44 protein-coding genes and 2 rRNA genes (2 of these 46 cut by a window edge) are annotated in these 52,740 nt (G+C 63.0%); 25 read left to right on the top strand and 21 right to left on the bottom strand.

Annotated elements, in window-relative coordinates; translation table 11 throughout:
- From AC5O5I_RS24250 to yfiB, 8 genes are all read left to right on the top strand, one after another.
- Positions 1-2,396: ribosomal RNA gene (locus AC5O5I_RS24250) — 23S ribosomal RNA — on the top strand; it begins 496 nt to the left of the window's first position.
- Between the two features lie 143 nt (positions 2,397-2,539).
- Positions 2,540-2,655: ribosomal RNA gene (rrf, locus tag AC5O5I_RS24245) — 5S ribosomal RNA — on the top strand.
- 148 nt (positions 2,656-2,803) lie between these two features.
- Positions 2,804-6,280: an exodeoxyribonuclease V subunit gamma gene (gene recC / locus AC5O5I_RS24240; RefSeq protein ID WP_494511698.1), complete on the top strand. Its 3,477-nt coding sequence runs from the start codon at positions 2,804-2,806 to the stop codon at positions 6,278-6,280.
- Positions 6,277-9,951: an exodeoxyribonuclease V subunit beta gene (gene recB, locus AC5O5I_RS24235; RefSeq protein WP_494511697.1), complete on the top strand. Its 3,675-nt coding sequence runs from the start codon at positions 6,277-6,279 to the stop codon at positions 9,949-9,951. The genes recC and recB overlap by 4 nt, the downstream gene beginning before the upstream one ends.
- A complete protein-coding gene (recD, locus tag AC5O5I_RS24230) occupies positions 9,948-12,023 on the top strand; it encodes an exodeoxyribonuclease V subunit alpha (protein ID WP_494511696.1) in 2,076 nt (691 codons plus the stop codon). The genes recB and recD overlap by 4 nt, the downstream gene beginning before the upstream one ends.
- Before the next feature lie 96 nt (positions 12,024-12,119).
- A complete protein-coding gene (gene yfiR / locus AC5O5I_RS24225; protein ID WP_172285834.1) occupies positions 12,120-12,686 on the top strand; it encodes a regulatory sequestration protein YfiR in 567 nt (188 codons plus the stop codon).
- Positions 12,683-13,954: a diguanylate cyclase DgcN/YfiN gene (dgcN, locus tag AC5O5I_RS24220; RefSeq protein WP_172225751.1), complete on the top strand. Its 1,272-nt coding sequence runs from the start codon at positions 12,683-12,685 to the stop codon at positions 13,952-13,954. The genes yfiR and dgcN overlap by 4 nt, the downstream gene beginning before the upstream one ends.
- A gap of 4 nt (positions 13,955-13,958) precedes the next feature.
- Positions 13,959-14,450 carry an outer membrane lipoprotein YfiB gene (gene yfiB, locus AC5O5I_RS24215; protein WP_494511695.1) on the top strand — a complete coding sequence of 164 codons (492 nt, stop codon included), beginning with the start codon at positions 13,959-13,961 and terminating at the stop codon, positions 14,448-14,450.
- Between the two features lie 137 nt (positions 14,451-14,587).
- On the opposite strand, the gene AC5O5I_RS24210 is transcribed toward yfiB, so the two are convergent.
- Entirely contained in the window at positions 14,588-15,538 is a 951-nt protein-coding gene (locus tag AC5O5I_RS24210) for a LysR family transcriptional regulator (RefSeq protein WP_172225730.1), read from the bottom strand.
- Between the two features lie 131 nt (positions 15,539-15,669).
- Between AC5O5I_RS24210 and AC5O5I_RS24205 the strand changes: the two genes are divergently transcribed.
- Positions 15,670-17,196 carry a CoA-acylating methylmalonate-semialdehyde dehydrogenase gene (locus tag AC5O5I_RS24205; protein ID WP_172225727.1) on the top strand — a complete coding sequence of 509 codons (1,527 nt, stop codon included), beginning with the start codon at positions 15,670-15,672 and terminating at the stop codon, positions 17,194-17,196.
- Positions 17,197-17,206: 10 nt separating this feature from the next.
- Positions 17,207-18,094: a 3-hydroxyisobutyrate dehydrogenase gene (gene mmsB / locus AC5O5I_RS24200; protein WP_494511694.1), complete on the top strand. Its 888-nt coding sequence runs from the start codon at positions 17,207-17,209 to the stop codon at positions 18,092-18,094.
- Between the two features lie 125 nt (positions 18,095-18,219).
- On the opposite strand, the gene AC5O5I_RS24195 is transcribed toward mmsB, so the two are convergent.
- Positions 18,220-18,564 carry a cupin domain-containing protein gene (locus tag AC5O5I_RS24195; RefSeq protein ID WP_003251579.1) on the bottom strand — a complete coding sequence of 115 codons (345 nt, stop codon included), beginning with the start codon at positions 18,562-18,564 and terminating at the stop codon, positions 18,220-18,222.
- Between the two features lie 169 nt (positions 18,565-18,733).
- Here AC5O5I_RS24195 and AC5O5I_RS24190 point away from each other — a divergent pair, with 169 nt between their 5' ends.
- Together AC5O5I_RS24190 and AC5O5I_RS24185 are read left to right on the top strand one after the other, a co-directional pair.
- Complete coding sequence (locus AC5O5I_RS24190) at positions 18,734-18,961, top strand: type II toxin-antitoxin system HicA family toxin (protein ID WP_494512787.1); 228 nt, start codon at positions 18,734-18,736, stop codon at positions 18,959-18,961.
- Positions 18,958-19,365 (top strand): type II toxin-antitoxin system HicB family antitoxin, encoded by a 408-nt coding sequence (locus AC5O5I_RS24185; protein WP_494511693.1) that lies wholly within the window; start codon positions 18,958-18,960, stop codon positions 19,363-19,365. The genes AC5O5I_RS24190 and AC5O5I_RS24185 overlap by 4 nt, the downstream gene beginning before the upstream one ends.
- 21 nt (positions 19,366-19,386) lie before the next feature.
- Here AC5O5I_RS24185 and AC5O5I_RS24180 read toward each other — a convergent pair whose 3' ends face one another.
- The 7 genes from AC5O5I_RS24180 to AC5O5I_RS24150 form a co-directional block, all read right to left on the bottom strand.
- Complete coding sequence (locus tag AC5O5I_RS24180) at positions 19,387-20,319, bottom strand: phosphatidate cytidylyltransferase (protein ID WP_172232009.1); 933 nt, start codon at positions 20,317-20,319, stop codon at positions 19,387-19,389.
- Between the two features lies 1 nt (position 20,320).
- Positions 20,321-20,944 (bottom strand): lysophospholipid acyltransferase family protein, encoded by a 624-nt coding sequence (locus AC5O5I_RS24175; protein WP_172232006.1) that lies wholly within the window; start codon positions 20,942-20,944, stop codon positions 20,321-20,323.
- A gap of 10 nt (positions 20,945-20,954) precedes the next feature.
- A complete protein-coding gene (locus tag AC5O5I_RS24170; protein WP_494511692.1) occupies positions 20,955-21,386 on the bottom strand; it encodes a hypothetical protein in 432 nt (143 codons plus the stop codon).
- Positions 21,383-22,693 carry a phosphatase PAP2/dual specificity phosphatase family protein gene (locus AC5O5I_RS24165; protein ID WP_494511691.1) on the bottom strand — a complete coding sequence of 437 codons (1,311 nt, stop codon included), beginning with the start codon at positions 22,691-22,693 and terminating at the stop codon, positions 21,383-21,385. The genes AC5O5I_RS24170 and AC5O5I_RS24165 overlap by 4 nt, the downstream gene beginning before the upstream one ends.
- On the bottom strand, positions 22,694-24,448 hold the full coding sequence (locus tag AC5O5I_RS24160) for a bifunctional alpha/beta hydrolase/class I SAM-dependent methyltransferase (protein WP_172285823.1): 1,755 nt from the start codon (positions 24,446-24,448) through the stop codon (positions 22,694-22,696). It abuts the gene before it with no gap.
- A gap of 31 nt (positions 24,449-24,479) precedes the next feature.
- Positions 24,480-25,085, bottom strand: a complete 606-nt coding sequence (locus tag AC5O5I_RS24155; RefSeq protein WP_172232215.1) for a CDP-alcohol phosphatidyltransferase family protein — start codon at positions 25,083-25,085, stop codon at positions 24,480-24,482.
- 123 nt (positions 25,086-25,208) lie between these two features.
- Entirely contained in the window at positions 25,209-26,090 is an 882-nt protein-coding gene (locus AC5O5I_RS24150; RefSeq protein ID WP_494511690.1) for a LysR family transcriptional regulator, read from the bottom strand.
- A 121-nt stretch (positions 26,091-26,211) separates the two neighbouring features.
- On the opposite strand from AC5O5I_RS24150, the gene AC5O5I_RS24145 reads away from it, so the two are divergent.
- A complete protein-coding gene (locus tag AC5O5I_RS24145) occupies positions 26,212-26,976 on the top strand; it encodes a sulfite exporter TauE/SafE family protein (RefSeq protein WP_494511689.1) in 765 nt (254 codons plus the stop codon).
- Here AC5O5I_RS24145 and AC5O5I_RS24140 read toward each other — a convergent pair.
- Positions 26,966-27,280 (bottom strand): putative quinol monooxygenase, encoded by a 315-nt coding sequence (locus AC5O5I_RS24140; RefSeq protein WP_172231868.1) that lies wholly within the window; start codon positions 27,278-27,280, stop codon positions 26,966-26,968. The two genes, AC5O5I_RS24145 and AC5O5I_RS24140, sit on opposite strands and share 11 nt — an antisense overlap.
- Before the next feature lie 164 nt (positions 27,281-27,444).
- Here AC5O5I_RS24140 and mdaB point away from each other — a divergent pair, with 164 nt between their 5' ends.
- The 3 genes from mdaB to ggt all read left to right on the top strand — a co-directional run bounded on the left by mdaB (position 27,445) and on the right by ggt (position 30,879).
- Positions 27,445-28,035, top strand: coding sequence for an NADPH:quinone oxidoreductase MdaB (mdaB, locus tag AC5O5I_RS24135; RefSeq protein ID WP_172285819.1), 591 nt, complete (start codon positions 27,445-27,447; stop codon positions 28,033-28,035).
- A gap of 162 nt (positions 28,036-28,197) precedes the next feature.
- Entirely contained in the window at positions 28,198-29,094 is an 897-nt protein-coding gene (locus AC5O5I_RS24130; RefSeq protein WP_494511688.1) for a LysR family transcriptional regulator, read from the top strand.
- 117 nt (positions 29,095-29,211) lie between these two features.
- Positions 29,212-30,879 carry a gamma-glutamyltransferase gene (gene ggt, locus AC5O5I_RS24125; RefSeq protein WP_494511687.1) on the top strand — a complete coding sequence of 556 codons (1,668 nt, stop codon included), beginning with the start codon at positions 29,212-29,214 and terminating at the stop codon, positions 30,877-30,879.
- Positions 30,880-31,189: 310 nt separating this feature from the next.
- Here the strand turns inward: ggt and AC5O5I_RS24120 are convergent, their stop codons facing one another.
- Positions 31,190-33,109 (bottom strand): HAMP domain-containing methyl-accepting chemotaxis protein, encoded by a 1,920-nt coding sequence (locus tag AC5O5I_RS24120; RefSeq protein ID WP_494511686.1) that lies wholly within the window; start codon positions 33,107-33,109, stop codon positions 31,190-31,192.
- Between the two features lie 174 nt (positions 33,110-33,283).
- Positions 33,284-34,177, bottom strand: coding sequence for a KPN_02809 family neutral zinc metallopeptidase (gene ypfJ, locus AC5O5I_RS24115; protein WP_172286662.1), 894 nt, complete (start codon positions 34,175-34,177; stop codon positions 33,284-33,286).
- A gap of 200 nt (positions 34,178-34,377) precedes the next feature.
- Between ypfJ and pcaH the strand changes: the two genes are divergently transcribed.
- Together pcaH and pcaG are read left to right on the top strand one after the other, a co-directional pair.
- Positions 34,378-35,097 (top strand): protocatechuate 3,4-dioxygenase subunit beta, encoded by a 720-nt coding sequence (pcaH, locus tag AC5O5I_RS24110; protein ID WP_172232345.1) that lies wholly within the window; start codon positions 34,378-34,380, stop codon positions 35,095-35,097.
- A gap of 10 nt (positions 35,098-35,107) precedes the next feature.
- Positions 35,108-35,713: a protocatechuate 3,4-dioxygenase subunit alpha gene (gene pcaG / locus AC5O5I_RS24105; RefSeq protein ID WP_172232348.1), complete on the top strand. Its 606-nt coding sequence runs from the start codon at positions 35,108-35,110 to the stop codon at positions 35,711-35,713.
- A gap of 117 nt (positions 35,714-35,830) precedes the next feature.
- Here the strand turns inward: pcaG and trmA are convergent, their stop codons facing one another.
- Both trmA and AC5O5I_RS24095 read right to left on the bottom strand, forming a co-directional pair.
- Positions 35,831-36,916, bottom strand: coding sequence for a tRNA (uridine(54)-C5)-methyltransferase TrmA (trmA, locus tag AC5O5I_RS24100; protein ID WP_172232350.1), 1,086 nt, complete (start codon positions 36,914-36,916; stop codon positions 35,831-35,833).
- Positions 36,913-38,208, bottom strand: a complete 1,296-nt coding sequence (locus tag AC5O5I_RS24095; RefSeq protein WP_172286661.1) for an NCS2 family permease — start codon at positions 38,206-38,208, stop codon at positions 36,913-36,915. The genes trmA and AC5O5I_RS24095 overlap by 4 nt, the downstream gene beginning before the upstream one ends.
- A 185-nt stretch (positions 38,209-38,393) precedes the next feature.
- Between AC5O5I_RS24095 and AC5O5I_RS24090 the strand changes: the two genes are divergently transcribed.
- Complete coding sequence (locus tag AC5O5I_RS24090) at positions 38,394-38,873, top strand: GNAT family N-acetyltransferase (protein ID WP_172223964.1); 480 nt, start codon at positions 38,394-38,396, stop codon at positions 38,871-38,873.
- Between the two features lie 34 nt (positions 38,874-38,907).
- On the opposite strand, the gene AC5O5I_RS24085 is transcribed toward AC5O5I_RS24090, so the two are convergent.
- On the bottom strand, positions 38,908-40,137 hold the full coding sequence (locus tag AC5O5I_RS24085; RefSeq protein ID WP_494511685.1) for an MFS transporter: 1,230 nt from the start codon (positions 40,135-40,137) through the stop codon (positions 38,908-38,910).
- Between the two features lie 356 nt (positions 40,138-40,493).
- Between AC5O5I_RS24085 and AC5O5I_RS24080 the strand changes: the two genes are divergently transcribed.
- From AC5O5I_RS24080 to AC5O5I_RS24070, 3 genes are read left to right on the top strand one after another with little or no spacing between them, the layout of a single operon-like run.
- Positions 40,494-41,930 carry a cytochrome ubiquinol oxidase subunit I gene (locus tag AC5O5I_RS24080; protein WP_172223969.1) on the top strand — a complete coding sequence of 479 codons (1,437 nt, stop codon included), beginning with the start codon at positions 40,494-40,496 and terminating at the stop codon, positions 41,928-41,930.
- Positions 41,931-41,933: 3 nt separating this feature from the next.
- Positions 41,934-42,941 carry a cytochrome d ubiquinol oxidase subunit II gene (gene cydB, locus AC5O5I_RS24075; protein WP_172223972.1) on the top strand — a complete coding sequence of 336 codons (1,008 nt, stop codon included), beginning with the start codon at positions 41,934-41,936 and terminating at the stop codon, positions 42,939-42,941.
- A gap of 9 nt (positions 42,942-42,950) precedes the next feature.
- Positions 42,951-43,106 carry a DUF2474 domain-containing protein gene (locus tag AC5O5I_RS24070; protein WP_009682264.1) on the top strand — a complete coding sequence of 52 codons (156 nt, stop codon included), beginning with the start codon at positions 42,951-42,953 and terminating at the stop codon, positions 43,104-43,106.
- A gap of 33 nt (positions 43,107-43,139) precedes the next feature.
- Here AC5O5I_RS24070 and AC5O5I_RS24065 read toward each other — a convergent pair whose 3' ends face one another.
- Both AC5O5I_RS24065 and AC5O5I_RS24060 read right to left on the bottom strand, forming a co-directional pair.
- Positions 43,140-44,276 carry a methyltransferase gene (locus AC5O5I_RS24065; RefSeq protein ID WP_494511684.1) on the bottom strand — a complete coding sequence of 379 codons (1,137 nt, stop codon included), beginning with the start codon at positions 44,274-44,276 and terminating at the stop codon, positions 43,140-43,142.
- A gap of 96 nt (positions 44,277-44,372) precedes the next feature.
- Positions 44,373-45,080 carry an autoinducer binding domain-containing protein gene (locus tag AC5O5I_RS24060; protein ID WP_172223979.1) on the bottom strand — a complete coding sequence of 236 codons (708 nt, stop codon included), beginning with the start codon at positions 45,078-45,080 and terminating at the stop codon, positions 44,373-44,375.
- 214 nt (positions 45,081-45,294) lie between these two features.
- Here AC5O5I_RS24060 and AC5O5I_RS24055 point away from each other — a divergent pair, with 214 nt between their 5' ends.
- Positions 45,295-46,071: a ferredoxin--NADP reductase gene (locus AC5O5I_RS24055; protein ID WP_172223984.1), complete on the top strand. Its 777-nt coding sequence runs from the start codon at positions 45,295-45,297 to the stop codon at positions 46,069-46,071.
- Between the two features lie 31 nt (positions 46,072-46,102).
- Here AC5O5I_RS24055 and mscL read toward each other — a convergent pair whose 3' ends face one another.
- On the bottom strand, positions 46,103-46,522 hold the full coding sequence (gene mscL / locus AC5O5I_RS24050; RefSeq protein ID WP_027595230.1) for a large-conductance mechanosensitive channel protein MscL: 420 nt from the start codon (positions 46,520-46,522) through the stop codon (positions 46,103-46,105).
- Positions 46,523-46,696: 174 nt separating this feature from the next.
- On the opposite strand from mscL, the gene radA reads away from it, so the two are divergent.
- Positions 46,697-48,067 (top strand): DNA repair protein RadA, encoded by a 1,371-nt coding sequence (radA, locus tag AC5O5I_RS24045; protein ID WP_494511683.1) that lies wholly within the window; start codon positions 46,697-46,699, stop codon positions 48,065-48,067.
- A gap of 176 nt (positions 48,068-48,243) precedes the next feature.
- Here the strand turns inward: radA and AC5O5I_RS24040 are convergent, their stop codons facing one another.
- The 3 genes from AC5O5I_RS24040 to AC5O5I_RS24030 form a co-directional block, all read right to left on the bottom strand.
- A complete protein-coding gene (locus AC5O5I_RS24040; RefSeq protein WP_172223992.1) occupies positions 48,244-49,761 on the bottom strand; it encodes a nucleobase:cation symporter-2 family protein in 1,518 nt (505 codons plus the stop codon).
- Positions 49,762-50,024: 263 nt separating this feature from the next.
- Positions 50,025-50,390 (bottom strand): PilZ domain-containing protein, encoded by a 366-nt coding sequence (locus AC5O5I_RS24035; protein ID WP_172286656.1) that lies wholly within the window; start codon positions 50,388-50,390, stop codon positions 50,025-50,027.
- A gap of 74 nt (positions 50,391-50,464) precedes the next feature.
- Positions 50,465-51,256, bottom strand: coding sequence for a lytic polysaccharide monooxygenase (locus AC5O5I_RS24030; RefSeq protein ID WP_494511682.1), 792 nt, complete (start codon positions 51,254-51,256; stop codon positions 50,465-50,467).
- 217 nt (positions 51,257-51,473) lie between these two features.
- Here AC5O5I_RS24030 and AC5O5I_RS24025 point away from each other — a divergent pair, with 217 nt between their 5' ends.
- On the top strand, positions 51,474-52,740 hold the 5' portion of the coding sequence (locus AC5O5I_RS24025) for a carbon starvation CstA family protein (protein ID WP_494511681.1). Its footprint extends 800 nt past the window's final position; only the first 1,267 of its 2,067 coding nucleotides appear in the window; the start codon lies at positions 51,474-51,476; the stop codon falls past the right edge of the window.

Here is a 52,740-nt window from a genome sequence, read left to right as displayed (position 1 = left end):
GATCCTGAAACCGTATGCGTACAAGCAGTGGGAGCCTACTTGTTAGGTGACTGCGTACCTTTTGTATAATGGGTCAGCGACTTATATTCAGTGGCGAGCTTAACCGAATAGGGGAGGCGTAGCGAAAGCGAGTCTTAATAGGGCGTTTAGTCGCTGGGTATAGACCCGAAACCGGGCGATCTATCCATGGGCAGGTTGAAGGTTAGGTAACACTGACTGGAGGACCGAACCGACTACCGTTGAAAAGTTAGCGGATGACCTGTGGATCGGAGTGAAAGGCTAATCAAGCTCGGAGATAGCTGGTTCTCCTCGAAAGCTATTTAGGTAGCGCCTCATGTATCACTGTAGGGGGTAGAGCACTGTTTCGGCTAGGGGGTCATCCCGACTTACCAAACCGATGCAAACTCCGAATACCTACAAGTGCCGAGCATGGGAGACACACGGCGGGTGCTAACGTCCGTCGTGAAAAGGGAAACAACCCAGACCGTCAGCTAAGGTCCCAAAGTCATGGTTAAGTGGGAAACGATGTGGGAAGGCTTAGACAGCTAGGAGGTTGGCTTAGAAGCAGCCACCCTTTAAAGAAAGCGTAATAGCTCACTAGTCGAGTCGGCCTGCGCGGAAGATGTAACGGGGCTCAAACCATGCACCGAAGCTACGGGTATCATCTTATGATGATGCGGTAGAGGAGCGTTCTGTAAGCCTGTGAAGGTGAGTTGAGAAGCTTGCTGGAGGTATCAGAAGTGCGAATGCTGACATGAGTAACGACAATGCGAGTGAAAAACTCGCACGCCGAAAGACCAAGGTTTCCTGCGCAACGTTAATCGACGCAGGGTTAGTCGGTCCCTAAGGCGAGGCTGAAAAGCGTAGTCGATGGAAAACAGGTTAATATTCCTGTACTTCCAGTTATTGCGATGGAGGGACGGAGAAGGTTAGGCCAGCCTGGCGTTGGTTGTCCAGGTTTAAGGTGGTAGGCTGAAATCTTAGGCAAATCCGGGATTTCAAGGCCGAGAGCTGATGACGAGTTGCCTCTAGGCGACGAAGTGGTTGATACCATGCTTCCAAGAAAAGCTCCTAAGCTTCAGATAACTGGGAACCGTACCCCAAACCGACACAGGTGGTTAGGTAGAGAATACCAAGGCGCTTGAGAGAACTCGGGTGAAGGAACTAGGCAAAATGGCACCGTAACTTCGGGAGAAGGTGCGCCGGCGAGGGTCAAGGACTTGCTCCGTAAGCCCATGCCGGTCGAAGATACCAGGCCGCTGCGACTGTTTATTAAAAACACAGCACTCTGCAAACACGAAAGTGGACGTATAGGGTGTGACGCCTGCCCGGTGCCGGAAGGTTAATTGATGGGGTTAGCGCAAGCGAAGCTCTTGATCGAAGCCCCGGTAAACGGCGGCCGTAACTATAACGGTCCTAAGGTAGCGAAATTCCTTGTCGGGTAAGTTCCGACCTGCACGAATGGCGTAACGATGGCGGCGCTGTCTCCACCCGAGACTCAGTGAAATTGAAATCGCTGTGAAGATGCAGTGTATCCGCGGCTAGACGGAAAGACCCCGTGAACCTTTACTATAGCTTTGCACTGGACTTTGAATTTGCTTGTGTAGGATAGGTGGGAGGCTTTGAAGTGGGGACGCCAGTTCTCATGGAGCCATCCTTGAAATACCACCCTGGCAACTTTGAGGTTCTAACTCAGGTCCGTTATCCGGATCGAGGACAGTGTATGGTGGGTAGTTTGACTGGGGCGGTCTCCTCCCAAAGAGTAACGGAGGAGTACGAAGGTGCGCTCAGACCGGTCGGAAATCGGTCGTAGAGTATAAAGGCAAAAGCGCGCTTGACTGCGAGACACACACGTCGAGCAGGTACGAAAGTAGGTCTTAGTGATCCGGTGGTTCTGTATGGAAGGGCCATCGCTCAACGGATAAAAGGTACTCCGGGGATAACAGGCTGATACCGCCCAAGAGTTCATATCGACGGCGGTGTTTGGCACCTCGATGTCGGCTCATCACATCCTGGGGCTGAAGCCGGTCCCAAGGGTATGGCTGTTCGCCATTTAAAGTGGTACGCGAGCTGGGTTTAGAACGTCGTGAGACAGTTCGGTCCCTATCTGCCGTGGACGTTTGAGATTTGAGAGGGGCTGCTCCTAGTACGAGAGGACCGGAGTGGACGAACCTCTGGTGTTCCGGTTGTCACGCCAGTGGCATTGCCGGGTAGCTATGTTCGGAAGAGATAACCGCTGAAAGCATCTAAGCGGGAAACTTGCCTCAAGATGAGATCTCACTGGGATCTAGAATCCCCTGAAGGGCCGTCGAAGACTACGACGTTGATAGGTTGGGTGTGTAAGCGCTGTGAGGCGTTGAGCTAACCAATACTAATTGCCCGTGAGGCTTGACCATATAACACCCAAGCAATTTGCTCATGCAGATTGCGGTGGTGAAGATGACACGAACCGAAAGTTCGCACTGTTCACAAAGCATCACAACTATCACATATCCGAATTCGCTGGGCTGTCCATCTGGACATTCTGGCTACAGAATTTCTTGACGACCATAGAGCATTGGAACCACCTGATCCCATCCCGAACTCAGTAGTGAAACGATGCATCGCCGATGGTAGTGTGGGGTCTCCCCATGTGAGAGTAGGTCATCGTCAAGATTCATTTCGCAAAACCCCTATCTGCGTATGCAGGTAGGGGTTTTGTCTTTTCCGCTGGAAAAGTTTTGTCTACATGCGTGCCATGGCCCCAGCGATGCCCCGTGATATGGTTCCGCATCAGAATCCACCGCCTTCCAGGGAATGCTCAATGGCCACTACCAACCTCCACCCCGGCTTCATGATCGTCCACGGCAACCGCCTGGATGACCTGCGCAGCCTGGTGGTGAGCTGGATGCGTCGCTACCCGCTGGCGCCGCTGGAAAATGAGATCGCCCTGGTGCAGAGCAACGGCATCGCCCAATGGCTCAAGCTGGCATTGGCCGAAGACCCGTTGGAAGGTGACCTGGGTGGCTGCGGGATTGCTGCTGCGATCGATGTACAACTGCCGGGCAGCTTCATGTGGCAGCTGTATCGTGGCGTGCTGGGCCGGGAGGAAATCCCCGAGGTATCCCTGCTCGACAAAGCTCCCCTCACCTGGCGCCTGATGCGTCTGCTGCCGGCCTTGATCGAACGCCCGCATTTCGAGCCGCTGCGGCGTTTCCTCACCGACGACAGCGACCTGCGCAAGCGTTACCAGCTCAGTGAGCGCCTGGCAGACCTGTTCGACCAGTATCAGGTCTACCGCGCCGATTGGCTAAAGGACTGGGCCGCTGGCCAGCACTTCCTCAACACCGCTCGTGGCGAGCGCAAACCGCTGCCACCGGGGAACCGCTGGCAGGCCGAACTGTGGCGGGCCTTGCTGGACGACGTCGGTGAGCAGGGCATGGCCCAGAGCCGCGCCGGGGTGCACCAGCGCTTCATCGAACGTATCAACAGCCTGGAGCAGGCGCCTGCAGGGCTGCCATCGCGGGTGATAGTGTTCGGCATTTCCTCGCTGCCAGCCCAGGCCCTGGAAGCACTGGCGGGGCTGGCTCGGTTCAGCCAGGTACTGCTGTGCGTGCATAACCCCTGCCGCCACCACTGGGCCGATATCGTTGCCGACAAGGACCTGCTGCGGCACCAGTACAAACGCCAGCAACGCAAGCAGGGCATGCCGCTGCAGCTGGATGACCAGTCGCTGCACCAGCATGCTCACCCGTTGCTGGCCGCCTGGGGCAAGCAAGGCCGCGACTACATCAACCTGCTCGACAGCTACGACGACCCCGGTAGTTACCAGGGCGTGTTCAGCGATGGCCGTATCGACCTGTTCAGCGACGGTTCGCCCACTACTCTGCTCAACCAGTTGCAGGACGACATCCTCGAACTGCGCCCGCTTGCCGAGACCCGCGAGCTGTGGCCGCCAGTGGATACCAAGCAAGACCGCTCGGTGCGCTTTCACATCGCTCACAGCCCGCAGCGCGAAGTGGAAATCCTCCACGACCAGTTGCTCGCCCGCTTCAGTGCCGACCCCACGCTGCGCCCGCGTGACGTAATCGTCATGCTGCCGGCCATCGACACCTATGCACCGCATATTCGCGCGGTGTTCGGGCAGTTGCAGCGCAACGACCCGCGTTACATCCCGTTCACCCTGACCGACCAGGGCCAGCGCGGCCGCGAGCCTTTGTTGATTGCTCTGGAGCACCTGCTCAAGCTGCCAGACAGCCGCTTCGCGGTCAGCGAAGTGCTAGACCTGCTGGACGTGCCCGCAGTACGCGCTCGTTTCGGCATTCGTGAAAGCGACCTGCCTACGCTGCATCGATGGATCGAGGGCGCGGGCATTCGCTGGGGGCTCAACGCCGAGCAGCGGGCCAGCCTGGGCCTGCCTAGCGGGCTCGAGCAGAACAGCTGGCGGTTCGGCCTGCGGCGAATGTTGCTGGGTTACGCCGTAGGTGTCGGCGAAGCCTGTGATGGCATCGAACCCTATGATGAGATCGGTGGCCTTGATGCGGCACTGATCGGCCCACTGGTCGCGCTGCTCGACGCCCTCGAAGTGGCTTGCCAGGCGTTGTCCGAGCCCGCGACCGTAAGCCAGTGGGGTGAGCGCTTGCATGCCTTGCTGCAGGTATTCTTCCTGGCCGAGGGCGAGCGCGACGAGTTTCTGTTGATGCAGTTGCAGGATCTGCGCGACAGCTGGCTTGAAGTGTGCGAGACCGTCGGCCTGCAAGATCCACTGCCACTGACCGTCGTGCGCGAAGCCTGGCTGTCGGGTCTTGACCAAGGCAAGTTGTCCCAGCGTTTCCTCGCAGGCTCGGTCAACTTCTGCACCCTCATGCCGATGCGCGCCATTCCGTTCCGGGTGGTCTGCCTGTTGGGCATGAACGATGGCGACTACCCCCGTGCCCAACAACCGCTGGATTTCGACCTCATGGCCAGCGATTACCGCCCAGGTGACCGCTCGCGCCGCGAGGATGACCGCTACCTGCTGCTTGAAGCGCTGCTGTCCGCACGTGACCAGTTGTACGTCAGCTGGGTCGGGCGCAGTATCCGCGACAACAGCGAACGCCCGGCGTCGGTATTGATCGGTCAGTTGCGCGATCACATCGCTGCTGGCTGGTACCTCGCGGGTACAGAACAGGGGCAGCCAGTAGAGCAGGGCGAGCAGCTGTTGCATGCCCTGACTCAGGAACACCCGCTGCAGCCGTTCAGCCCTCGGTATTTCCAGAAGGGCAGCCCGCTATTCAGCTTTGCCCACGAATGGCAGGTATTGCACCGGCAAGGCGAGGAGCAGCAGGGCGAACCCGGCCTGCCGCCTTATCACGACGATGAAGCCTTGAGCCTGACCCAGCTGAATGACTTTTTGCGCCACCCGGTGCGGCACTTCTTCAGTCAGCGCCTGAAGGTGTACTTCGAAGCATTGGCGGCACCGACCCCGGACGAAGAACCTTTCGTACTCGACACCCTGCAACGCTACGGCGCCAGCGAAAGCCTGCTGGTGGCAGCCTTGGCCGAGCCTGACCAGGCCGAGCAAGCCCTGCAGGCCCAGGCCAGGCGCCTGCAGGCCTGTGGTTTGCTGCCCCTGGCCGGTTTCGGCGAACTGCTGCAGCGCGAGCTGATCGAACCCTTGCCCGACCTGCTGCAACGTCATCAGCAGCTGCTGCAACGCTGGCCACAGCTGGTGGAGGGCGCATTGCCGGTGCATTTCGAGCACGCTCAGCACCGCCTCGAAGGCTGGCTGGGCCGGGTGTTCCAGGCCGATGACCAGAGCCTGCTCAGCATTACCACAGTACCCAATACCATCAGCGCGGGGCGCAACAACCTCAAGTGGCACCGCCTGATCGCGCCCTGGGTCACGCACCTGGCGGCCTGCGCAGCTGGCTACCGCTACAACAGCGCGCTGGTGGCCAGTGACCTTACCCTGCTGCTTGCGCCGGTGGCGCAAGAGCAGGCGGCGCAACTGCTGGGCGATTTGCTTGTGGCGCGTCAGGCGGCGATGAACGCGCCGTTGCCCGTCGCCGTCAAGACTGCCTTTGCCTGGCTGGCCCAGGACGATGCCGACAAAGCCCTGGCCGCAGCAGCCCGCGCCTACGAGGGGGACGAGCGCACCAGCTTCGGCGAGCGCAGCGAGAGCATCGCCCTGGCGCGCCAATACCCCGACTTCGCTGCGCTCACCGCCGACGAAACCTTCGAAGGCTGGTGTGAAACCCTGTACCGCCCGTTGTTCAACGCCCCCTGGCAGACGCTGGGCAACCCGGAGAAAGGCGCATGACCCAGGACCGTCCCCTGGCACTCAGTTTCCCCCTGCATGGCAGCCAGCTGATCGAGGCCAGCGCAGGCACAGGCAAGACCTTCACCATTTCGGCACTGTACCTGCGTCTGATCCTCGGCCACGGCGGCGAGCAAGGCTTCGAGCGTGAGCTGCTGCCACCGCAGATCCTTGTCGTGACCTTCACCGACGCCGCCACCAAAGAGCTGCGCGAGCGCATTCGTGCCCGCCTGGCCGAGGCCGCGCGCTTCTTCCGGGGCGAGCTGGAAATCGCCGATCCGCTGCTGCACCAGCTGCGTGACGATTATCCGCACGAATCCTGGCCGCGCTGTGCTGGCCGCCTGGAGGTCGCGGTGCAGTGGATGGACGAAGCAGCGGTATCGACCATTCACGGATGGTGCCAGCGCATGCTGCGCGAACACGCCTTCGACAGCGGCAGCCTGTTCACCCAGACCTTGGAGACCGATCACAGCGAGCTGCTGGGCCAGGTCATGCGTGATTACTGGCGGCGCTTCTGCTACGGCATGCAAGGCGATGCACTGGCCTGGGTGCGTGGCCACTGGGGTAGCCCCGATGCCTTGCTGCCGCGGATCCGCCCACTGTTCGGCCGGGTACGCAGTGGGCAGGATGGGCCCGAGCCCGCCGCCCTGATTCAGGCATCGCTGCAGCAGCGTGGTGAGCAGCTGGCCCGGCTGAAGGCGCCCTGGGCGCTGTGGGCAGAAGAGCTGCGGCAGATCTGCCGCGATGCGCTGGCCGCCAAGCAGGTGGATGGCCGCAAGATGCAGGCCCGTTACTTCGAGCCCTGGTTCGATAAACTTTGCGCCTGGGCCGGCGATGAGCAAGTCGCTGAACTCGACCTGGGCACCGGCTTCACCCGCCTGACCCCTGCGGGCATGGCCGAAGCCTGGAAGGGCACGCCACCCGAGCACCCGGCCCTCGACGCCATGCAGACCTTGCAGCAACAATTGCAGGCCCTGGACAGCCCGGATGCCCCCCTGCTGGAGCATGCTGGCAACTGGGTATCGGCACGCTTTGAAGTGGAGAAACGTCGGCGTGCGGAAATGGGTTTCGACGACATGCTCGTGCGCCTGCAGCACGCCCTGGCAAGTGACGCCGGCGAGCGCCTGGCCAGCCTGATTCGCGAACAGTTCCCGGTCGCGCTGATCGACGAATTCCAGGACACCGACCCGGTGCAGTACGGCATTTTCGAACGCATCTATCAGATCAGTGAAAACCGTGCGCAAACCGGCCTGTTCATGATCGGCGACCCCAAGCAGGCGATCTACGCATTCCGCGGTGCCGACATCTACACCTACCTCGCCGCGCGGCGCGCCACCAGCGGCCGTTTGCACAGCCTGGACACCAACTACCGTTCCAGCAAGGCCATGGTCGCGGCAGTCAACCAGGTGTTCCTGCAGGCCGAGGCGCGTGAAGCTGGGCGGGGTGCGTTCCTGTTCCGCGAAACGGATGACAACCCGCTGCCGTTCATCGAGGTGCGCGCCAAAGGCCGTGGCGAGCATCTGCTGATCGACGGTGTGGCCAGTGCAGCGCTGCAATGCTGGCAGCTGGAAAGCGAAGAGCCGGTCTCCAGCACCGTCTACCGACAGAAACTGGCCGCCAGTTGTGCCAGCCATATCGTCGCCCTGCTCAACGGCGGCCAGCAAGGCACTGCAGGCTTCCAGAATGGCGAGGGTGAACTGCGCCCGTGCCTGCCCTCGGACATCGCCATCCTGGTGCGCGATGGCCACGAAGCGCAGATGGTCCGTGCTGAGCTGGCGGCCCGTGACGTGCGCAGTGTGTACCTGTCCGACAAGGACTCGGTGTTCGCCGCCCAGGAAGCTCACGACCTGCTGGCGTGGCTCAAGGCGTGCGCCGAGCCCGACTCGGAGCGCCTGCTCAAGGCCGCCCTGGCCAGCCTTACGCTAGGCTTGTCGCTGGCGGCGCTGGACCGGCTGAACCAGGACGAGCGTGTCTGGGAAGGCTGGGTCATGCGTTTTCGCCACTACCGTGACACCTGGCAGCGCCAAGGTGTGTTGCCGATGCTGCGGCACCTGCTGCATGACTTCGAGCTGCCACGCACACTGATCCGCCGCAGTGATGGCGAGCGGGTGCTGACCAACCTGCTGCACCTGGCCGAGCTGCTGCAACAGGCTGCTGGTGAGCTGGACGGGGAGCAGGCACTCATCCGCCACCTGGCCGAGCACCTGGCCAGTTCCGGACAGGCTGGCGAAGAGCAGATCCTGCGCCTGGAAAGCGACGAGCAGTTGGTGAAGGTGGTCACCATCCACAAATCCAAGGGGCTGGAATACCCCCTGGTCTACCTGCCGTTCATCTGCACCAGTAAACCGGTGGACGGCAGCCGCTTGCCGCTGGCCTGGCACGACAGCGAAGGCAACGCCCACCTGACACTCACCCCGAATCAGCAACAGATCGAGCGCGCGGATGACGAGCGCCTGGCCGAAGACCTGCGGCTTCTTTACGTCGCCCTGACCCGTGCCCAGCATGCCTGCTGGCTGGGCGTTGCCGACCTCAAGCGGGGTAATCAGAAAAGCTCGCAACTGCACCGCTCGGCGTTCGGCTACCTGCTCGGTGGGGGCCTTGCGCTGACCGGCTCGCAACAACTCAAGGAATGGTTGCAAGCATTGGCGGCGTCCTGCCCGTACATCACTTGCCCAGGCCTGCCGCAGGCCGATGAACAGCCGTATCGCATGCCACACGCCGAGCGTGAACTGCTGCCGGCCCGCAAACCGCGTCGCGCCGCAGCCGAGCACTGGTGGATCGCTTCGTACAGTGCCCTGCGCGTCGGCGATCAGGCCCTCGGTGCCGATAGCTCGCAGGCACAGCAGTTGCTAGATGACGAAGTGGTCGATGCCCAGGTGCTGCGCGAGGTCCCCGCCGACAGCGGCGATATCCACCGCTTCCCGCGTGGACCAAACCCCGGCACCTTCCTGCATGGCTTGCTGGAATGGGCCGGCCGCGAAGGGTTCAGCGAGGTCAGCGGCAATGCGCAGTTGATCGAGCGAACCGTTGGCCAGCGCTGCAACCGCCGTGACTGGGCCGGCTGGATTCCCACCTTGACCGAGTGGATGCAACGCTTGCTGGGCGAGGCGCTGCCGTTGCCGGGCGACAACGCGTGCGTAACCCTCGGGCAGTTGCGTCATTACCAGATCGAAATGGAGTTCTGGTTCGCCAGCCACCAGGTCGACGCCGAACAACTCGACCGCCTGGTCGCCCGTCACACTCACCCCGGCCTGGCGCGCCCTGCCGCGCTGCCGACGGTGCTGAACGGCATGTTCAAAGGGTTCATCGACCTGGCGTTCGAGCTGAACGGGCGCTACTACGTGACCGACTACAAGTCCAACTGGCTGGGCCCGGACATCCAGGCCTACGATGCCATGGCCATGGAAAAGGCCATCCTCGAGCATCGTTACGACCTGCAGTATGTGCTCTACCTGCTGGCGCTGCACCGCCAGTTGCGCGCGCGCCTGCCGGATTACGACTACGACCGCGATGTCGGCGGCGCCCTGTTCATCTTCCTGCGCGGTGCCAGCAGCAGTGGTCACGGTGTGTATCACGCCAAGCCACCGCGCGAGCTGATCGAAACCCTTGATGCGCTGTTCCGTGGCGAGCACCCGCCCACGCAGCAGGACCTGTTTGCCGGAGTCGCGCCATGAGCCGTAGCCTTGTCGACCTGTTGCCCACTCCCTTGAGCGCCGAGCACCTGCTTGCGCTTAAACCACAGCATGACAGCGGTGACCTCCTGCAACTGCTCGACCGCTGGGTGGAGCGAGGCTGGCTGCGGGCCCTGGACCGGGCGTTCGTATCCTTCCTGGAAGAGCGGGCCCCCGGCAGTGACCCCTTGCTGCTGCTGGCGGCGGCACTGGCCAGCCACCAACTGGGGCACGGCCATGTCTGCCTGGACCTGCAGCAAACCCTGGCCGAGCCTGACTTCGCCCTGTCATTGCCGCCCGAAGGCGACGCTCTGACCGGGCCTTTGCTGCTGCCATCGCAATTGCTGGCCAATCTGGACCTGAACGCCTGGCGCAAGCGCATCGGCACCAGCCCGCTGGTAGCCACCGGCGACAGCCCTGGCCAGCAGGCCCGGCCCTTGGTGCTTAGCGGCGAGCGCCTGTACCTGCGCCGGTACTGGAGCTACGAGCGGCGCATCGACCATACCCTGCGCCAGCGTCTGACCCAGGCCGAAGCGCCGCTCGCCGACCTGCCGGGCCGCCTGGCACAGTTGTTCGAAGGTGGTGCCCCAGCAGGCCAGGTGGACTGGCAGAAACTCGCCTGTGCGCTCGCCACCCGCGCCGGGTTCAGCATCATCACCGGCGGCCCCGGCACCGGCAAGACCACTACCGTTGTGCGCCTGTTGGCTTTGTTGCAAGCGCCAGCGGTGGAGCAGGGCAGGCCGCTGCGCATTCGTCTGGCGGCGCCGACCGGCAAGGCGGCGGCGCGCCTGACCGAATCCATTGGCCAGCAGGTCGAGCGCCTGCAGGTCAGCAGTGAGGTACGCAGCCACATCCCCACCGAAGTCAGTACCGTGCACCGCCTGCTCGGCAGCCGACCAGGCTCGCGGCATTTCCGCCACCATGCTGGCAACCCGCTGCCGCTGGACGTGCTGGTGGTCGACGAAGCCTCGATGATCGACCTGGAAATGATGGCCAACCTGCTCGATGCCCTGCCGCCCCGGGCGCGCCTGGTGCTGTTGGGCGACAAGGACCAGCTGGCCTCGGTCGAGGCCGGCGCGGTGCTGGGTGACTTGTGCCGGGATGCCGAAGAGGGCTGTTATTCGCCTGCGACCGAAGCGTGGCTGGAGCATATCGGCGGCGAGTCCTTGGCAGGCAGTGGCCTCAAGTCTGGCGATGAACAACGCAACCCGCTGGCACAGCAGGTGGTGATGCTGCGTTTTTCCCGACGTTTCGGCGAAGGCAGCGGCATTGGCCAGCTAGCCCGGCTGGTCAACCGCCAGGACGCCTCCGCGGCGCGCAACCTGCTGGCAATGCCCCCGCCCGACGTGCACAGCGTGGCGCTCAAGCACGAGCAGGATCGCGCCTTCGACCGCCTGCTGCTCGATGGCCTCAATCGGGGTAGCGAAGGCCCGCAGGGTTATAGCAGCTACCTGCGCACCCTGGGGCGCTCTCGGCCGGCACTCGATAGCGCGTTTGACGACCCTGCGTGGGAGCAGTGGGCGGCCAAGGTGCTGCACGGTTTCGAGGATTTTCAGTTGCTGTGCGCGGTGCGTCGGGGGGCCTGGGGTGTCGAAGGCCTCAACGAGCGGGTGGCGCGGGTGCTGCACCAAGCCGGGCTGATCGACAGCCAGCAGCCCTGGTACGAAGGTCGGCCTGTATTGGTAACCCGTAACGACTACGGCCTGGGGCTGATGAACGGCGACATCGGCATCGCCCTGCGCCTGCCGGATGAGCGCGGCGAACCGCTGCTGCGGGTGGCCTTCCCGCGTAACGATGGCAGTGGAGGCGTACGCTTTGTCCTGCCCAGCCGGCTGAACGAAGTGGAAACGGTATTCGCCATGACCGTGCACAAGTCCCAGGGCTCGGAATTCAGCCATACCGCGCTGGTGCTGCCGGATGCACTGAACCCGGTACTGACCAAGGAACTTGTGTACACCGGTATCACCCGCGCCAAGCACTGCTTCAGCCTGATCGAACCACGGCAGGGGATTTTCGAAGAAGCAGTGGCGCGCAAGGTGCGGCGTATATCCGGGTTGATGCTTGAACAGGTCTGATCCTGCAGCTGCGGGCTTGCGTCCATCCCTCCTACAGTGATGCGGCCATGTGCTATCGTTGCGCCGATATCGGAAGGGACATAAGAGATTTCCCACATGAACGTGGCCGGGAGGCGAGTGACAAGCTGTGCGCTTTCGCTATTGCTGGCCGCCCTGTTTCTTATCGCAGGCCTTGCCCAGGCAGAAACAACCACGACCGCCGCCCAGGCGCAGCAACGCGCCAAAGCGGTCACCCAGGTAGTACTGGGCATCTTCAGCTACGCCCGCTGGCCCGTCGACCCCTCACCCTTGCGACTTTGCCTGGTCGGCCCGACCGAATACGCCGATGACCTGATCAAGGGCCATGTGCAGGAGTCGGGCCGCCCGCTGCAGGTGCGGCGCCTGCTGGCAGAAGATACCCAGGTCGCCCAGGCGTGTGACGCCGTCTACATCGGCAAACTCGACCAAGGCCAGCGAGACCGCCTGTTCCAGCGTGTCAGCGGCCACCCGGTATTGAGTATCAGCGAAGCGGGTGACCCGTGCACGGTCGGCAGCCTGTTCTGCCTGCGGGTCAGCGACCAGCAGGTGGCTTTTGAGGTCAACCTCGACTCGGTGGCACGTTCCGGGGTGCGTATTCACCCCAGTGTGCTGCAACTGTCGCGGCGTCGGGCGGTGCAGCCATGAAGCCGACACGCAAGCCAGGCCTGCGGCCAACCTTGCGCTCGGTGCTGGGCCGTGGCCACCTCAGCGTGGCCTTGCTCGCCGTCGGCCTGGCCGGGATTTCCCTGACCCTGCTGGGCGTGCTTGCGCTGCGCGTCTACGCCAACCAGAACCTGCACCTGATCGCCCGTTCGATCACCTACACCGTGGAAGCGGCAGTGGTGTTCGATGACAGCGCGGCTGCCAATGAATCGCTGGCGCTGATCGCCAGCACCGAGGAAGTGGCCGAGGCCAAGGTCTTCAACAACGAGGGGGTGCAGCTGGCGCACTGGCAACGCGGCGATACCGGCATGTTCGCGCAGCTGGAAGTGCAGGTTGCAACCGCCCTGCTGGATGAGCCGGTCAACCTGCCGATCATGCACCAGCAACAGCAGGTCGGGCACATCGAGCTGGTCGGCCAGGGCCGTAGCTTGCTGCTGTTCCTGCTCAGCGGCTTGGCCGGTATCGTGTTTTGCACGGTACTCAGTGCCTTGGCTGCGCAATATTTGTCACGGCGCCTGCTCGGCGATATCGTCCGCCCGTTGCGTGGCCTGGCCAGTGTCGCCCACGCTGCCCGCCGCGAACGCAGCTTCGACCGCCGCGTCCCGGAGGCGCCGATTGCCGAGCTCAACGAGCTGGGCAACGACTTCAATGCCTTGCTGGATGAGCTTGAGGTGTGGCACAGCCACCTGCAGAGCGAAAACCAGACCCTGGCCCACCAGGCCAGCCACGACAGCCTGACCGGCCTGCCCAACCGGGCGTTTTTCGAGGGCCGTCTGACCCGCAGCCTGCGCAATGCGGCGCGTCAGCAGGATCACCTGGCCTTGCTGTTCCTCGACAGCGACCACTTCAAGCAGATCAACGACACCCTCGGCCATGCCGTGGGCGATGAAGTGCTGATCAGCGTAGCCGACCGTATACGTGCCCAGCTGCGCGAGCACGACCTGGTGGCGCGCCTGGGTGGCGACGAGTTCGCAGTGCTGCTGACGCCTTTGCATTCGCGTCCGGACGCCGAGCACATCGCCGAAAAGATCGTGTCCAGCATGAAGCTGCCGGTGCAGCTGGACAGCGGCCGCAGTATCGCCACCTCACTGAGCGTCGGCATCGCCTTCTACCCGGATGACGGCGCTGACCCCGCCAGTCTTCTCAATGCCGCCGATGCGGCGATGTACCAGGCCAAGCGCAAACGCCCTGGCCAATGGCAAGTGGCGCAGACGGAACGGTCCGCCAATGAAATCGACAACAGGAGTTGAACCCGTGATGCAGGCTTTACGATTCTCCTTTTTGGCCATGCTGCTCGCTGTTCTGGCGCTGACCGGCTGCCAGAACACCCCGCCAAAGGGCCTTACCGCCGAACAGATTGCCGTGCTCAAGCGCGAGGGCTTTACCCCGACTGACGAAGGCTGGGCTTACGACCTGTCCGGCAAGGTGCTGTTCGGCAGCGATCTGGACAGCCTCAACGGGCAGAGCCAGGCGATTGTCGAGCGCATCGGCAAGGCGCTGCTCGGCGTTGGTATCCAGGGTGTGCGGGTGGATGGGCATGCCGATGCCTCGGGCAAGGCGGCCTATAACCAGCAGCTGTCTGCGCGCCGCGCGCAGAGCGTGACCAAGGCGCTGGTCGGGGTCGGCATGCAGGCGCAGAACATTCACAGCCGTGGCCTGGGCAGCACACAGCCCGTGGCGGACAACCGCACCAGCGCCGGGCGTACCGAGAACCGGCGAGTGTCCATCGTGGTGGCGTCCTACTGATCATTGACCCACAGGCCTGGCACCGGCTGCGCCGGTGTTCGCGGGTAACCCCGCTCCCACAGGGACTGTGTTGGCTTCGAGATCACACTGTACCTGTGGGAGCCAGCTTGCCGGCGATGGGCTGCGTAGCAGCCCCTTCATTCTTGAGCAAAGCGCATCTCCCGCGTCTCACCCATCAACAACGGCGCATTCGCCTCGGTCACCCCACGGATGTAATCCCACAACAAGGTAATGCGCTTCAACTTGCGCAAATCCTCCCGGCAGTACATCCAGAATTGCCGCGTCACCTCGATCTCCCCAGGCAGCACCGTGACCAGCCGGGGATCCTGCGCCGCCAGAAAGCACGGCAAGATCGCCAGCCCACGGCCCTGCAACGCCGCCGTGTACTGGGCGATCACGCTGGTACTGCGCAAGTGTGCATTGGCGTTGGGGATCAGGTTGGCCAGGTACAGCAGCTCGGAACTGAACGCCAGGTCATCCACATAGCTGATGAACGGATGCCGGGCCAGGTCCGACACCTGGCGGATCGGCGTATGGCTGTTCAGGTAATCCTGGGTCGCATACAGCCGCAAGCGGTAGTCGCACAGCTTGCAGCACACGTAAGGCCCGTGCTCCGGCCGCTCCAGGGCAATGACGATATCCGCCTCGCGCTTGGACAGGCTGATGAAGTGCGGCAGCGGCAGGATATCCACCGAAATAGCCGGGTAGGCATCGACGAAGTGGCTTAGTTGCGGGGTGATGAAGAAGCTGCCGAAGCCTTCGGTGCAGCCCATGCGCACATGCCCCGACAACGCCACGCCCGACCCCGAAACCTGCTCGCACGCCATGTGCAGGGTGCTCTCGATCGACTCGGCATAGCCCAGCAGGCGTTGCCCCTCGGCGGTAAGGACAAAGCCGTTGGTCCGGGATTTTTCGAACAGCAAGGTGCCCAGCGCACCCTCCAGCGAAGTGATGCGCCGCGACACCGTGGTGTAGTCGACGCTCAGGCGTTTGGCGGCACTGCTGGCCTTGCGGGTGCGGGCGACTTCGAGGAAGAACTTCAGGTCGTCCCAGTTGAGCGCGCTCAGGGATGTGAGGTCTTTTTGCATGATGATCCGGTTTTTTTGTGCGTTCTTGTTGGATGTTTGCACATCTATACTCGAAACATGCCTCAGGACGCCACCTCGCGTTTCCCGGCGCTGGCGATCTCGTCCCGACAATAATTCCAAGGAGAACGCAGATGAACGCACCGCAATCCCCTGACCAGACCAAAGTCGAGCAGGTCAAGCTGCTGATCGATGGCCAATGGGTCGAATCCACTACCAGCGAATGGCGCGACATCGTCAACCCGGCCACCCAGGAGGTGCTGGCGCGCGTGCCATTTGCCACCGCCGAGGAAGTCGACGCTGCCGTGGCGGCTGCCCACCGCGCCTTCCAGACCTGGCGCAACACCCCGATCGGCGCACGCATGCGCATCATGCTCAAGCTGCAGGCGCTGATCCGCGAACACACCAAGCGTATTGCCCAGGTGCTCAGTGCCGAGCAGGGCAAGACTCTGGCCGACGCCGAAGGCGATATCTTCCGCGGCCTGGAAGTGGTCGAGCACGCAGCCTCCATCGGCACCCTGCAAATGGGCGAGTTCGCCGAAAACGTTGCCGGCGGTGTCGATACCTATACCCTGCGCCAGCCGATCGGCGTGTGTGCCGGCATCACCCCGTTCAACTTCCCTGCGATGATCCCGCTGTGGATGTTCCCCATGGCTATCGTCTGCGGCAACACCTTCGTGCTCAAACCGTCCGAGCAGGACCCGCTTTCGACCATGCTGCTGGTCGAGCTGGCGCTGGAAGCCGGCGTACCGGCCGGGGTGCTCAACGTTGTGCACGGCGGCAAGCAGGTGGTGGACGCCATTTGCACCCACCAGGACATCAAGGCCATTTCCTTCGTCGGTTCCACCGAAGTGGGCACCCACGTGTATAACCTGGGCAGCCAGCACGGCAAGCGCGTGCAGTCGATGATGGGCGCAAAGAACCACGCCGTGGTGCTGCCTGATGCCAATCGCACGCAAACCGTCAACGCCCTGGTCGGTGCCGCCTTCGGCGCGGCGGGCCAGCGCTGCATGGCCACCTCGGTGGCGGTGCTGGTGGGCAAGGCCCGCGAATGGCTGCCGGATATCAAGGACGCCGCCAGCAAGCTCAAGGTCAATGCCGGCTGCGAGCCGGGCACCGATGTCGGGCCGGTGGTTTCCAGGCGTGCCAAGGAGCGTGTGCTGGGCCTGATCGAAAGCGGCATCCAGGAAGGCGCCAAGCTGGAACTCGACGGCCGTGACGTCAGCGTGCCGGGCTACGAACAAGGCAACTTTGTCGGCCCGACCCTGTTCTCGGGGGTGAAGACCGACATGCAGGTGTACACCCAGGAAATCTTCGGCCCGGTGCTGGTAACCCTCGAGGTCGAAACCCTCGACGAGGCCATCGCCCTGGTCAACGCCAACCCGTTCGGCAACGGCACCGGCCTGTTCACCCAGAGCGGCGCGGCCGCGCGCAAGTTCCAGAGCGAAATCGACATCGGCCAGGTCGGTATCAACATCCCGATCCCGGTGCCGGTACCGTTCTTCAGCTTCACCGGCTCTCGTGGCTCCAAGCTCGGCGACCTGGGCCCGTACGGCAAGCAAGTGGTGCAGTTCTACACTCAGACCAAGACCGTCACCGCTCGCTGGTTCGATGATGACAGCGTCAACGACGGTGTGAACACCACCATCAGCCTGCGCTAAGGAGCACCTCATGCGTATCGCATTCATCGGCCTGGGCAACATGGGCGCGCCCATGGCCCGCAACCTGATCAAGGCCGGGCACCAGCTGAACCTGTTCGACCTGAACAAGGCCGTGTTGGCCGAGCTTGCCGAACTGGGCGGGCAGATCAGCCCATCACCCAAGGACGCGGCGGCCAGCAGCGAGCTGGTGATCACCATGCTGCCGGCTGCGGCCCATGTGCGCAGCGTCTACCTGAACGAAGATGGCGTGCTGGCCGGCATTCGCCCCGGTACGCCAACGCTGGACTGCAGCACCATCGACCCGCAGACCGCGCGTGAGGTGTCCAAGGCAGCAGCGGCCAAGGGCGTGGACATGGGCGATGCGCCGGTGTCCGGTGGCACGGGCGGCGCGGCAGCGGGCACCCTGACCTTCATGGTCGGCGCCAGCGCCGAGCTGTTCGCCACCCTCAAGCCGGTGCTGGAGCAGATGGGCCGCAATATCGTGCACTGCGGTGAGGTCGGCACCGGGCAGATCGCCAAGATCTGCAACAACCTGTTGCTGGGTATTTCGATGATCGGCGTGTCCGAAGCCATGGCCCTGGGCAACGCGCTGGGCATCGACACCAAGGTGCTGGCCGGCATCATCAACAGTTCGACTGGGCGTTGCTGGAGCTCGGACACCTACAACCCATGGCCGGGCATCATCGAAACAGCGCCGGCATCACGTGGTTACACCGGTGGCTTTGGCGCCGAGCTGATGCTCAAGGACCTCGGGCTGGCGACCGAAGCCGCTCGCCAGGCGCACCAGCCGGTGATCCTGGGGGCGCTGGCCCAGCAGCTGTATCAGGCCATGAGCCTGCGCGGCGAAGGCGGCCAGGACTTCTCGGCCATCGTCGAGGGTTATCGCAAGAAGGATTGACGCAAAAGGTGGGCTTCATCGCGGGCCAGGCGGCCTTACCTCTGTAACTGCGCACCAGAGGGCAGGGCGCCTGTTCCGCGATTTTTTTTGCCTGTACCGGCCCTGTCGCCGGTAATGGTCACAAATCAGGCGAAGACGAAATACTTGCGCACGGTCTCGACCACTTCCCAGGTCCCTTTCATCCCCGGTTCGATCACGAACACATCACCCGCCTTCAGGTGCTTCGGCTCTTCGCCTTCCGGGGTGATGATGCAGTAGCCATCGAGGAAGTGGCAGAACTCCCATTTGTCGTAGTTGACCTCGAACTTGCCCGGGGTGCAGATCCAGGTGCCCATGATCTTGCTGCCGTCAGCCGACAGGTAGGCATTGAGGTTGACGGTGTGCGGATCGCCGCCGATGCGTTTCCACTTGGTGGCGTCCACGACCGGCGTCGGGCAGGTTTCGCGCAGGACGGTGATGAAATCGGACATGGCACAACTCCTGGTGACTGGCTGATTGACCCGTCACCATAGGGCTATTGGCGCAGGCGCAGTTGCCTGGGCTCGACGTCCAGCTGTCTGGACGCGCTATGCCAGTCGTTGGCCTCGACGGTGATGTGCGCTTGTGGGTCCTGCACGCTTATCGCGATGGCTCTGGCGGATTTCCTATGTTGCGACAAGTATTTTCCTACTTGGCTATCGGATCTATCTGGTGGAGATAAAAGGGAGTCATCACCAGTTCAGGCACCCCAGCAAGAAGGGGAGAGTTAAAGTTCCTCATCCCAAAATTGACTTGCCCAGAGGCACAGTACACAGCATTTTGAAACAGGCCGGTGTAAACCCGGCTCGTGGCGGTCCCAACCTGGGCGTCAGAGGAGACAACCAATGAAATTTCCGGTCGTATTGCACAAGGATGCCGGTTCGGATTACGGCGTGACCGTTCCCGATGTGCCGGGCTGCTTCTCCGCCGGTGCTACCGTTGCTCAGGCACTGGACAATGTCCATGAGGCGCTGGCGCTTCATTTCGAAGGGTTGGTCGCTGATAGGGAGGCACTTCCGCAGCCTCGGGAAGTTGATGTCCACGTGGCGAACCCCGACTATGAAGGCGGGGTCTGGGCCGTGGTGGATTTTGATGTCACGCCGTACCTGGGCAAGGCGGTTCGCTTCAATGCGACCCTGCCGGAAAACCTGCTGCAGCGGATCGATGAAAAGGTGAAGCGTGATCATCGGTACGCATCGCGCTCCGGCTTTCTTGCTTCTGCTGCACTGCGAGAGCTGGCGCTTACCCACTGATCAATGGTGCTTGCGCTCCGCCTATGCCCACCAGTACCGCACGAAGTGGAAGAACACTGGCGCCGCAAAGCATACCGAGTCCATGCGGTCGAGCATGCCGCCGTGGCCTTCGATCATGTGCCCCCAGTCTTTGACCCCGCGGTCGCGTTTGATCGCCGACATCACCAGCCCGCCGAAGAAGCCCATGGCGTTCACCGCCAGCGCCATCAGCGCGGCCTGCCAGAAGGTGAACGGGGTGATCCAGCACAGCAGGGCGCCGATCAGGGTCGCCAGCGCCACGCCGCCGGCCAGCCCTTCGAGGGTTTTGGAGGGCGACAGGTTGGGCGCCACCTTGCGCTTGCCGAACAGCTTGCCGCACACGTACTGCAGCACGTCGCTGATCTGCACCACCAGAATCAGCCAGGCGATCAGCAGCAGGTTGCGCCCCTCATAGCCCGGGATGTCCAGGGTCATCAGCGCGGGCACCGACGACACGCAGTACACCGCGATCATCAGGCCCCACTGCACTTTCGAGGCACGCTCGAGAAAACGTGTGGTATCGCCGCCAAAACTGGCCAGGATCGGCAGCAGCAGGAACAGGTACACCGGAATGAAAATGCTGAACAGGCCGTACCAGTCCATGGCGATCAGCACGTACTGCACAGGCAGCGCCACATAGAACGCCGCCACCAGCGCCGGGTAGTCGCTGCGCCGGGTTGGGGTAAGGGTCATGAACTCGCGCAGGGCGTAAAACGACACGCCGTAGAACAGCACGATGACGCCGTACTTGCCGAACAGGAAGGCGATGCCGATTACCAGCACCATCACCCACCAGGCGTTGATACGGGCGTTGAGGTTGTCGATCACGGCGTGCGGTGCCGGGCCGGCGCGCCACTTGAGCAGGCGGCCGATCACGCTGGCGAGCAGTAGCAGGGCGCCGATGCCGGCGAACAGGGAAAGGGTGTTATCGTCCATGTCAGGCATCCTTCGGGGCCAGGTTCAGCAGGGCGTGGCTGGCCCGCTCGAGAAAGGCCTGCTTGCTTTCATCAGCTTGCAGGTGCAGCGGTTCGCCAAAGCTCAGGGTGCACAGCAGTGGCAGCGGCAGGGCACGGCCCTTGGGCATCACCCGGTTGAGGTTGGCGATCCACACCGGTACCAGTTCGACCTCAGGGTTGGCAGCCGCCAGGTGGTACAACCCGCTTCTGAATGGCATCAATGCCTCGTCGCCGAGGTTTCGCGTGCCTTCCGGGAAGAAGATCAGCGAGTCGCCCTGGGCCACCGCATCAAGGATCGGCTGCAATGGGCTGCCCTGGCCTTCGCTGCGCTGGCGGTCGATCAGCACGCCATTGAATACCTTGCGGATGAGAAAATCGCGAATGCCGGGTTTGGCCCAATAGTCGGCGCCGGCTACCGGTCGGGTGCGCTTGCGCAGTGGCTGGGGCAGTGAGGCCCACAGCAACACGAAGTCACCGTGGCTGCTGTGGTTGGCGAAGTACAGCCGCTGCACCGGCAGCGGCGTGCAGCCCAGCCACAGGGCCCGGGCGCCGGTGATCAGGCGGGCGGCGGAGGTGATGAGGTAGGCGGTCAGGTTGGCGAGCATGGAATGTTGGTTATCCCTTCAAAGGCAGTGTCAGCAAGATAGCCAAGGCCAGTGACAGTTGCAGGCCCAGGCACAGGGCCTGGCGACGGAGCAGGTTGAGTGCGGCCTGGCTGCGAGCGGGCCAGGCGCGGGAATCCAGGGGCTGTGGCTTGAGCTTCAGCTCGAACAGGGCCTGGTCCAGAGTGTGGGTATCTGCCGTCAGGTCGCGGCTGGCGGCCAGGTGGGCAAACAGCTCGGCGTCCAGCGCCACGCGGATGGCCCAGTATTTGTGCAGCACGCCGAGCACCAGCAGGGTAATGCTCAGCAGGCTTGCCAGCGGTTGTAGCGGGGCACCCAGCAACGGCGCCAGGCCGTAGGCCAGGGCCAGCAGGGTGATGCCGTCGGAAAGGCGCTCCAGTTGCTTGCCGCGGCCCAGCAGGCCGGCCACCACGATCAGGTTCATGGTTGCGCTCCGAGTTGATGCAGGACCTGGCGGTGCGCGTGATGCAGGACGATGTCAGGGCGGGCTTTACGGATCACTGCCTCGGCCTGTTGCGCATTGCTGCAGCGGCCGCTGAGCACCAACCAGGCTGCCACGGCGCTGGCGCTGCGCGAATGGCCCAGCGCACAGCAGACCAGTACCGGGCCTTTGGCACGCAGGCGTTCGATGGCGTTGGCGGCCTGCTGCAGGAGGGTGATGTCCGGTGCTATCAGGTCCAGGGTCGGAAAACCCTGATAAGCACCCGCTGGCGCGGCACAGGATAGTTCGGCGCACAAGTCGACAACTGCCGGAAAGCGGGCATCGGCGGGACGTCCCGGGATTCTCCCCAGGTAAACGCCATCACAGACTTCGTCTGGCTGCGGGTGACGCCTGGTCCACAACCTCGAATTGGCCCACGCTGCCAACAGGTACGGCGCCAGCAACCAGCAGGCGGCGCTGGACAATCGGCCATCGCTGCCCTTTTGAAACCCGCCTGCACCCAGCACGGCATAGTTCAGCGCCACCAACCCCAGCGACACCGCCGGCCAGGCCAACCAAAGCCAGGCGCCGCCCAATACCCGGGCAAACATTGCACACATGAGCGCGCCCGCGGCATAGCAAAGCGCCAACAGCCAGCGCTTGGCATCCTGCGCAAGGCGAGCCTGCTGCCAAGGCAGCCGTCCCTTGTGCGGCCACAGCCACACACAGGCAAATCCCGCCAACGCGCCGGTAGGCACGTCGACGAAGTGGTGTTGCCAGGTGGTCAGCACCGACACCCCGATCAGCCCCATCCAGCCATGCATCAACCAACGCCAGGGCTGGCGCCGCACATGCCGGGCAAACATCGTCCAGATCACCACCAGCAGGGCGATGTGCAGCGAAGGTGCCTGGTTGAAAGGCTTGTCGAAGCCCATCAGCACGTCGAACAGCCAGCCGAACAGCCCGCCCAGTTCTGGCCGCTCGAAGGTGAAGCGCAGCGGCCAGAGCAGGAAGCAGGCGACGCTGACCACCTGTGCACTGAGCAGCGCCAGGGCATGGCGGTCCATTTCCTGGCGCGTGCGTGGCAGCAGGAAAGACAGCCCGTACAGCAGGTCGATCGACCAGTAGGGGATGATCGTCCAGGGCCACAGCGGCATGCCGCGCTCCCAGCCGAACACCAGGCTGCCGACATCCGTGCGCCCGGCCGTATGGTTGTTTGCCAGCCCGTAGCTGAGGAAAAACAATGGCCCCAGCAACAGCAGCCAGCACACGCCCCGGCGGATCAGCCCGGGCTCACGAGAAGGGTTCATTCAGCGTACCCGTTGTGCCAGGCTGACGCTGAAGATGCCCCATTCATCGATGCGCTGGGCCAGCTTGCGGAAACCTGCAGCTTCGACCAGCTGGTCCATTTCCGCCTGGCTGCGGCGGCGCATCACCCAGGCCTCGCCGCCGCGGTGGCTGGTCAGGGCGCGGGCGATCATCTCCAGTTGCGGGTGCCATGGCTGGCCGGTGTAGACCAGATAGCCGCCTTCTTCCACAGCGTCCGCCAGGCCGGCCAGCGAGTTGCTCACCAGCTGGTTGCTGGGGAACAGTTCGTACAGCCCGGAAACCACTGCCAGGGTAGGGGGCTGTTGCAGTGTGGCCAGGCTCTGGCGGTCGAAGGCATCGCCCTGGACAAAGCGGGCGATATCGGCCAGGCCCTTCTCGGCGATCAGCGCGCTGCCTTGCTGCACGTTGAGCTCGCTGTAGTCGCGCAGCAGGATCGAATCCGGCAGTTGCTCGAGCTCTTGCAGTGCTTCGAGGATGTAGCGGCCATGGCCGGCGGCGATGTCGACTATGTGCACCGGCTTTTGTTGTTCGCGCAGGCGGGCGATGGCCTGGCGCAGCAGTTCTTCCACGTGCAGCTTGCGCTGGCGAATGCCGCGCCAGCCGATGGCGTCGAGGTAGTTCTGGTCAACCAGGCGACCCAGCTTGCCTTTGCCCGTGGGCTGATTGCGGTACACGTAGTCCAGGGTGCTGCCGGAATCAAAACCGGTGTCGAAGCCCAGCTTGACGCCCTCGGACAAGCTCTTGCCCATGCGCATGCTGGCCCGGGTTGCCCGCCAGTACAGGTCGCGGGGCGAGTTACGCGGCAGCGGCGCCGCCAGGCTTTCGGCCTCGGCGCAGCTGGCGCCAGTCTTGTCGGCATCCAGCAGCGACGGCACGGTGGCGGGGCTGCTGAAGCAGTGTTCGACAAACCGCTCGATGCGCCGCAACGCATGGGCTCGGTCGCGCTCGCCGAGGGTGTCATGGAAAAAGCCCGGCAGGATGTGCATTTCCTTGCGCGCGCTGCCCAGGCGTTCGAAGAAGCGCTCCTGCGGTTGGCGCTCGACCACGAAGTCGGCACCGGACACCAGCAGTTGCGTGGGCACCTGGATGGCCTGGGCGTCCGCTACCACGCGGTCAGCAGCTTCATACAGGCCCAGCAGCATGGTCACCGAAATCGGCCGGCTGATCAGCGGGTCGGCGACATAAGACGCAATCCGCTCCGGGTCGTGTGTAAGCAGGCGTGGCTTGACGTAGCTGTTGACGAAGAAATTGCCGCGCACGGCCTTCAGCAGTTTCAGGCCGGGGCGGGCGAACGGCACGTACAGCTTGACCTTGAAGGCCGGCGAGGCCAGTACCAGGCAGCGCACCTTGGGCGCGTAGTCGTGGGCCCAGGTGGCGATCAACACCGCGCCGACGCTCTGTGCCAGCACCACCAGGTCCTGCTCGGCGATGCCGTGGTGGGTGTGGATGTGCTCGATGAAGGTTTGCACGTCGCGCACGCTGGTGGCGAACCCCGGGCTGTCGCCCCGCGCGCCTGGCGACCGGCCATGGCCGCGGGCATCCCAGGCGAAGAAGTCGTACCCCGGCATGTCCAGCTCATCGGCCAGGTGGGCCATGCGCCCGCCGTGTTCGTGGCCGCGGTGGAACATCACCACGGCCCGGCGTGGCTGGTGTTCGTTGCGGGTGGCAGGCCAATGACGGTAATGCAACTCGACACCGTCATGGGTGGAGAAGTGCAGCGCTTGCGCTTGACGCATGATGATAAGTCCTTTTGCGACGGCAGACGGCTCAGCGGGTTTCGGCCAGCCCATGGCGAACCCGGTTGTAGAGGGTATAGAGGGAGAGCGCGAGGATCACCAGCATCAGGCCGTTGACCCACATGCCATCGAGCAGGCCGAAGGCGACGCCGGTGCCTACCACGCCGAAGGCGAAGGCCCGGTCGCTTTTGCCCATGGGCCCGTCGTAGCGCCGCGAGGCACCGGCCAGCGGGCCCATGACCCCTGCGTATTCGCTGAAGGTGGCGCTCAGCACTACCAATACCACCAAGGCCGGCGAGACACCGGCCAGCAGGGCGAAGGGCAGGTACAGGGCGGCGTCGGCGACCACGTCACTGAGTTCGTTGAGGTAGGCGCCGAGGGTGGATTGCTGGCCGAATTCCCGGGCCAGCATGCCGTCGACGGCATTCAGCGCCATGCGCAGCAGCATCCACACCGGCACCAGGATGAACAGCGAGGTGACGTGGGGCAGGCCGGCCAGCAGCAGGCCAAGCAGGATCGACACGACGGCGGCGGCGACGGTGACTTGGTTGGCGGTGACGCCACGGTCGTAAAGGCGCTGCACGGTGGGGCGCAGCAAGGCCTGGAAACGCGGTTTGAGCTGGTAGATCGATGCCACTGGAAAATCCTTTTTCGTGGTGCGTCAGGGCGTTAATTGTGTGTGAGCCTTGTTCGCGGGTAAACCCGCGCTCACAGGTTTGATGATTATCTGCAGACTGGCGCTGCTTTTTGCAGGCGTGTTTCAGCCGGTCAAGGTGGTTACCAGCCCTGCGGCATAGCCTGGCAGCGTCGCAAAATCCCGCGCGCAAATTAGTAACCGGCGGTTGGCCCAAGGTTCCCGCAGCGCCGCCCAGTGCAACGGCAATAGCCCCTGCCAACGCTTCACGGCGGCCAGTGGCACCACTCCGACCCCAGCCCCGCCCGCGACCATGCGGATCACCCCGTCGAACCCCTCTGCCCGCACCCGAACTTGCATGCGCCGCCCTTCGCGCAGCGCCTGCTCCTCCAGGTACAACGCCAGTGCACTGCTGGCCCCAAGGCCGATATGGCCGTGGGCCAGGCTGTCGATGAAGGTGGGCGCGACGGCGCTGGCCAGCGGGTGGTCCGGCGGCGTCACCAGTACCAGCGGGTCGTCGCGAAATGGCACGGTTTGCAGGTGCTCGCTGGGCGCCGCGGTCGAGATGATGCCCAGGTCGGCCATGCCCTGGGTAATCGACTGCACGATGCGCAGGCTCGGCAGTTCCTGGACATCCACGTTTACGCCGGGGTTTCTGGCCAGGTAGCCGGCCAGCAATTCGGGCAGATACTCGGTGAGCGCCGCCGTGTTGCACAGCAAGCGCACCTGGCCCTGCTGCCCCTGCGCGAACTGGCCCAGGTCGAACTGCAGGCGCTCGACTTGCTGCGCTATCAACCGGGCATGCTGCTGCAGTGCCTGGCCGGCGGGGGTCGGCTGCACGCCGCGGCGGTTGCGTTCCAGCAAAGGCACGCCCAGCGACGCTTCCATGGCCCGGATGCGCGCACTTGCGGCTGGCAGCGACAGGTGGCTGCGGCTGGCACCAGCGGTGATGTTGCCGCATTCCAGCGTGTGCTGGAACAGCTTGAGATCGGTCAGGTCGAAATGCATGGATCTTTATCCTGAAGATGTCCTGGCTCTGTCCTGGCTCTGTCCTGGCTCTGTCCTGGCAAGAGCCTGGCTGAGTATATGGCAGATTTTCAACACACCAGGCGTCGGCCATCATCGGCCCATGAATACCCTTCTCGCGTTCTACCACAACATTGGCCCAGCCCTATCGGTGCTGGTTGTATTGACCTTTCTGCTGGCCGGCGCGGTTAAAGGGGTGATTGGCCTCGGCCTGCCGACCATCGCCATGGGCCTGCTGGGGCTGGCTATGTCACCGGCGCAGGCTGCAGCCCTGCTGATCGTGCCTTCGACGCTGACCAACCTCTGGCAACTGGCGGTCGGCGGGCATCTGCCGGCATTGCTGCGCCGGCTTGGGCCGCTATTGGCGATGATTTTCGTCGGGACATTGCTCGGCAGTGCATGGCTGGGCATCAACAGCGGGCCGTGGGCGGTGCATGCATTGGGGGCGGCGCTGGTGATCTACGCACTATACGGGCTGGTGGGGCCGGCCTTGCGCGTGGTGCCTGCCTGGGAAGGGTGGCTGGGGCCGGTCTGCGGCTTTGTGACTGGCGTGGTCACCGCCGCCACAGGGGTGTTCGTGATGCCGGCAGTGCCTTACCTGCAGAGCCTGGGCATGCGCCGCGATGAGCTGATCCAGGCCCTGGGCCTGGCATTCACGGTCTCGACCCTGGCATTGGCCTGCGGCCTGGCCGGGCAGGACGCCCTGGGTGGCCAGGCGTTGGGCGCGTCACTGCTGATGCTGGCGCCGGCCCTGCTGGGCATGCTCGCCGGGCAGTGGCTGCGTCAGCGCATCAGTGCAGCGCTGTTCAAGCGCTGCTTTTTCATCGGCCTGGCCATACTCGGCGGCCATCTGCTGATCAACGGCTAGCCGATGACGCGCTGAGCATGTCGATCATCTGGATATCGAACTCACGCTCCAGGTAATCCATGCGTTTTTCAAAGAACGCAGTCATGTGCGGCAGTGCCGAATGCACGTCGAGCGCGGCCTTGTCGGCCCACACCTCGAAGAACACGAACAGGCTTGGGTCCTGCTGGTCGCGCAGCATGTGGTACTCGATGCAGCCCGGTTCCTGGCGGCTGGGTTCGACGTAGGCGCGGAACAGGGTTTCGAACGCATCAGCCATTTCCGGGCGGGTCTTGGCTTTGAGGATGAAGGCGTGTTGCTCACTCATTGGGATGACACTCGATGGAGGATGATGAACCGATTCTACGGCAATAATGTGTTTGCCATTCGTGACTTCAGATCAATTGTATTTTGCCCCGTCGTTGCTGTATTCCACGCTCGCGAGCCTCTAACCTGCCGGCCTGATTTCTGAATCCGGCCCTGGAGGCCAGCATGAAAAAGATCCTTTTGCTCAACGGCGGTAAACAGTTCGCACATTCTGACGGTCGCCTCAACACCACCTTGCACGAAGCTGCAATCGCTCACCTGGACCGGGCCGGTTTCGATGTACGCGAGACCTTTATCGACGGCGGCTACGACGCCCAGGAAGAAGTGCAGAAATTCCTCTGGGCCGATGTAGTGATCTACCAGATGCCAGGCTGGTGGATGGGGGCGCCGTGGACGGTAAAGAAATACGTCGATGATGTGTTCACTGCAGGTCACGGCAGCTTGTATGCCAACGACGGCCGTACCCGCTCGGACCACTCGCAGAAGTACGGCAGCGGTGGCCTGGTCCACGGCAAGCAGTACATGTTGTCGCTGACCTGGAACGCGCCGCAGCAGGCCTTTGACGACGCCAGCGATTTCTTCGAGGGCAAGGGCGTGGACGCGGTGTACTTCCCGTTCCACAAGGCCAACCAGTTCCTCGGCATGACCGGGCTGCCGACCTTTCTGGCGACCGACGTGATGAAACGGCCTGACGTGCCAGCAGCCCTGGCAGCCTATGAGGCGCACCTGGACCAGGTGTTTGGCAAGGCTGATTGAGGTTTGTGTGCACCGGCCTCTTCGCGGGTGAACCCGCTCCCACAGGTATTGCACCGATTTCAAGGTCAATGGGGTTCCTGCGGGAGCGGGTTCACCCACCGCTGGACTTGGCCTGCACAAGCGGCTATCTAATCTCTGCAAAGATCCACTACAGGCCCAGACGTGAAAACCCGATCCGAAGAACTCCAGGTATTCGTCGCTGTCATCGACTGCGGTTCGATCTCCGCTGCCGCCGAGCAGATGGGCCAGACCCCGTCGGCCGTCAGCCGCACCTTGTCGCGCCTGGAAGCCAAGCTGGGTACCACGCTGGTCAACCGCACCACCCGGCGCATGGACCTGACCGAAGAGGGCCGGTTCTTCCTCGAGCGCTCGCGGCTGATCCTGCAGCAGATGGACGAGATGGAAGAGCGCCTGTCGATGAACCGCCAGACCCCCACCGGGCGCTTGCGCATCAATGCGGCCGCACCGTTCATGCTGCACGCCATCCTGCCGTGGATCGGCGAGTTTCGGCGCCAGTACCCGGGTATCGAACTGGAGCTGAACACCGACGATCTGATCATCGACCTGCTGGAGCAGAGCACTGATGTGGCGATCCGCATCGGCCAACTGGCCGACTCCAGCCTGCACGCGCGCAACCTGGGTTGCAGCCCGGTGCAGGTGCTGGCCAGCCCGGCTTACCTGGAGCAGCACGGTACCCCGCAGCGGGTAGAGGACCTGAGCAACCATTGCCTGCTGGGTTTCAGCCAGCCCGAGTCGCTCAACCAGTGGCCATTGCGCCACGCCCAGGGCGACCGCTGGAGCATCCGCCCGGCGCTGATCGCCTCCAGCGGCGAGACCCTGCGCCAGCTGGCCCTGGCTGGCGAGGGCATCGTCAGCCTGTCGCACTTCATGACCCACGAAGACATCCGCGCCGGGCGCTTGCAGGTACTGCTGGGCGAGGCCAACAACGGTTATCGCCAACCGATTCATGCGGTGTATTACCGCAATACCCAGCTGGCGCTGCGCATCCAGTGCTTCCTCGATTTCATCCAGCGCAAGCTGGCGATGTACGCCTGCTGATTTGCCTGAACGCGACACATCCTGTCCATCGGCGGCGAAACTTCCTACGGATGATTGCGCAGTTGAAACGCTTCGGCCTTACTGACTGCTCAACAAAAACAACACCAAGGAAGTGTCATGCGCATTGTCCCGTTCCAGTACCTGGCTCTCGCAGCCGCGATCCTGAGCTGTTCTTCGGTTTATGCCGCCAACCTGGAAGGCGGCGCGGTAGCCGCGCCTGATCAATATGGTGCACAGGTGGCCGCCGATATCCTGAAAAAGGGCGGCAATGCGGTGGACGCGGCAGTCGCCACCGCCTTCACCCTGGCGGTGACCTACCCGGAGGCCGGTAACATCGGCGGTGGCGGCTTCATGACCCTGTTCGTCGACGGCAAGCCTTACTTCCTCGACTACCGTGAAGTCGCGCCAAAGGCCGCCACGCGCAACATGTACCTGGATGACAAGGGCGAGGTCATCGAGAACCTCAGCCTGGTCGGTGTACGTGCCGCGGGTGTGCCCGGTACGGTGATGGGCCTGTGGGAAGCACACCAAAAGTTCGGCAAGCTGCCCTGGAGCGAGCTGCTGACGCCGGCCATCGGCTATGCGAAAAACGGCTTCAAGGTGGCGGAAAAACAGTACCAGTACCGCAACGATGCCCAGGGCATGTTCAAGACCGCGACCAACTTCAACGACTACTTCGGCAACATGAAGGTCGGCGAGTTGTTCAAGCAGCCGGAAATGGCCCAAACCCTGGAGCGCATCGCCGACAAAGGCGTCAGCGAGTTCTACCAGGGCAAGACCGCCGACCTGCTGGTGGCGCAGATGCAAGCCGACAATGGCCTGATCACCAAGCAAGACCTGAAGGATTACAAAGCCGTGTGGCGTGAGCCGATGGCCGTTAGCTGGCGTGGCAACGTGGTGTACACGGCGCCGCCGCCGAGCTCCGGCGGCGTCGCCCTGGCCCAGCTGCTGGGCATCAAGGAAGACCGTGCGGCCGACTTCAAGGGGGTGGCGCACAACTCGGCGCAGTACATCCACCTGCTGGCGGAGATCGAGAAGCGCGTGTTCGCCGACCGCGCCGACTACCTTGGCGATCCGGCCTTCACCAAGGTGCCGGTGGACCAGCTGGTGGCCAAGGATTACCTGGCCAAGCGCGCCGCGCAGGTCAACCCGAAGGCGATTTCCGACACCGACAAGGTCAAGCCGGGCCTGGAGCCGCATCAGACCACGCACTTCTCGATCGTCGACAAACAGGGTAATGCGGTCAGCAACACCTACACCCTCAACCTTGACTACGGCAGTGGCGTGGTGGTGAAAGGCGCGGGCTTCCTGCTGAACGACGAAATGGACGATTTCAGCGCCAAGCCGGGGGCGGCGAATGCCTTTGGCGTGGTCGGCGGCGATGCCAATGCCATCGAGCCGGGCAAGCGCATGCTGTCGTCCATGAGCCCAAGCCTGATGACCCGTGATGGCAAGGTCGAGCTGGTCATCGGTACGCCAGGTGGTTCGCGGATCTTCACCTCTATCTTCCAGGTGATGAACAACCTGTACGACTACGGCATGCCGTTGGACAAGGCAGTGGCGGCACAGCGCGTGCACCATCAGTTGCTGCCCAAGGACACCATCTATTTCGACAGTTATGCACCGCTGACCGGGGATGTGGCTGATGACCTGAAGAAGATGGGTTATGTGCTGGAGGATCAGGGCTGGGAAATGGGCGATATCCAGGCGATCCGCGTGGATGGTGCCAAGCTTGAGACCGCTACCGATCCGCGTGGGCGCGGAGTGGGGATGATCGTCAAATAAGCGCTCGCCAGTGCCGGCCTCATCGCCGGCAAGCCAGCTCCCACAGGTACGGCACTGCCCTCAAGGCCTGTGCAGGTCCTCGGGGGAGGCTCGCCAGCTCCCACAGTTACGGCACTGCCCTCAAGGCCTGTGCAGGTCCTCGGGGGAGGCTCGCCAGCTCCCACAGTTACGGCACTGCCCTCAAGGCCTGTGCAGGTCCTTGGGGGAGGCTCGCCAGCTCCCACAGTTACGGCACTGCCCTCAAGGCCTGTGCAGATCCTGTGGGAGCCTGGCCGGCGATGGGCCGCAAAGCGGCCCCAGGATTTGAAGGTCAGACGCGGAACTGGCTGACCAAGGTCTGCAACTGCCCGCCAAGGCGCGCCAGTTCCACACTCGACGCAGCCGTTTCGTCACTGGCCGCCGCCGTCTGCTCGGACACATCACGCACATTCAGGATGCTGCGGCTGATCTCTTCAGCCACCGCACTCTGCTGCTCTGCCGCCGCGGCAATCTGCTGGTTCATCGACTGGATGCTCGACACCGTGCCAGTGATGCTCTCCAGCGAGGCGCCGGCTTTGCGCGCCAGCTCGACACTGTTGTCGGTCAGGGCGCGGCTGCCTTGCATGGCATTCGCCACTTGTTGGGTGCCGTGCTGCAGGCTGGCGATCAGCGCTTCGATCTCCTCGGTGGACTTTTGCGTACGCTGGGCCAGCCCGCGGACTTCATCTGCCACCACGGCAAAGCCACGCCCGGCTTCCCCGGCGCGTGCCGCTTCGATCGCGGCGTTCAGCGCCAGCAGGTTGGTCTGCTCGGCTACCGACTTGATCACGTCCATTACGCTGCCGATCTTCTGGCTTTCCTCCTGCAGCAGGTTCATGGCCTCGGTGGAGCGGTGCATGTCTGCGGCCAGGCGCTCGATCTGGCCGATCGCCTCGCCCACCACGCGGTCGCCGGCGCGGGCTTCATCGTCGGCACCGGTGGCGGCATGCGAGGCCTGTTCGGCATTACGTGCCACTTCCTGAACGGTGGCCGCCATTTCATGCATGGCGGTGGCCACCTGGTCGGTCTCGACTTTCTGGCTGTTGGCGCCGGCGCTGGTCTGTTCGGTAACCGCCGACAGCTCCTCGGCGGCGCTGGCGATCTGGGTGACGCCGTCTCGGATGCCGCTGATCAGCTCGCGCAGGGTCGTGCCCATGCGGCCGATGCCCTGCTGCAGTACCCCCAGTTCATCGCGACGGGTGACGCGCAACTGCTGGGTGAGGTCGCCGCTGGCGATCTTTTCCACCGCGATCAGGGTGTCATGCAGCGGGCGGGTGATCTGGCGGGTAATCAGCACCGCTGCCAGTACGCCGACCAGCAGTGCCAGCAACGTGGCGATGGCTTGCCGGCTGCGCGCCTGGGTGCTTTCGATATCGCGGCGCTGCAGCTGGATCTGGTACAGCGCGTCACTGCGCTTGACGATGTCGGCACCCTGCACGGTCATTTCGGCGCGAGCGGTGGTGATAGTGGCGACCGCGTCGCGGAACTGACGAACCGCGTCACGGTAGGTCATCACCGAGCGTTCGAACTGTTGCAGACGTGCGTCTTCGGCAGGCAGCTGGCGCTTGAGGTTGTCGATGTCCACCAGCGCTGCGTCCAGCTGGCGCAGGGCCGCCTGCTCGTTGGCGGCGCTGTTGTCGGCAATATAGCCGCGCACATCGATACGCACCTGCAGCAGTTGCTGGCGGGCCTTGCTGATCAGCTGGTACTGGGCCAGGCGTACGCTGTCGGCCTCGGGGCGTGCCATGACCTCCTGGCTGAGGGTATCCATGGCCTGGTCGGCGCGGGTGGCCGAACTGTCCATGGCAACGCGCGCAGCACGGGTGGCGTCGTAGCCTTGGCGCATCTTGTTCAGCGACAGTTTGTAGGCGCTGATGGTCTCGCCCAGTTCACCCAGCAGCTTGATGTTCTCGGCACTTTTGAAGGTGCTGGCCAGGTACGCCTGCTGCTTGCCAAAGGCGTCCAGCTTGGCCTGGGTATTGGCTGCTGCGCTGTCGTCGCCGTTGGCGATCATGTACTGCAGGCGCGCAATGCGCAGGTCGGTGAGGTCCTTGTTGAGCTGGCCGATGTCGCCCATCCAGTTGCTGCGGTCGATCAGGCTGCCCAGGCTGGTCCAGCCGGTCAGGGCCAGCAGGCCGGTAAGGATCAGTACCAGGCCGAAGCCCAGGCCGAGTTTGAGGTTGACGCTGATGTTGGCGAACCAGCTGTTCATGCACGCTCTCCAGAAGTTGTTTTCGCTCGCTTGATCTTCGATCGCCAGGCGTTGTTGTTCTGGATGCCCGCTGACTCGTGCGGGGGTTATCGGCAGTGAAGGGGGAAGCTGAAACGCTTTTTCAGCTGATTTGTAACTGGATGCATTGAGGCCGCAGAGCGGCCCCTATGCAGGTCAAAGGTTGCGCGCACTGAAGGTATCGCAGCTGTTCACCTCACCCTGGGCGAACCCGGCCTTGAACCAGCGCACGCGCTGCGCCGAGGTGCCATGGGTAAAGGAGTCCGGTACCACGCGCCCGCGGCCTTGCTGCTGCAGGCGGTCATCGCCGATGGCATTGGCGGCGTTCAGCGCTTCCTCGACGTCACCCGGCTCCAGCCAGTTCAGCCGCTTCTGCGCCTGATAGGCCCACACCCCGGCCAGGCAGTCGGCCTGCAGCTCCTGGCGTACCAACAGGCCATTGTCGCCTTCCATACGCTGGCCGTTGCGGCGTGCGGCGTCCACCTTGGCCGAAACACCCAGCAGGGTCTGCACGTGGTGGCCGATTTCGTGGGCGATCACATAGGCCTGGGCGAAGTCGCCAGCAGCGGCGAAGCGGGTTTCCATTTCGCGGAAGAACGACATGTCCAGGTATACACGCTGGTCCGCCGGGCAGTAGAACGGCCCGACCGCCGCCGAGGCAAACCCACAGGCCGAATTGACCTGGCCGCTGAACAGCACCAGCTTGGGGTCACGGTACTGTTTGCCGGCTTCGGCGAACAAGGCCTTCCAGGTGTCTTCGGTGTCGCCCAGCACAGAGGCGACAAATTCGGCCTGCTGGTCATTGGCCGGTGGCGCCTTGCCGCCCGCACCGCTGGGTGCCGTCTGCTGTTGCTGCTGTTCCATCTGGCCGGTGAGCTGGCCGAGGATCTGCAACGGGTCCTGCCCGGTAAGCCAGCCGATGCCGACAATCAGCAGAATCGCCCCCAGCCCCAGGCCCTTGCCGCCGCCAAAACGCATGCCGCCGCCACCGCCGCCTTCGCCCCGGGCATCGACCACGTTGTCGCTGCGTCGGCCTTTTCGCCATTCCATGAGTGCTCTCCCGAGCGTGAAACAAGAAGACAAAGATTAGTTCACTACGGCGACAGGTGTCAGGCAAAGGTGTTAATCCATAACCATCTGGTTATGTTTTGAATGCCTGATTTCAATATTCATCGCGCGCGACTTGTCCGAAACTGCAAGTCCGCCTGCCACGCCCAGGCGTTTACATAATTCCAAGAGAGGAAACCGGCATGCCTGCCCAGGACAACAGCCGCTTCGTGATCCGTGATCGCAACTGGCACCCGAAAGCCCTGACGCCTGATTACAAGACGTCCATTGCCCGTTCACCGCGCCAGGCACTGGTCAGTATTCCGCAGTCGATCAGTGAAACCACTGGCCCGGACTTTTCCCATCTGCGCTTTGGCGCCCACGACCATGACCTGCTGCTGAACTTCGACAACGGTGGCCTGCCGATCGGCGAGCGCATCATCGTCGCCGGCCGCGTCGTCGACCAGTACGGCAAGCCTGTGCCGAACACCCTGGTGGAAATGTGGCAGGCCAACGCCGGCGGCCGCTATCGCCACAAGAACGACCGCTACCTGGCACCGCTGGACCCGAACTTCGGCGGTGTTGGCCGTTGCCTGACCGACCAGGACGGCTACTACAGCTTCCGCACCATCAAGCCCGGCCCGTACCCATGGCGCAACGGCCCGAACGACTGGCGCCCGGCGCACATCCACTTCGGCATCAGCGGCCCGTCGATTGCCACCAAGCTGATCACCCAGCTGTACTTCGAGGGTGACCCGCTGATCCCGATGTGCCCCATCGTCAAGTCGATCGCCAACCCGCAAGCCGTGCAGCAGTTGATCGCCAAGCTCGACATGAGCAATGCCAACCCGATGGACTGCCTGGCCTACCGCTTCGACATCGTGCTGCGCGGCCAGCGCAAGACCCACTTCGAAAACTGCTGAGGAAACCGTCATGCCAATCGAACTGCTGCCGGAAACCCCTTCGCAGACCGCCGGCCCCTACGTGCACATCGGCCTGGCCCTGGAAGCGGCCGGCAACCCGACCCGTGATCAGGAAATCTGGAACCGCCTGGCCAAACCAGAGGCACCAGGCGAGCACATCCTGCTGATCGGGCATGTGTACGACGGTAATGGCCACCTGGTACGCGACTCGTTCCTGGAAGTGTGGCAGGCCGACGCCAACGGCGACTACCAGGACGCGTACAACCTGGAAAACGCCTTCAACAGCTTCGGCCGCACGGCTACCACCTTCGATGCTGGCGAGTGGACCATGCAAACGGTCAAGCCGGGTGTGGTGAACAATGCTGCCGGCGTACCCATGGCGCCGCACATCAACATCAGCCTGTTTGCCCGGGGCATCAACATTCACCTGCACACGCGCCTGTATTTCGATGACGAGGCGGCGGCCAATGCCAAATGCCCGGTGTTGAACCTGATCGAGCAGCCGCAGCGGCGTGAGACGTTGATCGCGAAGCGTTGCGAGGTGGACGGGAAGACGGCGTATCGCTTCGATATCCGTATTCAGGGGGAAGGGGAGACGGTGTTCTTCGACTTCTGAGTCAATGTTTGGGGCCGCTTTGCGGCCCATCGCCGGCAAGCCAGCTCCTCCACCGACCGCGCCGCCCTCAAGGCCTGTGCAGTATCTGTGGGAGCTGGCTTGCCGGCGATGCATCGGTCAGCGCCGAACCAGCAGGACCCCGCTTTCCATATGATGGGTATAGGGGAACTGGTCAAACACCGCACAACGCTCGATGCGGTGCGTGTCCTGCAACTGGGCAATGTTCGCCGCCAGCGTCTCCGGGTTGCACGAGATGTACAAAATGCGCTCGAACCGGCGGGTCAGCTCGCAAGTGTCCGGGTCCATCCCGGCCCGAGGCGGGTCGACGAACACCGTGCCGAACTCATAGCTTTTCAGGTCGATGCCTTCCAGGCGACGGAACGGCCGCACCTCATTCAGCGCCTGGGTCAGTTCCTCTGCCGACAACCGTACCAGCCGCACGTTATCCACAGCGTTCTCGTCGAGGTTGCTCAGCGCGGCATTGACCGAGGTCTTGCTGATCTCGGTAGCCAGCACCTGGCGCACGCGGGTCGCCAGCGGCAGGGTGAAGTTGCCGTTGCCGCAGTACAGCTCCAGCAGGTCGTCCTCACGCTCGCCAATGGCCTCGAAGGCCCAGCTCAGCATCTTCTGGTTCACTGCGCCGTTGGGCTGGGTGAACGCGCCCTCCGGCTGGCGGTAGCTGAACACACGGCCGGCCACGTCGAGTTTCTCCACCGCGTAGTCGCGGCCGATCACCAGGCGTTTGCCCTTGGAGCGCCCGATGACACTCACCCCCAGCGCCTCGGCCAACTGCCGTGCCGCCACTTCCCAGGCTTCGTCCAGCGGGCGGTGGTAGCACAGGGTGACCATGGCATCGCCAGCCAGGGTCGTCAGGAACTCCACCTGGAACAGGCGATTGCCCAGTTCTTCGCTGGCCTGCCAGGCCGCCTTCAGGCGCGGCATCAACTGGTTGATGCGCTGGCTGGCGATGGGGAAGTCGTCGATCAGGATCGCCTTGTGTTTATCGCCCGGGGCGAACATGGCGTAATGGCGCTGGCCGTCTTCGCGCCACAGGCGGAACTCGGCGCGCAGGCGGTAATGTTCGCGCGGCGAGTCGAAAACAGCCGGCTCCGGTGCGCCGAACGGCGCCAGCAGCTCGCGCAGCCGGGCTACCTTGGCATCCAGCTGGGTGGCGTAGGAGGAGGGGTCGAAAGCAGCACTCATGCGTTGAACCAGCCCAGCTTGATGACGAACAGGATGGAAAGGATCACCAGCGCCGGGTTCAGGTCGCGGTGGCGGCCCGAGATCAGCTTGACGGCGGTCCAGGAAATGAAGCCGAAAGCGATGCCGTTGGCGATCGAGTAGGTCAGCGGCATGGCCAGGGCGGTTACCACCACCGGCGCGGCTTCGGTGACGTCGTCCCAGTTTATTTCCGCCAGGCCCGAAGCCATCAGCACTGCGACGAACAGCAGCGCCGGGGCGGTGGCGAAGGCCGGCACGCTACCGGCCAGCGGGGCGAAGAACAGTGCCAGCAGGAACAATACCGCCACCACGATGGCAGTGAGGCCGGTGCGGCCACCGGCGCTCACGCCTGCCGCAGACTCGATGTAGCTGGTGGTGGTCGAGGTGCCCAGCAACGAGCCGGCCATGGCTGCGGTGCTGTCGGCAATCAGGGCGCGGCCCATCTTCGGCATGTGGCCGTCCTTGCCCATCAGGCCGGCGCGCTTGGCCACGCCGATCAGGGTACCGGAGTTGTCGAACAGGTCGACGAACAGGAAGGCGAAGATCACGCTGACCAGGCCCACGTCCAGCGCGCCGGCAATATCCAGCTGCAGGAAGGTGGGGGCCAGCGATGGCGGCATGGAGACAACACCGGCGAACGGCGTCACGCCCATCACGATCGAGGCGATGGTCACCGCCAGGATGCCGATCAGCACCGCGCCACGCACTTTCAGCGACTCCAGGCCGACGATCAGGAAGAAGCCCAGGGTGGCGAGGATAGGCGCTGGCTGCTTGAGGTCGCCCAGGCCCACCAGGGTAGCCGGGTTATCGACGACGATACCGGCATTGTGCAGCGCGATCAGCGCCAGGAACAGGCCGATGCCGGCAGCGATCGCCGAGCGCAGCGGTAGCGGGATGCTGTTCACGATCCATTCGCGGATGCGGAAGATCGACAGCAGGAAGAACATCACCGCCGACAGGAATACCGCGCCCAGCGCTACCTGCCAGGTGTGGCCCATGTGCAGCACCACGGTGTAGGTGAAGAACGCGTTCAGGCCCATGCCCGGCGCCAGGGCGATCGGGTAGTTGGCGATCAGGCCCATGGTGGTGGAGCCAATGGCCGCTGCCAGGCAGGTGGCGACGAAGATCGCGCCTTTGTCCATGCCGGTCTCGCCGAGAATGCTCGGGTTGACGAACAAGATATAGGCCATGGCCAGGAAGGTGGTGACGCCCGCGAGAATCTCGGTGCGCACATTGGTGTTGTGTGCTCTTAGTTGAAACAGCCTTTCCAGCATGCCCGCTCCCAAGGCGCCCCCGGGCGCCATGAATATATCGACCCCATCAGCAAAGCACAGACCGTACCGGTTGCCGTGGTTTAATCTGGGGCGGAAAAAGCCGCGCATCATACCAGCATGATTGCCAGGCGTTAATGGCGGTAGCGATTCACTGACAAGCTGGGCAGCATTTGAAGGAAGTGGTCATGCAGTTAGTGGACTATGAGCAGTTGAGCGAGCGACAGCGCGATTGCCTCGACACCTTGCAGTTACCCCTCGATCAGCAGTATTACGCAGGGGATATCGCAACCGCGTTGTATAGCCTGCTGAATGCGCGCAGCGACGACACCCGCGGGCTGGTGCTATTGCTGGACGAGATGCCTCGCGTGTTTCTTCTGCTTCAGCGTGGTGCGTTCCTCCCCGCGTGGGCCCAGCCAGGTGCCGCAATTGTAAACGCGCTGCAGGTGGACCAGCGTTTTCAGGGGCTTGGCCTGGGCAGTGCATGCATGCGCGCACTCCCCGGACACGTTCGCGCCTTGTGGCCGGATGTCGACCGCCTGCAGTTGTCGGTGCACCCGGACAACCTCGCCGCCCTCGCGCTGTATCGCGCCACAGGCTGGCTGGACAGCGGTAACGGCTACCGTGCCAGGACCGGGTATGAGCGCCAGCTGACCCTCATGCTGTAGCCTCACACCCTGGCTGCGCCAAGCGCCCCGGCGCTTATCCCGCTGGCCTGCTGTGCAATTGGTCGCGTCCCGCCAGTGTGGGGAACAACTTTATCCACACCCCGGTCACCACCAGGGTGCCCACGCCCCCCATCACCACCGCCGGCACTGTGCCAAACCAGTGCGCGGTAACGCCCGATTCGAACTCGCCGAGCTGGTTCGAGGCACCGATGAACAAACCATTGACCGCGCTCACCCGCCCGCGCATTTCATCCGGTGTTTCCAACTGCACGAAGGAACTGCGGATGACCATGCTGATCATGTCTGCCGCGCCCAGCATCACCAGCACCGCGAGAGAAAACCAGAACGAGGTCGACAGGCCAAAGGCAATAGTCGCCACGCCGAATATTCCGACCGCAGTGAACATGGTCCGCCCCACATTCCGTTCGAACGGGAAGCGCGCCAGCCACACCGACATCAGCAACGCGCCTACCGCTGGCGCCGAGCGCAACAGGCCCAGGCCCAGCGGGCCGGTCAGCAGGATGTCCTTGGCAAACACCGGCAGCAGCGCAGTGGCCCCACCCAGCAGTACGGCGAACAGGTCCAGGGAAATGGCGCCGAGAATGTCGGGCCGGCTGCGGATGAAGCGGATGCCGGCCAGCAGTGACTCGATGCTGGCCCGCCCGCGCTGCATGACCTGGCCGCGGGCCTGCAGGCTCAGGGTGAGCACGCAGGCGATGGCGTACAGGGCCACCGTGGGGCCATACACCCAGATGCTGCCAAAGGCATACAGAAAGCCGCCCACCGCCGGCGCCACGATGGTTGCCGACTGGGTGGCCGAGGCCGAAGCCGCCACGGCCCGCGGGAACAGCCCGGGCGGCACCACGTTGGGCAATAGCGCCTGGGTAGCCGGCATTTCGAACGAGCGCGTGGCGCCCAGCAGGAAGGCCAGGGCAAAGATCAGCTCGCGGCTGACGTTGTCGGTGGCGCTGCCCACGGCCAGCGCCAGGGCTATCAGCCCCTGCAGGCTCTGGCACAGGGCAGCGATCTTGCGCCGGTCATAGCGGTCGGCGACATGCCCGGTGTGCAGCATGAACAGCACTCGGGGCGCAAACTCGACCAGGCCGACCAGGCCCAGGTCCAGCACGCTGCCGGTCAGCTGGTAGAGGTGCCAGCCAATGGCCACGGTGAGCATCTGGAAGCCGCTGGCGGTGAACACGCGGGCCAGCCAGAAGGCCAGGAAAGGACGGTGGTGGCGCAACAACTGCGGTGCGGGATCGGACATCGGAAACCATGGGCCTCGGCGCAGTAGAGGGGGTGCGCAGCGTATCATCTGTTTGTAACAAACAGTTACTGTTTGCCTGAGTCGGCACCTTTTGACGCGCTTCGGAAGGGGGTGGGACAACCGGTCACGCGGCAAACAACCACACCGCCCGTCAGGCCATTCGGGACTATGCTTCCTAGCATTCGTTGATCTGCATCAACCGTTGCTTTTGCAACGTTCTGTTGACGAATTGGCCTTCGGGCCGGAATCCCTGCGATCGAACAGAACAATTCCAACGCGCCACACTCGACTACCGTGGGGGCAGTGGGCGACCGGGCCACAAGCCCGAACGCCGGATTATCTGAAGAGGAAGCACCATGTTCGGAATAGAGGCCTTAGAGCTCGCCCGAATGCAGTTTGCCTTTACCGTGTCGTTCCACATCCTGTTCCCGGCCATCACCATCGGCCTGGCGAGCTACCTGGCGGTCCTCGAAGGCCTATGGCTGCGGACCCACAACCAGGTCTACCGTGACCTCTATCATTTCTGGTCGAAGATCTTCGCCGTCAACTTCGGCATGGGCGTGGTCTCCGGGCTGGTCATGGCCTACCAGTTCGGTACCAACTGGAGCCGGTTTTCCGACTTCGCCGGTGCTGTCACCGGGCCGCTGCTCACCTACGAAGTCCTGACTGCCTTCTTCCTGGAGGCTGGTTTCCTCGGTGTCATGCTGTTTGGCTGGAACCGCGTCGGCCGTGGCCTGCACTTCTTCTCCACGCTGATGGTGGCGCTTGGCACCTTGGTTTCGACCTTCTGGATCCTGGCTTCCAACAGCTGGATGCAGACCCCGCAAGGCCACGAGATCATCGATGGCCGTGTGGTGCCGGTAGACTGGCTGGCGGTGATCTTCAACCCCTCGTTCCCCTACCGTCTGATGCACATGGCCACTGCCGCATTCGTCTCCACCGCGTTCTTCGTCGGTGCCTCGGCGGCCTGGCACCTGCTGCGCGGGCGTGATAACCCGGCCGTGCGCAAGATGCTGTCGATGGCCATGTGGATGGCGTTGGTGGTCGCCCCTGTCCAGGCGGTGATCGGCGATTTCCACGGCCTCAACACGCTCAAGCACCAACCGGTTAAAATTGCCGCGATCGAAGGCCACTGGGAGAACGTGCCCGGTGAACCGACGCCGCTGATCCTGTTCGGCATCCCCGACATGAAGGCCGAAACCACGCGCTTCAAGGTCGAGATCCCGGCGCTCGGCAGCCTGATCCTGACCCACAGCCTGGACCAGCAGGTCCCGGCCATGAAGGAATTCCCGCCCGAGGACCGGCCCAACTCGACCATTGTGTTCTGGTCGTTCCGGATCATGGTCGGGCTCGGTTTCCTGATGATCTTCGTTGGCCTGTGGAGCCTGTGGCTGCGCAAGCGCGGCACGCTCTACACCTCGCGCCCTTTCCTGCATGTGGCGCTGTGGATGGGGCCTTCCGGGCTGATCGCGTTGCTGGCCGGGTGGTTCACCACCGAAATCGGCCGCCAGCCCTGGGTGGTCTATGGCCTGATGCGCACTGCAGACGGTGTGTCCAACCACAGCTACGCCCAGCTTGGCTTCACCCTGGTGGCCTTCGTGGTGGTCTACTTCGCCCTGTTCGGTACCGGCCTTGGCTACATGATGCGGCTGGTGCGCAAAGGGCCGCAGACAGGCGAGGGCGATGAGCCGAACCCCGGTGGCCCTGGCCAGAAACGCACGCCGGCGCGGCCGCTGTCCGCCGCCGATGATGGCCGTGAGGCCAACTCCGCCAGCCTGAGCAAGGGGAACTGAGCCATGGGTATCGACCTTCCGCTGATCTGGGCCGTGATCATCATCTTCGGCGTCATGATGTACGTGGTGATGGACGGTTTCGACCTGGGCATCGGCATGCTCTTCCCGTTCGTCAAGGACGAGCATGACCGCGATGTGATGATGAACACCGTCGCCCCCGTGTGGGACGGCAACGAAACCTGGCTGGTGCTAGGCGGTGCCGGCCTGTTCGGTGCCTTCCCCATGGCCTACTCGGTGGTGCTCGAAGCGTTGTATCTGCCGCTGATCCTGATGCTTATCGGCCTGATCTTCCGCGGTGTGGCCTTCGAGTTCCGCTTCAAGGCCAAGGCTGACAAGCGGCATCTATGGGACAAGGCGTTCATCGGCGGCTCGCTGGTCGCCACCTTTTTCCAGGGTGTGGCCCTGGGCGCCTTCCTGGAGGGCTTCAAGGTGGTCGACCGGCATTTCGCCGGTGGTACCCTCGACTGGCTCACGCCGTTCAGCCTGTTCAGCGGGTTGGGGCTGATCGTTGCCTACACCCTGTTGGGGTGCACCTGGCTGATCATGAAGACCGAAGGGCCGTTGCAGCGCAAGATGCATGACATTGCCCGGCCGCTGGCGCTGGTGCTGCTGGTGGTGATCGGCATCGTCAGCCTGTGGACGCCGATCGCTTATCCGCAGATCGCCGACCGCTGGTTCAGCATGCCTAACCTGCTTTGGTTCATGCCGGTGCCGCTGCTGGTGCTGGTGACCTTCTACGGCTTGCTCAAGGCGGTGGCGCGCAATGCGCACTACACGCCGTTCCTGCTCACCCTGGTGCTGATTTTCCTCGGCTACAGCGGGCTGGGCATCAGCCTGTGGCCGAACATCATCCCGCCGTCGATCTCGATCTGGGAGGCCGCGGCTCCACCGCAAAGTCAGGGCTTCATGCTGGTGGGTACGCTGTTCATCCTGCCGTTCATCCTGGGCTACACGTTCTGGAGCTACTACGTGTTCCGCGGCAAGGTCACCCATGAAGACGGTTATCACTAGGAGTTCCTCATGATGACGGGCAAGCATGGTCTTGAAGAGAAAAAACCGCTGTGGCAGCGGCTGGGCTGGCTGGTGCTGATCTGGGCGTTGAGCGTGGCGGCGCTAGGTGTGGCGGCCTGGGTGATGCGCCTGTTCATGGGGGCTGCGGGGTTGACCACCCATTGAAAGGCGGGGGGGGCGCTGTGCGCCCCCTGACGTTTACTTGCGGGCCTTGAGGATCACGAACTTGGGCGTGGCGGCAACCTGCTCCACCCCTCGGAACAACCGCGCCAGCTTGCTGTGATAGCCCAGGTGCCGGTTGCCGACGATATACAGCGCCCCACCCACCACCAGCGCTTCGCGCGCCTGCTGGAACATGCGCCAGGCGAGAAAATCGCCCACCACCTGCTGCTGGTGGAACGGCGGGTTGCACAGCACCACGTCCAGCGACTGTTTTTCCACCCCTGCCAACCCATCGGCTGCCTCGAAGCTTGCCGGGCGCTCGCCCAGCGCGGCTTTCCAGTTCTCGCGCGCCGATTGCACTGCCATGTAAGACTCGTCGACCAGGGTGTACTGGGCGTCCGGGTTGGCCAGGGCACTGGCAATCGCCAGCACGCCGTTGCCACAACCCAGGTCCGCCACCCGCGCACGGCCGAGGTCGCGAGGCAGGTGCGGCAGGAATGCCCGAGTGCCGATATCAAGGCCTTCACGGCAGAACACGTTGGCGTGATTGAGCAGCTCCAGCTCCAGCTCCAGCGCCGGCACGTCAAGGCGGTAGCGGCTAGGGTAGGGAGAGCGTGCGACGGGCCGTTCGGCTACTGTCGCGGTCAGCAAGCGGGCCTTTTTCTCGGCCAGTGAAGCCTGTACCGGGCCGATGTACTTCTCCATCAGGTCGCCAGCGGCGCGTGGCAGGTGCTTGATCATTGCTCCGGCAATTACCTGTGCGCCGGGGGCCAGGTGGCCCTGCAGGCGGATCAGCTGTTCTTCCAGCAGCGCCAGAGTCTTGGGCACGCGCACCAGCACCCGGTCGAACGGGCCTTGCCATTGCTCGCTGGCCGGCACGAACGGCACGCTGTCGAACGCCAGGCCATTGCGTACCAGGTTCTTTTCCAGCGCCAGGTGCGCCAGGTGCGAGTCGCCGCTGCCAACTACCTGCATATGCCCCGCCAGGCTGGCAGCCACGGCGCCAAAGCTGTCATTGAGCACCAGCACCCGGCAGTCAGCCGCAGGCTTCTGCGCGTGCAACTGCGCAAGCAGGTACTCGTCGGCGGCATCGAAGGCCTGTAGCGGGTCGTTGGCCTGCTCCGGCTGGCGGATCAGGTCGAGTGCGGCGTAGGGGGTGGTCAACAGGGGCATGGCGTCTGGCTCGGGTACGAAACTGCCCGTTGCGGTTCGCCCCGGGCTTTGCCGGGCGATTCTACAGGGCTTTGCCCAAGGTCGCAGGATTGCCGGTCAGATCCAGCCGCGCAGGGCGGCGATGGCGATGGCGCCAGCCTTGTTGGCGGCGTTGGTCTTGGTGATAACACTGCGGATGTGGAAGTTGACCGTGCTCTGCGACAGCGACAGGATGCAGGCCACGTCGGCGGCGGTCTTGCCGGCGGCCGACCATCTCAGTACTTCCAGCTCGCGCTCGCTCATTTTAGGTTGTGGCGGGCACAGGGCATTGAGGTGGTGTTCGCCAAGCACCGCATGCAGGGTATGGCAAAGCCACTGCACACTGCCGGCTTTGTCATAGAGCTCATTGATGTCGATATTGACGGCGGGCCTGGCCACGCTGATCTGGCTTTCGTTGTGCTGCAGATCGTGCAAGGACTGCGTCCAGCCATGGCGCAGGCCATGCTTGCAGGCTGCCTCGCGATAATGCGGGGCCTCACTATAGAGCTCGTCGGTCCACAGTACCGGCAGGGTAGAACTGTGGCTCACGTTGGCGGCCGCGTCCTGCTTGTAGAACTCATCGCGCTGATAGCGCTGTATCCACTCGTCCGGGTAGTTGCTGTAAAGGTAGACCCGAGGGGTTTGCGTGGCGATCTGAATGCGAATGTTCAGCCCCAGGTAATCCATGCCAAGGTCCTGCGCCAGATGCACCGCGATATCGAACAGCCTTCGGGGGCTGCGTTCGCTTACAAACGCATGAAGATGCTCGGGTTTCCAGTGCAGCATCTGTAAAACTCCTGGAGGTTGCTGGGCCCAATCCGTTTGGGTCCCCGCATGATTGTAGGAAACTACCTACCATATCGCTGGGTTTTTTTTGTTATAGCGATCAGGTTTTTCTGCGACTTCGGCAGGATCGCCCTGGCGGAGGCCCTACAAAGCAATGGTTTTTATCCAGGCCGCTTTGGGCGACACTGTGCGCATGTCAACTTTGGAGCCCGTTATGACCGCCAGCGCCGAAAAATTCACCCGGCAGACCCTGCTCGATGTTCAGCCCCTGACGCCGAACCTCTTCAGCCTGCGGGTTACGCGCGATGCCGGGTTCCGCTTCCGTTCCGGCCAGTTTGCCCGGCTGGGCGTGACCAAGGCCGATGGCAGCGTGGTGTGGCGTGCCTATTCCATGGTCAGTGCGCCGCATGACGAGCACCTGGACTTTTTCTCCATCGTGGTGCCAGGGGGGGAGTTCACCAGTGAGTTGAGCCGGCTGGGGGCAGGGGACACCTTGTTGATCGATCGCCAGGCGTTCGGCTTCCTTACCCTCGACCGCTTCGTCGGTGGCCGCGACCTGTGGTTGCTGGCGACCGGTACTGGCATTGCGCCATTTATGTCGATCCTGCAGGACTTCGAGGCCTGGGAGCGCTTTGACAGCATCAAGCTGGTGTACTCGGTGCGTGAAGCGAAAGAGCTGGCTTATGTGGCTGAAATTGCCGGGTTGGAGCAGCGCGACTACTTGGCCGAGTTTGCCGGCAAGTTGCAGTTCATTCCGGTGGTGACCCGTGAACAGCACCCGGGGGCATTGAATCAGCGTATTACCACACTGATCGAGAATGGCGAGCTGGAGAAGGCGGCGGGGCTGGCGCTTTCGCCGGAGCATTCTCGGGTGATGCTGTGCGGCAACCCGGAGATGATCGACGAGACGCGCAAGGTGTTGAAGGCGCGTGACCTGCAGTTGAGCCTGAGCAAGCGGCCGGGCCAGGTGGCGGTGGAAAACTACTGGTGATAATGGGGGGCGCTCAGCGCCCCCGGCGGTCTCAAGGCAACCGGTTCTGGTTTTGCGTCTTGAGCAAATCGCGAATTTCGGTCAGCAAGGTTTCTTCAGCGGAGGGCACAGGCGGCGCACTCGGTGCCACGGCCTCTTCACGCTTGAGCCTGTTGATTGCCTTGACCCCCATGAAAATGGCAAAGGCCACGATGACGAAGTCGATCACGGTCTGGATGAACTTGCCATAAGCCAGCACCACCGCCGGGATGTCGCCTTCGGCAGCCTTCAGGGTAATGGCCAGGTCGCTGAAGTCCACGCCACCGATCAGCAGGCCCAGTGGCGGCATGACTACATCACCGACGAAGGACGAGACGATCTTGCCGAAGGCCGCGCCGATGATGATACCGACCGCCATGTCGACGACATTGCCTTTGACCGCGAAGGCCTTGAACTCACTGATCATGCCCATGTTGGGTTCCTTGTAACAAAAGGTAAGGTTAACGCAGTGTAAGCCACTAAAACGCTTCATGCGGTGTTCAGGGCTACTGACTGCGGTTGCAACGAATAGTTTTGTCGCATCCCGAGGCGTTCGAGACACGCTCGGCTCGGCTATGATGGCGGTTTTTTCCAGGAGACCCCACCCATGGCCAAGGCCAAGCGCTTGTATGGCTGCACCGAGTGCGGCGCGACCTTCCCCAAATGGGCCGGCCAGTGCGGCGAATGCGGGGCCTGGAATACCCTGGTCGAGACCATGATCGAAAGCGGTGGTGCCGCTGCGCCCAGTAGCGGCCGTGCCGGCTGGACCGGGCAACAGGCGCAGATCAAGACCCTGGCCGAGGTCAGTGTCGAGGAAATCCCGCGCTTCTCCACCAGCAGTACCGAGCTGGATCGCGTGCTGGGTGGCGGCCTGGTGGATGGCTCGGTGGTGCTGATTGGGGGCGACCCCGGTATCGGCAAGTCGACCATCCTGCTGCAGACATTGTGCAACATCGCCGTGGGCATGCCGGCGCTGTACGTCACCGGTGAGGAGTCGCAACAGCAGGTGGCCATGCGCTCGCGGCGCCTGGGCCTGCCCCAGGACCAGCTCAAGGTGATGACCGAAACTTGCATCGAAACCATCATTGCCACGGCCCGCCAGGAAAAGCCGCGGGTGATGGTGATCGACTCGATCCAGACCATTTTCACCGAACAGTTGCAATCAGCCCCCGGCGGTGTGGCCCAGGTGCGCGAGAGCACGGCGTTGCTGGTGCGCTACGCCAAGCAGAGCGGTACCGCGATTTTCCTGGTCGGTCACGTCACCAAGGAAGGCTCGCTGGCCGGCCCGCGGGTACTTGAGCACATGGTCGACACCGTGCTGTATTTCGAAGGTGAGTCCGATGGCCGCCTGCGCCTGTTGCGCGCGGTGAAGAACCGCTTTGGCGCAGTCAACGAGCTGGGCGTGTTCGGCATGACCGACCGGGGCCTGAAAGAGGTCTCCAACCCGTCGGCGATCTTCCTCAACCGGGCCCAGGAAGAAGTGCCAGGCAGTGTGGTGATGGCAACCTGGGAGGGCACCCGGCCGATGCTGGTGGAGGTGCAGGCGCTGGTCGATGACAGCCACCTGGCCAACCCGCGTCGGGTAACCCTGGGCCTGGACCAGAATCGCCTGGCCATGTTGCTGGCGGTTTTGCACCGTCACGGGGGTATTCCCACCCATGACCAGGACGTGTTCCTCAACGTGGTGGGCGGGGTGAAGGTGCTGGAAACGGCCTCGGACCTGGCGCTGCTGGCGGCGGTGATGTCCAGCTTGCGCAATCGGCCATTGGCCCATGGCCTGCTGGTGTTTGGCGAGATCGGCCTGTCGGGCGAGGTGCGGCCGGTGCCCAGTGGCCAGGAGCGGCTTAAAGAGGCGGCCAAGCATGGTTTCAAGCGGGCCATCGTGCCCAAGGGCAATGCGCCGAAAGAGCCGCCGGCAGGGTTGCAGGTTATTGCCGTGACCCGGCTGGAACAGGCGCTGGATGCATTGTTCGAGTGATCCTTGGCCTGTCAGGGCCTTATCGCCGGCAAGCCAGCTCCCACAGGTACTGCACAGGATTCGGAACCTGTGGCGTTCTTGTGGGAGCTGGCTTGCCGGCGATAGGGCCTGACAGGCAAACGAAAAAGGGGCCGACGATGCGCGTCGGCCCCTCCACTTCACCGCTCAGTCAGCGGTCAATGTTCGGCAACCGCCGCACGCCTGACTGTCTCGTTGCCATGCTCGTCCATTTCCAGCATCGGCACTTCATTGCCTTCGGCATCGAACAGCTTGCCATCCTTGAAGTAGTCCCCGTCACGCAGCGCGGAAATGTCCGAATACTGGATGGTGCGCTCGTAGGCTGCAGCGAACACCGACTGGTTTTCCGAGTTGCCGGTGGTGAAGTGGTTGAAGATCAGGTTCAGCAGGATGGCCATGATCGCCGCCGAGCTGATGCCCGAGTGGAAGATGGTCTCGAACCAGTTCGGGAAGTGGTGATAGAAGTTGGGTGCGGCAATCGGGATCATGCCGAAGCCCAGCGAGGCCGCGACGATGATCAGGTTGACGTTGTTCTTGTAGCTGACCTTGGACAGGGTGCGAATACCACTGGCCGCCACGGTGCCGAACAGCACGATGCCGGCGCCGCCCAGTACCGGGGTAGGGACGGCGGCGATGACCCGGCCCATGACTGGCAGCAGGCCGAGCACCACCAGGATCACGCCACCGGTGGCTACCACGTAGCGGCTCTTGACCCCGGTTACGGCGACCAGGCCAACGTTCTGGGCGAATGCGCTCTGGGTGAACGAACCGAAGATCGGCGCCAGGATGCTCGACGCCATGTCGGCGCGCAGGCCGTTGCCCAGGCGCTTGGAGTCGACCTTGGTGTCGATGATCTCACCCACGGCGAGTATATCGGCCGAGGTTTCCACCAGGGTCACCATGATCACGATGCACATCGACAGGATCGCGGCAATGTGGAATTCCGGCATGCCGAAGTGGAACGGCGTGGGGAAGGCGAACATCGGCCCTTCGGCGACCTTGCTGAAGTCGGTCATGCCCAGCGCCCAGGCGATCAGGGTGCCGACCACCATGGCCAGCAGGATCGACAGGCGCGAGATGGTCGCGCTGCCCAGCTTGCTCAGCAGCAGCACGATGGCGAAGGTCAGCGCCGCCAGGCCGATGTTGGCCATGCTGCCGAACTCCGGCGAGGCGCTGTTGCCACCCATCACCCAGCGCGCGGCAACCGGCATCAGGGTCAGGCCGATGATGGTGATGACGATACCGGTCACCAGCGGCGGAAAGAACTTGGTGATGCGTGAGAACACCGGGGTGATCAGAAAGCCGATCAGCGAGGCTGCCATGACCGCACCGAGCACGCCCGGCAAACCACCACCGCCTTCGCTGCTGAGGATTGCGCCCATGGTCGCCACACCGGCGAAGGACACGCCCTGCACCAGCGGCAATTGACAGCCGAAGAACGGCAAGCCGAGGGTTTGCAGCAGGGTGGCCAGGCCACCGGCAAACAGCGAAGCGGCGATCAGCATGCCGATTTCGGCGCCATTCAGGCCTGCGGCCTGCCCCAGGATCAGGGGCACCGCGACGATCCCGCCATACATGGTCAGCACATGCTGCAGACCATAGGCCAGGTTGGCTCCAAGGCCGAGGTTTTCATCCTCGGGGCGCGGGGCGGGAGACGTGCTAGGGGACGTAGTCATGGAGCAGGCTCTCTGTTTATTTTTGTGTTGCTACTGTAGACACTTCCTACAAATGATTGCCACAAGAATTGTATACAATATTTTGATCGGAGCGCGCACAAGGCGGCGCTCCAGACGTGCGAGAACCCAATGCAGAAGGCGTACCAACTCATCAAATGCTGTACTAGAGGGGTGTGTACAAAGCATTGCTACCCAGGCTTAAAGCTGTCTGGGTAGACAGGAAACACAAGGCGGGGAGGCTATTAGCTAGCTAAGAGATTTCATTATTCGATCAGTTCGCGCAGCTCACGCATCATTTCGGTGCTGTCAGCCACGTTCAATTCCACAAGACGGTGCAGGTGGGTCAGCGATTCGATGTCGATGTAGAGGCAGATGAAGCCCAGGCGCGTCGCTTCTTCATGGCGCAGTTCCACCTGCATCTGCACGCGGGTGTCGAGGGCGAGGTGGATGACTGCGTCGAAATCCTGAGTCAGGTCGGCGTCCCAATGGGCGGGTCGCTCGACCAGCAAGCCTTTGAGTGAAAGGTCCAGCAGTTTCACCGGCCAGCGGCGATCGCCCTGGCGCAGCTCGGTAGGGGCGTCGAAGTCAATACGCTGGAAACGGCGGCGGTCGTCGGCAGAAGTGGTCATGGCGGGCCCCTCGTCAGTTGCACTGACTATAGACCAGCCATGACCGTTTCTGCCTTGCCGCAGGCGAGCGCAAGCTACTTGCCGGAAACGATGTTCACGTCGCTGCAGTTGTAGAAACCTTCGCCTGCGGAATCTTCACGCTGCCAACGTGTATAGATGACACGTCGACCGGTATTTTCCTTGAGATCGACCTGCATCTCGTAGTGGCCGTTGACGGGCTGGACATTACCTTCTTCGTGGACGAGTTCAAGATCATCCCACTTCAACACCTGCGTTGTCGGATCGTAACCGGGTTTGGAGACATAGAACTGCCAGAAACTTGGATTGTGCGGTGCCATGATCTTGAAGCGGAAGTCTGCTTTATTGTCAGCGCCTTTCACGAGTTCATAGGGTGTCCAGTTGGCAGGTTGGTCGAGGCCGCTCTTGTCGTTCACCAAGGTTGTGACACCGATACCTCCTTTCAACACGCTCTTGATGCGAGTCAGCAGAGCAGTGACCGTGGTCTTGTCCGGGGCATTGCCTGCCGAGCACAGCTGTCCGTCTGGAATCGCCGCTTTAACAGCTTCCATGTTGTTGTAGTCCATCACGTTCTTCGAAGTTTCGTGCCATTGATTAAACTGATAGGCGGCCTGGACTGCATCACTGTCATATTTCTTGAATACATGTTGGTAGGCGGCGCGGCAGCCATCGCCCTTGATCTCTGAGCCATTCTCAGGCCAGTAGTAGTCCTGGGCCTTGTAGCAGGCATACTGTCGGGCGATGGGCACTTCCATCGCACCGTGTTGCGGCTGAGGCTGAGCAGCATTTGCCTGTAAGCTTGCACCAGCAACCAGGCAGGCGAGGCTGGTTTGCAGATACTGTTTCATGGAAACATCCTTGATCAGTTGGGAAACATGAAAATGTTCCTGCACGCAGATGCTGACAACTGGCAAAACTATCAGGTCGAACTCAAGAAACTCACTGTTGCCGCTCTAGCGCGAGCGTTGGCGCCTGCCCCCGATCGCAATTCGATATGGTAAAGCAGCCAAGCAGGCCCTAGACTCAAGGAGCTGTCTATTCCAACCACTTAGCTGGAAGCATGCCATGAACAACAATAACAGCCTGCTACGCCACATCCCGTGGCTGGCGCTGGCGGTCATAGGAGCCTGCGCGCTGGGTGTTGTCGCCCTGCGTCGTGGTGAAGCGATCAATGCCTTGTGGATCGTGGTCGCTTCGGTGGCCATCTACCTGGTCGCCTACCGTTACTACAGCCTGTTCATCGCCACCAAGGTGATGCAACTCGACCCTCGCCGAGCCACCCCAGCGGTGCTCAACAACGATGGCCTGGACTACGTTCCGACCAACAAGCACATCCTCTTCGGTCACCACTTCGCCGCCATCGCTGGCGCCGGCCCGCTGGTCGGCCCGGTGCTTGCCGCGCAAATGGGCTACCTGCCCGGCACGTTGTGGCTGATTGCCGGTGTGGTACTGGCCGGTGCGGTGCAGGACTTCATGGTCCTGTTCCTGTCTACCCGCCGCAATGGCCGCTCGCTGGGCGACATGGTGCGCGAGGAGATGGGCCGCATTCCCGGCACCATCGCCTTGTTCGGCTGCTTCCTGATCATGATCATCATCCTCGCGGTGCTGGCGCTGATCGTGGTCAAGGCCCTGGCCGAAAGCCCGTGGGGCATGTTCACGGTGATGGCGACCATCCCGATCGCGATGTTCATGGGCATCTACATGCGCTACATCCGCCCGGGCCGCATCGGCGAAATCTCGGTTATCGGTGTTGTCCTGCTGCTGACCTCGATCTGGCTGGGGGGCCAGATTGCCGCGGATCCGACCTGGGGCCCGGCGTTCACCTTCACCGGGGTGCAGATCACCTGGATGCTGGTGGGTTACGGTTTCGTCGCCGCTGTGCTGCCGGTCTGGCTGGTGCTGGCACCGCGTGACTACCTGTCGACCTTCCTCAAGATCGGCACCATCGTCGGCCTGGCCATCGGTATCCTGATCATCGCGCCCGAGCTGAAAATGCCGGCGCTGACCCAGTTCACCGACGGCACCGGCCCGGTGTGGAAGGGCACCTTGTTCCCGTTCCTGTTCATCACCATCGCTTGCGGTGCGGTGTCCGGTTTCCACGCGCTGATCTCCTCGGGCACCACGCCCAAGCTGCTGGATAACGAAACCAACGCCCGCTACATCGGCTACGGCGGCATGTTGATGGAGTCGTTCGTCGCCATCATGGCCATGGTCGCCGCCTCGGTGATCGAGCCGGGTGTGTACTTCGCCATGAACAGCCCGGCTGCAGTGGTCGGTGCCGATGTCGCGTCGGTGGCGCAGACGGTCAGCAGCTGGGGCTTCCTGATCACGC

Source organism: Pseudomonas sp. 9_2_1 (assembly GCF_059295275.1).
Note: the sequence above shows the minus strand (reverse complement) of the source record. Positions and strands in the feature narration are given on the sequence as shown.

What these genes read in the sequence shown, in the direction of transcription:
- recC (WP_494511698.1), top strand. Translation starts at nt 2,804, where the DNA reads ATGGCCACTACCAACCTCCACCCCGGCTTCATGATCGTCCACGGCAAC.
- recB (WP_494511697.1), top strand. Translation starts at nt 6,277, where the DNA reads ATGACCCAGGACCGTCCCCTGGCACTCAGTTTCCCCCTGCATGGCAGC.
- recD (WP_494511696.1), top strand. Translation starts at nt 9,948, where the DNA reads ATGAGCCGTAGCCTTGTCGACCTGTTGCCCACTCCCTTGAGCGCCGAG.
- yfiR (WP_172285834.1), top strand. Translation starts at nt 12,120, where the DNA reads ATGAACGTGGCCGGGAGGCGAGTGACAAGCTGTGCGCTTTCGCTATTG.
- dgcN (WP_172225751.1), top strand. Translation starts at nt 12,683, where the DNA reads ATGAAGCCGACACGCAAGCCAGGCCTGCGGCCAACCTTGCGCTCGGTG.
- AC5O5I_RS24210 (WP_172225730.1), bottom strand. Translation starts at nt 15,538, where the DNA reads ATGCAAAAAGACCTCACATCCCTGAGCGCGCTCAACTGGGACGACCTG.
- AC5O5I_RS24205 (WP_172225727.1), top strand. Translation starts at nt 15,670, where the DNA reads ATGAACGCACCGCAATCCCCTGACCAGACCAAAGTCGAGCAGGTCAAG.
- mmsB (WP_494511694.1), top strand. Translation starts at nt 17,207, where the DNA reads ATGCGTATCGCATTCATCGGCCTGGGCAACATGGGCGCGCCCATGGCC.
- AC5O5I_RS24195 (WP_003251579.1), bottom strand. Translation starts at nt 18,564, where the DNA reads ATGTCCGATTTCATCACCGTCCTGCGCGAAACCTGCCCGACGCCGGTC.
- AC5O5I_RS24185 (WP_494511693.1), top strand. Translation starts at nt 18,958, where the DNA reads ATGAAATTTCCGGTCGTATTGCACAAGGATGCCGGTTCGGATTACGGC.
- AC5O5I_RS24180 (WP_172232009.1), bottom strand. Translation starts at nt 20,319, where the DNA reads ATGGACGATAACACCCTTTCCCTGTTCGCCGGCATCGGCGCCCTGCTA.
- AC5O5I_RS24175 (WP_172232006.1), bottom strand. Translation starts at nt 20,944, where the DNA reads ATGCTCGCCAACCTGACCGCCTACCTCATCACCTCCGCCGCCCGCCTG.
- AC5O5I_RS24170 (WP_494511692.1), bottom strand. Translation starts at nt 21,386, where the DNA reads ATGAACCTGATCGTGGTGGCCGGCCTGCTGGGCCGCGGCAAGCAACTG.
- AC5O5I_RS24165 (WP_494511691.1), bottom strand. Translation starts at nt 22,693, where the DNA reads ATGAACCCTTCTCGTGAGCCCGGGCTGATCCGCCGGGGCGTGTGCTGG.
- AC5O5I_RS24160 (WP_172285823.1), bottom strand. Translation starts at nt 24,448, where the DNA reads ATGCGTCAAGCGCAAGCGCTGCACTTCTCCACCCATGACGGTGTCGAG.
- AC5O5I_RS24150 (WP_494511690.1), bottom strand. Translation starts at nt 26,090, where the DNA reads ATGCATTTCGACCTGACCGATCTCAAGCTGTTCCAGCACACGCTGGAA.
- AC5O5I_RS24145 (WP_494511689.1), top strand. Translation starts at nt 26,212, where the DNA reads ATGAATACCCTTCTCGCGTTCTACCACAACATTGGCCCAGCCCTATCG.
- AC5O5I_RS24140 (WP_172231868.1), bottom strand. Translation starts at nt 27,280, where the DNA reads ATGAGTGAGCAACACGCCTTCATCCTCAAAGCCAAGACCCGCCCGGAA.
- mdaB (WP_172285819.1), top strand. Translation starts at nt 27,445, where the DNA reads ATGAAAAAGATCCTTTTGCTCAACGGCGGTAAACAGTTCGCACATTCT.
- ggt (WP_494511687.1), top strand. Translation starts at nt 29,212, where the DNA reads ATGCGCATTGTCCCGTTCCAGTACCTGGCTCTCGCAGCCGCGATCCTG.
- AC5O5I_RS24120 (WP_494511686.1), bottom strand. Translation starts at nt 33,109, where the DNA reads ATGAACAGCTGGTTCGCCAACATCAGCGTCAACCTCAAACTCGGCCTG.
- ypfJ (WP_172286662.1), bottom strand. Translation starts at nt 34,177, where the DNA reads ATGGAATGGCGAAAAGGCCGACGCAGCGACAACGTGGTCGATGCCCGG.
- pcaH (WP_172232345.1), top strand. Translation starts at nt 34,378, where the DNA reads ATGCCTGCCCAGGACAACAGCCGCTTCGTGATCCGTGATCGCAACTGG.
- pcaG (WP_172232348.1), top strand. Translation starts at nt 35,108, where the DNA reads ATGCCAATCGAACTGCTGCCGGAAACCCCTTCGCAGACCGCCGGCCCC.
- trmA (WP_172232350.1), bottom strand. Translation starts at nt 36,916, where the DNA reads ATGAGTGCTGCTTTCGACCCCTCCTCCTACGCCACCCAGCTGGATGCC.
- AC5O5I_RS24095 (WP_172286661.1), bottom strand. Translation starts at nt 38,208, where the DNA reads ATGCTGGAAAGGCTGTTTCAACTAAGAGCACACAACACCAATGTGCGC.
- AC5O5I_RS24090 (WP_172223964.1), top strand. Translation starts at nt 38,394, where the DNA reads ATGCAGTTAGTGGACTATGAGCAGTTGAGCGAGCGACAGCGCGATTGC.
- AC5O5I_RS24085 (WP_494511685.1), bottom strand. Translation starts at nt 40,137, where the DNA reads ATGTCCGATCCCGCACCGCAGTTGTTGCGCCACCACCGTCCTTTCCTG.
- AC5O5I_RS24080 (WP_172223969.1), top strand. Translation starts at nt 40,494, where the DNA reads ATGTTCGGAATAGAGGCCTTAGAGCTCGCCCGAATGCAGTTTGCCTTT.
- cydB (WP_172223972.1), top strand. Translation starts at nt 41,934, where the DNA reads ATGGGTATCGACCTTCCGCTGATCTGGGCCGTGATCATCATCTTCGGC.
- AC5O5I_RS24070 (WP_009682264.1), top strand. Translation starts at nt 42,951, where the DNA reads ATGATGACGGGCAAGCATGGTCTTGAAGAGAAAAAACCGCTGTGGCAG.
- AC5O5I_RS24065 (WP_494511684.1), bottom strand. Translation starts at nt 44,276, where the DNA reads ATGCCCCTGTTGACCACCCCCTACGCCGCACTCGACCTGATCCGCCAG.
- AC5O5I_RS24060 (WP_172223979.1), bottom strand. Translation starts at nt 45,080, where the DNA reads ATGCTGCACTGGAAACCCGAGCATCTTCATGCGTTTGTAAGCGAACGC.
- AC5O5I_RS24055 (WP_172223984.1), top strand. Translation starts at nt 45,295, where the DNA reads ATGACCGCCAGCGCCGAAAAATTCACCCGGCAGACCCTGCTCGATGTT.
- mscL (WP_027595230.1), bottom strand. Translation starts at nt 46,522, where the DNA reads ATGGGCATGATCAGTGAGTTCAAGGCCTTCGCGGTCAAAGGCAATGTC.
- radA (WP_494511683.1), top strand. Translation starts at nt 46,697, where the DNA reads ATGGCCAAGGCCAAGCGCTTGTATGGCTGCACCGAGTGCGGCGCGACC.
- AC5O5I_RS24040 (WP_172223992.1), bottom strand. Translation starts at nt 49,761, where the DNA reads ATGACTACGTCCCCTAGCACGTCTCCCGCCCCGCGCCCCGAGGATGAA.
- AC5O5I_RS24035 (WP_172286656.1), bottom strand. Translation starts at nt 50,390, where the DNA reads ATGACCACTTCTGCCGACGACCGCCGCCGTTTCCAGCGTATTGACTTC.
- AC5O5I_RS24030 (WP_494511682.1), bottom strand. Translation starts at nt 51,256, where the DNA reads ATGAAACAGTATCTGCAAACCAGCCTCGCCTGCCTGGTTGCTGGTGCA.